We start from the raw sequence: 57671 nt of genomic DNA on the forward strand, positions 1-57671 counted from the left end.
TCTCGCTCAGCTCGCCGAGCTGCCGCTCTATCTGACGAACCGGCAGAACAACGCTTTGCTCGATGATCTTGTGCTGACCGCGTGCGGCAACGCGGGATTCGAACCGGTGCTCGGTCCCGAGCAAGTCTCGATCCAGGACACGCTCGCCGCGCTCGGCGCCGGCGCCGCCGGATGGACTGTCCTCTACGCACCGCACGCACGGCTCCTGCACAGCAGCCGGGTGGCCTTCCTCCCCGTGTGCACGCCGGGTGTGCTCGCGCTGCCCACGGTGCTCGCGGTGCGCACCAATGCCATGGAGCGGTTGCACCCGCTGCTCGAAGCCTGCCGCGACGTCGCGCTCGGCGATCAAATCCTGTAATCGGCCTTGTGCCTGTCGCCGGTCCTCGGCTACTGTCGAAGTGAACGAAACCGTACCGTTCACTTGGAGGGATTGTGATCAGGGGCGCGGAACGCGAACAGGCGATACTCGCCGCCACCTATGCGCTGCTCGGTGAAATCGGTTACGCGGCAATCACAATGGACGCCGTCGCGGCCCGGGCCCAGGCCAGCAAGGCGACCATCTACCGACGGTGGCCGGGCAAGCCCGCGCTGGTCAAAGCGGCGATGGACGCGCACGACGCCGAGTATGTCGCCGACATTCCCGACACCGGCAGCGCGCGCGGCGATCTGATCGCGGCACTGCTCGCGCTGACCGCGCAGGTCGACGACCACTACGTGACCATGATGACCGGCGTCATGCACGCCATGCGGGTCGACAGTGAACTCGCCGATGCGCTGCGCGAACACGTGGCGGACGAGGACCTCGGCCCGTTCCGCACCATCGTCGACCGCGCCATCGCCCGCGGCGAACTGCCCGAAGGCACCGAAACCGAACTGGCACACCAGGTCTCCGAGGGGCAGATCATGCGCCGGATGTTTCTCGGCGAGCCGCTCGACCGAGCCTTTCTCACCGACCTGGTGGACGAGCTGCTGCTGCCCATCCTCACTCGAACTTTCCCGACGAAGGCAGATAGATGACAACAACAGACCTACCGGTGCTTATCGTGGGCGCCGGGCCCACCGGGCTGACGCTCGGATGCGAACTGGCTCGGCGCGGGATCGAATGCCTCGTGGTGGACAAGGCCGCGGCGCTCTTCCTCGGGTCGCGCGGAAAGGGTTTACAGCCAAGGACTCTCGAAGTCTTCGATGATCTCGGCCTGATCGATGCGGTGGTGGCCAACGGGGCGCCGTTCCCGTCGTTCCGAATGTACGCGGACACACAGGTGAAGTGGACGCGGACGGTGCACGAGATGTTGGGGATCGCGCCACTCGAACGTGAACAGGGCGTGCCCTATCCGAACACGTGGATCCTGCCGCAGTGGCGCACCGACGAATTGCTCCGGGACCGGCTGCTCGACCTCGGCGGCCGGCTCGAATTGAACACGGAATTGCTCGATTTCGTTCAGGACGACACCGGTGTCACCGCGACACTGCGTCGTGACGGTGCGCTCGTGCGGATGCGTGCCCGGTACCTGGTCGGCACGGACGGCGGTGGCAGCGTTGTCCGCAAGACGCTCGGCGTCGGATTCGAGGGGGAAACCTTCGAGACCGAGCGAACTCTGATCGGCGACGTCAAGGCGGCGGGACTGACCGGCACCTACTGTCACATGTTGACGACCGGCAATGTGCGGGAACGCTTTTCGCTGTGGTCCATGCCGGGGACCGACTACTACCAGTTCATTGCCAACATGACCGCGGACGACGTGCCCGAGCTGACCCTGGAAGCCGTGCAGAAGATTCTCGACGAGCGCTCGGGTCGCTCGGATATCCGGTTGCTCGACCTGAACTGGATCTCGGTGTACCGGGTGAATGTTCGGATGGTGGACCGGTTTCGGGTCGGGCGGGCGTTCCTGGCCGGTGATGCGGCGCACGTGCATTCGTCGTCCGGCGGGCAGGGGTTGAACACCAGCGTGCAGGACGCCTACAACCTCGGCTGGAAGCTGGCAGCCGTGCTGGCGGGCGGGCCGGACCGGTTGCTGGATACCTATGAGGCCGAGCGGTTTCCGATCGCGGCCCGAGTGCTCGATGTGACCACACGCTCACATCGCCGGGACTTTCGAGACGCGGAGCCCGGACAGGGGAGCCTGGATATCTTCCAGTTGAAGGTCAACTATCGTGGCGGACCGTTGGCAGTGGAGACGCGTGCGACGCCGGGCGCAGTGCGAGCGGGCGACCGTGCACCGGACGCTCAATGCGGTGACTCCCGTCTCTTCGACCTGTTTCGCGGCACCCATTTCACAGTGCTCGGGTTCGGTGCCGCGACCGCCGAGGCCGTTGCTGAAATCGTTCGCGTGCACGGTGATCGGGTACGCGGGCGAGTGCTCGAACCCGGCGAGGTAGACGAGACGGCGTCAACTGTCGGTGCCGCCTTCCGCAACTACGACATCGACCCATCGGGGCCGGGCACGCTGGTTCTCGTCCGCCCCGACGGCTACATCGGTGTCGTCGCAACGGATCTCGCGCCGATTCAGGACTTCCTCACATCCTGGTGATCAGCCCAGATGCGTTCCGTACCAATCCAATACCCGTCGCCACGCTTCGTTGGCTGCGTCCGGCGCGTAGCGGGGCCCGGTGTCGTTGAAGAACGCGTGATCGGCATTCGGCGCGACCCACATGTCGTGCGGCGCACCCGCCCGGTCGAGTGCGTCCTCGGCGGCTTGGCGAGTGGCGTCCACGCGGGAATCCGCCGCCGCGTAGATGCCGAGCACGGCCGCCTTCGAGGCGGAAAGGTCACCCTTGTCGGGGAATGGGCCGTAGAACGGTGTCGCCGCGGCGAGGGCGGACGGCCCGGACGCGAGCAACAGCCAGACCAGGCCGCCGCCGAAGCAGAACCCGGTCGTGCCGAGCTTCTTGCCGGGGACTCGCCGTCCGAGCTCATCGAGACCCGCTCGCAGGTCGGCGATGAACTGCTCCTGCGGGATGTTGCTGAGCTCGGCGGTGGCCTGTGCCGGATCGGTGAAGGCGGCGGTGCCGCCCTTTTCGGAGAGCAGATCGACGGCGAGGGCCGAGTAGCCCGCTCCGGCGAATCGTCCTGTCACCGAACGGATGTGGTCGGTGAGGCCCTTGTTCTCATGGATGACGAGCACGCCGCCCCGAGGCTGCGCCGCGGCGGCCCAGGCGGCCCGCAACTGACGATTGTCGGGGCCCGCGAAGGTAATCGGTGTCGTCGGCAGCGCGGAGCCCGACCCGGGCGGCGTGGCTGGTGTTGCGGCGGAGGGCGGTTGGGAGGTGGCGGGTTGATCGTTGTTCTGACTGGAACAGGCGGCGAGTAAGGCCGCGGCCGCCGGAATGCCGAACCCGAGCAGCCCGAGCCGTCGCAGCGCCTCGCGGCGATTCAGCAGGCCGTCCGCATGATCGAGTGCGATTTCTTCCGCGATATAGCGCTGCAGCGGCGTCATGCCCACCAAGGTAGGCCCCGGCTCGGCGATCCGGGTGGCTTTCCGGCAACAGTTGGATCAGGCTGCACCCGCGAGCAGGCCTAGGTCTTAAATCAAACTGTTTGGTATCTATTGTGCCCGATTTGCGCAAATCCGCTAGCGCGCAACCGGATCGGTTTGTCGCATCGCGGGCAACACGACAAACCGACCGATCCGTACCTCCCGGCGATTTGCACATGGGTTGCTATCTTGTCAATCCGATACGGCGAAACTCAATCAACGTGCGGCACATCGGTCGAGGAGCAGGATGCTTTCGGGGCAGCAAGTGGCACAACGGTTTGTCCGCATGGCTCGATTGGCGACTGTGCTATCGATCGTTGTTGTTGGCGGTGGGTTTGCGGTGGGATCGGCGACAGCCGCGCCCAGCGAGCAATGGACAGCGCTGCACGACGGGCCGCAGCCGTACGCCGACGTGCACATCGACTGGGACGTCCCGATCCGAATGAGCGACGGCATCATGCTGAAGGCGAATGTGTACCGGCCGATGGACGCGGCGGGAGTGGTCGAACCGCAGCCGCTGCCGACCATCGTGAACCTCACGCCCTACACGAAACTGCTGTCCAACCTGGTTGATTCGGCGATGGCGACGCCCGACCTCCAGCCTATGGTGCTGAACCTGCTGAGCCGGATGAACCTATCCGGCACGCCGATCAGCGGCTTCGGCGACCTGCTGCACGCACTCGACGGCGGCACCGTGCAGACCGTCCTCGGCATCGACCGCAGCCTGATCCGTAGCGGATACACCCTGGTGGTCGCGGATGTGCGCGGGACGGGCTTCTCGCAGGGCACCTGGGACACCCTCGGCACCCGCGAACAACTCGACACCCGCGAAGTGATCGAGTGGGCCGCGGCCCAGCGGTGGTCCACCGGCAAGGTCGGCATGAGCGGCGGCTCCTACGCGGGCATCACCCAGCTCCGTGCGGCCGAAAACGCCCCGGGCCCTTTGAAAGCCATCTTTCCGGTCGAGCCCGGCAGCGACCTCATGCGCGATGTCGTCGCACCGGGCGGCGGCATCGGCACCACCTTCCTGCCGCTCTGGCTGAGCAATGTGAACCAGACGAAGCTGATCCCCGATGTGCGGTCGATGCTGAACGGCACCTTCGACTGGCGCTGGTTCCACGACCGGATGGCCGACCCGGCAACGAATTACGACCTGCTGACCCAGGCGCTGCTCACGCCGACGCTGGACCAGGTTCCGCAGACGCTGGCCGCCGCGCTGGACCATCACAGCGATTTCCGGCAGGCCATCCTCGGACATCCGGAGCGAATCACGGTGCCCACCTTCGTCTACGGCGGCTGGCACGACATCTTCGCCAACAGTGCGACCACGCTGTTCAACGCGATCCCGTTGCCCGCGAACAAGAAACAGCTGCTCGTCGGCGACACCTATCACGCGAATCCCGGCGCGGGCACGGGTGCGCCCGGCGGACCGGCGCGCCTGGAGGTGTTGCAGCGAGTGTGGTTCGACAAGTGGCTCAAGGACATCGACCACGGCATCGGCGAATTCGGGCCGGTGACCGTGTGGGAACAGGGCGGCGGCTGGCGGACACTGGGGCAGTTCCCGCAGGCCGACACCACCCATCGGCGAGTCTATCTGTCCGCGACGCCCAGCGGCACCGCCGAGAGCGCCTACGACGGATCACTGTCCGCGACAAAGCCCGACGAGCGTCGCACGCTGACGGTCTCGCCCGGCGTCGCCAACGCGTGCTCACGCGATACCGCCCAGGGCGCTGCCGGGATGACCGCGATATTGGATATGTGCGCCAAGGACTCTCGCATCGCCGAACACGACGCGCTGACGTTCACCGGAACACCGGTCACCGAACCGACCGTCATCTCCGGCCCGATCAACCTGCACCTCAACACCGTCCACGACGCGACCGACGGATACTGGGCGGTCACCGTGAACGACGTTGCCCCGGAGGGAACTTCGACCGCATTGAGCACTGGCCAGCTCACCGCGTCGATGCGCGCGGTCGACGAGGCGAAGAGCACCCGCTCGTCCAACGGCGACTACACCGCCCCGTACAACCCGATCACCCTGGACAGCATGTTGCCCGTTGTCCCGGGTAAGCCGGTAGCGCTGGACATCGCCGTCATTCCGATCCAGGCGGTGCTGCAGCCCGGACATCGGCTGCGCGTCGACGTCTTCGCCGGCAACTCGCCCAAGGCACTGCCGTTCCGGCCGCTGCTCAACAACACCGAGCTCAAACCGCAGTCCCTGCAACTGGATCCGGCCGAGCCGAGCTTTGTGAACCTGCCGACCAGCAGGCCGCTCGGATGAATCGGCTGAATCAGGTGCGGATGGCGCGGGCGACGCGGGCGTGCAGCCGCTCGGGCTCGGGCCCGAGCTCGTCCTGGCCGACATAACTCGCGACAAGGTCGGGTGCGCTGAGGTCTTCGACGCCGTCGAAGCCCGCCGCACGCAACTCTGCCGCCAGTTCGGCGGCGGTGAAGTGGCTCAACAATGGTTCGCCGAGCGCGGCCAGGCGGTCCGCTCTCGCTTGTAGTTGAGCGCGGTGTTCCGGTGCGGCGTCGGAGGCCGGCGGGACGTAGTCCAGCGCTAGCCGAACCGGGGTCGCCTGCTCGGCCATGTAGCGCAAGGTCGACCGGATGGCGTCCCTGGTCAGATACATCACGACGCCGAGCCAGACGAAGGCGGCAGGCCGATCTCTGGCAAAGCCCGCCGAGGCCAAACCTGTTGCCAGGGTTTCAGTCTCGAAGTCGATCGGTGCGAAGGTCAGGGAATCGGGGATGGTGATTCCGGCCGCGGCGAGCAGCTGACGCTTCCACGCCTGCGTCGCGGGATGGTCGACTTCGAAGACTCGCAGCGTCGGATCGGGGTTGCGGTAGGCGAAGGTGTCCAATCCCGCGCCGAGGATCACCACCTGCCGCACCCCGTCCGCCACCGCGTCGGCGACCATCTCCTCCGCGAAGCGCGACCGGCTTGCCATCAGCAACCGGCGGACGCGGTGAAAGGCGATGTCCTCGCCCGCCGTCGCGGCAATGGTCTGGTCGGTCAGCTCTGCCGCGGTCAAGCCCATGATCGCCGCAGCCAGGGGATCGGTGAATATGCGAGGCTCGGGAGCGATCTGGTGATAGGCGCGCGCGTGCGCGGTAGCGAGAGCCGTGCGGCTCGGCTTCCCGACTTCCATGTCAGATCTTCCCTTGCACCTGACCGGCGATCAACTCGAGGTGATCGAGATCCGCGAGGTCCAGTATCTGCAGGTAGATCCGTTGCGCGCCGATCTCGGCGTAGCGGCCGATCTTGTCGACCACCTCGGCGGGCGAACCGGCCAGGCCGTTCGCCTTCAGCTCGTCCACCTCGCGGCCGATTGCCGCGGCCCGGCGCGCCACCTCGGCGTCGTCGGCGCCGACACAGGCGACGAGGGCGTTCGAGTAGACCAGGTCGTCGGCCCGGCGACCGTGCGCCACGGCGGCCGCGCGGACCCGCTCGAACTGGGCCGCGCTGTCCTCGATCGAGGAGAACGGTATGTTGAACTCGGTCGCGTACTGCGCGGCCAGCCGCGGTGTGCGGGTGGCGCCGTGTCCGCCGATCAGCACCGGCACCGGATCCTGCACCGGCTTGGGCAGCGCGGGGGAGTTGGTCAGCTGGTAGTGCTTGCCGTCGAAGTCGAACGTGTCACCCAGCTTGGTGGACCACAGCCCGGTGATGATCGCGAGTTGCTCCTCCAGCCGCGCGAACTTGTCCGCGGGGAACGGGATGCCGTAGGCGGCGTGCTCGTCGGCGAACCAGCCGCTTCCGAGGCCGAGTTCCACACGGCCACCGGACATCTGGTCCACCTGAGCGACCTGAATCGCCAGCGGTCCGGGCAGCCGGAAGGTGGCGGCGGTCACCAGCGTGCCGAGGCGGATTCGTTTGGTCTCCCGCGCCAGTCCGGCGAGGGTGATCCAGGCATCGGTGGGTCCGGGCAGGCCGTCCCCGCCGCCCATCGCCGCGTAGTGGTCGGACCGGAAGAACGCGTCGAATCCCAGGTCCTCGGTGGCTTTCGCAACGGTCAACAGCGTGTCGTAGCTCGCACCCTGCTGCGGCTCGGTGAAGATGCGCAATTCCATGATCACCATCGTGCCCGAGCACACTTCCGGACGGTACGACCGGGGCATGCGGCTCATCCCTCACTATGAACTTCGCCACCCGGCAATGATGGGGGCGAGGTAAGGGAGGTTTCGATGATCACGGGGATCGTGGCGTATCCGGTGACGCCGTTCAGTGCCGACAGCGGCAAGGTCGAGGAAGGGGTACTGCGAGGACTGGTGGATCGACTGGTCGACGCCGGCGTGGATGCTGTTGCGCCACTGGGGAGTACCGGGGAGAGCGCGTATCTCGACGATCAGGAGTGGGCGGCGGTGGCGTCGATTTGCGTGGAGCAGGTCGACGGGCGGGTGCCGACGGTGATCGGGGTATCGGAGTTGACCACGGCGGGAACTATTGCGCGAGCACGGCTTGCGGAACGACTCGGCGCTACGGCGCTGATGATGTTGCCGGTGGCTTACTGGCGGTTGACCGAAGCAGAGCTGCACAGGCACTTCACCGCGGTCGCCGACGCGGTAGCACTGCCGATCATGGCTTACAACAATCCCGGCACCAGCGGCATCGACATGACACCGGAGTTTCTGGTGGATCTCGTTGCGGGCGTGGACAACATCACGATGATCAAGGAATCCAGCGGCGATATCGCGCGGATGCGACGAATCGCGGAGCTCGGCGCGGGCGTGCCGTTCTTCAACGGCAGCAATCGGCTGGCCTTGCGAGCATTCGAGGCCGGGGCCACCGGATGGTGCACGGCCGCACCGTGTTTGGTGCCGGAACAGATCGTGGCAGTGTGGCGGCTGTTGTCGGCGGGTGAAGTAGACACGGCGACAAAGCGTTTCGAGCGGCTGGAACCATTGCTCGTCGCGATGAGCCGAGGCGGCCTGCCGAGGACTGTCAAAGCGGGCTTGCATGCACTCGGCATCGACGCGGGCGATCCGCGACCGCCGCTGCTGCCGGTTGACGACGACACTCGTCGCGTGCTCGTCGAGCTGATAGCAGCGGTCGGCCGATGATGCCGAGTGCCGCAGGGTAAGTGGCGGGCCAGGGTGGTCGGCCGCGCTAATGTCTGTTCGGATCTGCCGCACCGCCCACCGTGGGGCGGTGCGCAACGAGCAAAGGAGCCGATGTGCCGGAGCGAGCGCTGCCCGTCGTGGTTGTGATGGGGGTGTCGGGGTCCGGCAAGTCGACGGTCGGCCGGGCACTCGCCGCCGAACTCGGGGTCGAATACGCCGAAGGCGACGACCTCCACCCGGCGGCCAACATCGCGAAGATGGCGGCGGGCATTCCGCTGGACGACACCGATCGAGCACCCTGGCTCGATACGGTCGCCGCGTGGATGGGCGAACATACCGAGCAGGGCGGCGTGATCACCTGCTCAGCGCTGAAACGCGCCTACCGCGACCGACTGCGCGCCGCCGCACCCGACGCATACTTCCTGCACCTGGCCGCATCGCACGAAGAACTCGCACACCGAATGACCGATCGCACCGGCCATTTCATGCCATCGAGCCTGCTCGACTCCCAGTTGGCCACGCTCGAGCCCCTGGAAGGCGACGAGCGCGGCAGCACCGTCGACGCGACGCTCGACCCCGCCGAACTGGCTCGCGAAATATCGGCGGTGCTGCGCGACCGGTGACGCCGCCGATCACACGGCTCGAGCCCCGGCCTACGACTTCTTGTTCAGCTCGTCACCGATCGCCCGGCAGAAGTCGGGGAGGTCGTCCGGATTTCGGGACGTGATCAGCGCCCAGCCGTTCTCTGCCGAACGCACCACCGGCTGATCGACCCACCGGCCACCCGCATTGATCAGATCCGTGCGCAGCGAGAAATACGAGGTCAGCGTCTTGTCCGGAGTCAGCTCCGCCTCGACGAGCAACCACGGCCCGTGACAGATCGCCGCGATCGGCTTACCTGCGGCAGCGAACGCCTTGGCCAGTTCGACCGCGCGGTCCTCCGCGCGGAGTTTGTCGGCGTTGACCGTGCCACCCGGCACCACCAGCACGTCGAAGTCGTCGACCGAGACGTCGTCGAACGACGAATCCGGTTGCACAGTGACGTCCTTCTCGGTGTCGTGCTCGAACGTCTGCACCTGCTCGTTCTTCGGCGCAGCGTGCACGACGGTCGCCCCCCGCTCCTTCAGCTCCTTCTGCGGAACGAGCAGCTCATCGCGCTCCACACCCGTATTCGAAGTGATAATCAGTACGCGCGTCCCATTCAGGTCTTCCGGCATGCCGACAACTCCCTTCCGTGATTCGTCCCAGGAGTAGGCGTGCCGCGAATCCGGAAAGCTAAACCTCTACAGCCCGCCGAGTCGGCTGAGCACCTCGAACGCCACGTCGGCGCTGCGCCACAGCGCGTCGATCTCGACGCGGGCCGCGGGCGCGAGCGCGGGATCGGTCAAGGCGAGTCCGTTGCCGAAGATCACCACGTTGGCACCCGCGTCGGCGAGGCGAAGCAGCTGCGGTGTGCCCACCCCCTGGCCGACGACCAGATCGAGGCCCTCGCCGACGAAGTAGAACCGCCACAGCGGCCCGAGGTCACCGTGATAGATCTCTTTGGTCGAACTGACGATCAACGAACCCTGCTGCGCGATCGAGTCGACGATCTTGAAGTAGTCGGATGCGTTCGCGGGCGTGCCGCCGACCGCGGCCACCGCGTACGACAGATCAACGGACAGATGAGCGTCATATCCGGCCATCGCGACGCGGGCCGGAGACAGATCGCAGCGCCGGGCGAGGTCGAAGTAGTTGGTCCACTGCGGATCCGTCGGCGCTCCGGTGAATTCGGCGTGCACGTTGCGCAGGAACCGGGACAGCAGTTCGAGACTGATCCGATGCGCCCACTCTGGATCGCTGAACGAGGCCGGGTTGCGCTGCAACGGCATCACCGCGGCCTGCTCGACGGCGTCGAGACCGAGCGCGAACACGCCGCGCAGATCGCGATGCTCGACGAGGATCTGGGTGAGCTGCCGATGCTGTTCGACGGCCTGTTCGAGCTGTTCCAGCGAGGAACCGGTGAGCATGCTGGTGTCCGAAAGAGCGGCGATCGAGGAGACTTCAGCGGCCGACAGCGCAGTGCCACAGGCGGAGTCGGCGCCGGCCCGGCTCGCGCCGAACAGCGTGGCACCGCCGAGCAGCAAGGCGGAGACGAGAGCGAGGCGGATGGTGGTGATCATGTGCTGCTCCGTGCTGTTCACGCACCGCGTCGTGCGTCGGCGAACATACGCGACGGACGGCGACGGCGACGGCGGGTCGAGACATTTCCGGCGAAACCGGAGGCGGCCCAACATTAGCCGACCCGACCGCCATCCGTTGCTCCTGTTGCAACGACCCGCGGCGAAACCCTATTGCCCGGTGGGGCAGGTCCCGCCGGACACACTCTGCAGGCAGATCCCCGAGATATCGGAAATCAGAAATCCCGCGCCGATGACCAGCGACCCCACCGCAATCACCCCGAACACCATCACCCACAGCAGGCCGGGCAGGTGGGTGAGCCGCGCGAGTTGGTCGGCGTCGGAGGCGACATCCTCCTGATAACGGCTGCGCAGCTGCCGAGACCGCCCGCGCTGCAATTCGATCACCGGCCGCGCCCCGGCGAGCAACAGGAACCAGGCGCCCAGATAGGCGAAACCCGCCTGCAGCGTATCGGTGCCGAACCAGGACACCGCGAACACGGTCGCGCCGACCGCGAACACCGTCAGCATGCCGTAGACATTGCGCGTCATGATCAGCACCGCCGCCAGCAGCACGATGGCCACCCACAGCATCAGCGTGATCCGGCTCGCGCCGAGCAACGCCGCGAAGGCCAGCCCGAGCAGCGGCGGCCCGGGATAGCCCGCCATCGTCGTGAGAATCATGCCGAGGCCGTAGGGCTTTCCGCTCGACACAGTGAGACCCGAAGTGTCCGAATGCAATCGGATGCTGTTGAGCTTGCGCCCGGTGAGCAGCGCGACCAGCGCGTGCCCGCCCTCGTGCGCGATGGTGACGATATTGCGGGTGAACCGCCAGATGGGCGTGTATCCCACCAGCACGAGCGCCACCACGCCGGCGCCTGCCACCAACCACCACGGCGGCTGGGTTTGCGTTGTCGTCAAGCGGTCGACGATGGAGGTGCCACGCTCGACCCATTCGGCTCTGTCCACCGCCGCACCTTATCCGGCGTCGGACATCTCCGCTCGGAGCTGACGTTTGTAGATCTTCCCGGCATCGTCGCGGGGGAGTTCGGCGACGATCCGCAGCACACTCGGCACCTTGTACGCGGCGAGCTGCCCGGCCAGCCCGGCGCGGATGCCTGCCTCGGTGAGCTCGGCGCCGGGACGCGGAACAACCTGGGCGGCAACGGCTTCGCCGAGATCGCCGTGGTGCGTGATACCGAACACCGCGACATCCTCGACGCCGTCCAGGGCCATGATCGCGTTCTCGATCTCGGCGGGATAGATGTTCACGCCGCCGGAGATGATGAGGTCGTTGGCGCGTCCGGTGATATAGAGGTAGCCGTCGTCGTCGAGGTAACCGCGGTCGCCGATGGCGAGGAATCCGGGTACCGGACTGTCTGTTTCGCCGTTGTCGTGCAGGTAGCGGAACTTCGGCCAGTAGTCGGCGCCGCGCACGAACACCCGGCCGGTCTCGCCCGCGGGCAGCGGTTCGCTCGCGTCATCGACGATGACGGCGGCCGCGCCGTCCGCCGGTCGGCCGACACTGCCGGGATGGGCCAGCCATTCGCTCGCCGAGATCCAGGTGATGGTGCCCGCCTCGGCGCAGCCGTAGTACTCGACCAGCGCGTCGCCGAACCAGTCGATCGCGGCCCGCTTCACCGCGGGCGGACAGGGCGCCGACGAGTGGATGAGGTGGGTGAGGCTGGAGACGTCGTAGCGGTCGCGCACCCGCGCGGGCAGCGACAGCAGCCGCGACAGCATGGTCGGCACCACCTTGGCCTGGGTGATGCGGCGCTCGTCGATGATGCGCAGGAACTGTTCGGCATCCCAGCGCGGCATGATCGTGATGTTGGTGCCGACCCGCAGCGCGAGTGTCGCGATGCCGTTCGGGCTGGCGTGATACAGCGGCCCGGGGATCACCGCCTGCCCGCGTGGGGTGAGGCCGAGTCGTTTGGCCGCGCTGCCTGCCACCGTCAACCACTGGTGTGGCGTCATCCGTTCGCGCAGTACGCCTTTGGGTTTTCCGGTGGTGCCGGAGGTGTAGATCAAGCCGGTCGAGTCGTCGCGCGAGCCCTCGATGCGGCCGAGCGGGTCGGGATGCGCGTCGATCCACTGCTCCAGAGTCGAGTGTCTGCCGGTCGGCTCGGCCAGTGCCGCGTCCAGCCCCGTCGCGGCGAGCAGCTCGCGCGGCATCTCGACCTCGAGAATGGTCGTATGATCGTGCGGCGCGGCCTGTTCGACGATATCGATGAACTCGGTGTGCGCGATGATCAACCGCGCGTCACTGTCCGCGAGCACATGCGCGACCTCGGGCACCTGCCACCGCGTATTGATCGGCACCGAATTCGCCCCGCACACCGCGACCGCCAGGGAAACCTCGACGAACTCGATATCGTTGCGAATCATCATCGCGACCCGATCGCCGGGGCTCACCCCCGCCTCGGCGAGCGCCGCGGCCAACCTTCCGGCCCGCTGATGCGCCTCGGCCTGCGACCGAACACGGCCCGCGCAGGTAATGGTTGGTGTTGACATGCTGCCCAAAGCATCGCCCATGATTCGCAGTCTGCCACTTCCTCAGCTAACGGGTAGCACAAGCCGGGTCACGAGGTTTTGGTCAGGATTCCCGCCATATCCCCGATGACGCTGTCGGTGCGATAGGACAACGTGCCGTCGGGGAGTAGCTGGACGTGCGTCGTCTTGCCGTCGTCGTTGCAGCCGCCGGCATCCTCGGTGAGTCGCGCGGTCAGCGTGAGCTCTTCGCCGGTGGCGGCCGTCAATGTCTCGGCCCGGCCACATGTCGTGCCGGAGACTTTCCCGGTGTTGGACGAGCCGCCGAGCTCCTCGCCGACCGTGCCGGCATTCAGCGTCAACACGATGTCGAAGCTGGCGATCTGGTCCTTGGCGACACCTTTCCATTCGCCGACAAACGCTTCCGGCAATTCGGCAGCAGGACCACCCGCCGTCGCGACGGACTGATCGGTGTTGCCGTTCGAGCCGGTGAACTGCTCGGTTATCGCGACGGCGGCGACCGCTATGACAAGGCAGAGCACCAGTGCACCGGCAATCCATGCGGCACGGCGGCGCGGGCGTTGGCGGGTGGGCGGCGGTGCGGAATGTGCCGCCGGTTGCGGGTGACCGAAGGAGGCGTCTTGCGGTCCAGGTGACTGCTGGTAGCCGTGCGGCTGAGCTGGCTGCTGGTGGGATGGCGGGTACGAACCGTCTCGCGGCCCGGGCGGCTGCCGGTAGCCGAGCGGCCCCGCTGACTCCTGTGGGTGCGGCGGTGTGTACGGACCATCTTGTGGCCCATAGGAATACGGCTGACCCGCGGGATCGGACGCGCCCTGCCACCACGATCGTGGGGTGGCATCCGGTTGACCGGCCCCGGGCCGGCTCGTGGCGGTCCGCACGTTCGGATCCGTGAACGGCCGCACCACTGTTTCAGCGGTCCGGGCCGGAGACGCTGACTTGCTCAGCGCCTCGGGCACATCGAACGGCCCGGAATCCAGATCGAGCAGCTGCACCGCGCGCCTGCTGACCTCTTCCAGCGCCGGTCCGGGGAGCCAGCCGCCGCGGCCGGGCAGGCCGAGGGCGGTCAGGTCGGCGATGATGCGCTCGGGCGTCGGTCGCGCGGCCGGGTCCTTGGTGAGGCAGGCCGCGATCAGCGGACGCAAACGGTCGGGCACCGCGTCGAGCCGCGGCTCCTCGTACACCACGCGCCACAGCATCTGCACCATCTCGCCGATCCCGAACGGCCCCTGCCCGGTGGCCGCGAACACCAGCACGCCGCCGAGGGCGAACACATCGCTGGCGGGGCCGACCGGATCGCCGGTCACCTGCTCGGGACACATGAATCCCGGTGAGCCGATGACCTTTCCGGTGGTGGTGAACTGACTGTCGTCGGTCGCGCGGGCGATGCCGAAGTCGATCACCTTGGGGCCGTCGAGGGCGAGCAGCACATTGGACGGTTTGAGGTCGCGGTGCACCAGGTCGGCGGCGTGCACGGCGACCAGCGCCTCGGCCAGCCCGTGCGCGAGGACAAGCAGCGAGCTCTCGGTGAACGGCCCGTATTCGTCGACCGCTTCGGTAAGCGAGAATCCGGCCACGTAACCCGTTGCCAGCCAGGGTGGGTCCGCGTCGACGTCGGCATCGAGGACCGGCGCGGTGAACTGCCCGCCGACCCGCCTGGCGGCGGTCACCTCGCGCCGGAACCGTTCCCGGAATTCGTTGTCGCCCACCAGGTCCGGTCGGATCACCTTGACCGCTACGGTGCGGCCACCGGCGTTGCGTCCCAGATACACCCGGCCCATGCCGCCCGCACCGAGCACGCCGAGTAACCGGTAGTCGCCGATCCGCGTGGGATCGTCTGCGCCGAGCGGTCGCATCGCGATGCTGGCTCCCTTCGAATGTCGAACATCGAAAGGTTACCTACCGCTCGACGCGGTGTCTGGTTCAGTCGGGCGTTTTCGCTACACGGTGCTCGGCACGGGTGCCGGACGGTCCTGTCGCACGTACCTGGCCAGCAGATAAGCCGCGATCGCGGCGGGAATGTTCATCAGCACCCCGTACACCGCGCCGGGGACGGCCATCGCGTCGCTGTGTAGCACGGATCCCGCGATGGCGATGGCGATCGCGCCGTTGTGGATGCCGATCTCCATGGCCGAGGCGATCGCCTGATCGGCATCGACCTGGCACAGCCGCGGCACGAAATAGCCGACGGCCAGGCTGATCACAGCGAACAGCAGGCTGAGCGAGGCGAGTTTGCCGATGTTCTCGGTGAGCGTGCTGAAGTTCTTCGCCACGGCCGCGAGCACCACCAGCGCGAGCACCACGATCGAGAGGATCTTGACGTTGCCGCGCATCCGTTCGGCCCATCCGGTGAACCGGTGGTGCACGAACATGCCGATCGCGACGGGAACCAGCACGATCGCGAACACCTGCGCGAACTTGTCCGGCCGCAGCCCGAACGACCCGTCACCGTCCATGAATCGGCTGTACGCGAACGCGACGATCAGCGGCATGGTGAACACGGCGAGCACCGAATTGATCGCGGTGAGTGTGATATTCAACGCGACGTTGCCGCCCGCGATGTGGCTGAACAGGTTGGCCGAGGGCCCGCCCGGCGACGCGGCGAGCAACAGCATCCCAACGGCGAGAGCGCCTTCGAGCTGGAACAGATAGATCAGGCCGACGCAGACCGCCGGAAGCAGCACCATCTGACAGAGCAGCGCGATCACCGCGGCCTTCGGATAGCGCAGCACCCTGGCGAAATCGTCGACGGCCAAGGTCAAACCGAGTCCGAACATCACCAAGGCCAGAGCCAGCGGCAGGAACACCGCGAAAATCGTTGAACCCATGGGGATCTCCTCTCAGCCTGAACCCTCGACCTACCCATGGTCGACACCGAGCGTCGACGTTATCGATGTATGGCGTTGGTCGCCAGCCCAATAACTGAGGGGCTCGCCAGCTGAAAGTGGTCGGGTTACCCGGTGACGACCGCACCTTCGGCGGCCGATCGGCGCGCGGCTTCCAGTATTCGCAGTGTCGCGACGGCATCGCGTGGGTCGACCGGAACTCGACCGCCATCCAGCAGGGCGGCAGCCAGTTCGGCGTAGAAGGCGGGGTAGTTGCCGGCGATGGTGGGGACACCTTCGACGGCAGGTTCGGCGCCGAACACCCCCCAGTGCTCGGATTCGACTGTGCCCCAGGGCTTGCCGTCATCGGGGCGGCGGCCGTCACGCAGGGCGCTCTCTTGCGGATCGAGGCCGTAGGTGACGTAGCCCGCCTGGGAGCCGAGCACTCGGAAGCGTGGACCCAGTTGTGGCGCAACGGCACTCATCCACAGGTGGGAGCGGACGCCCGAGGTGTGGGTGAGTGCGACGAAGGCGTCGTCGTCGGTCTGTATGTCCGCGCGTCGCCGATCCAGTTCGCAGTACACCGATTGCACCGGTCCGAACAGTGTCAGTGCCTGATCGATGAGATGGCTGCCGAGGTCGAAGAGCAGTCCGGCACCGTCGGCCGCGCTGCCCACTTCCCGCCAGCCACCCTTCGGCACCGGACGCCAGCGCTCGAATCGGGACTCGAAGCGCCGTACGTCACCGAGCCGGCCCGCTTCGGCGAGGGCGCGCACGGTGAGGAAGTCGCCGTCCCAGCGACGATTCTGGAACACCGTCAGCGCAAGCCCGGCCTGCTCGGCTCGCTCGACCAGGTCCGCACCCTCGGCGACCGACACCGCGAACGGCTTGTCGACCACGACCGGCAGGCCCGCGTCCAACGCCTGCTGTGCCAGCGGGGCATGCGTGCGGTTGGGCGTCGCGATGACCACTAGATCGATGCCTGTGGGGTCTGCGAACAGTTCATCGGTAGTAGCGACGACACGCACGCCGGGGTGTTCCCGCTCGGCCTGCGCCGCCCGCTCGGCCGACGAGGTGACCACCACCGCGACTCGCATGCGCGGTTCGGCGGCGATCAGCGGAGCGTGGAAGACCGATCCGGCCAACCCGTATCCGACTACAGCGACGTCCAAGCTCATGTCTCGACGCTAGCGGATCATCCCAGGAATACAGGTCATGGTCGACTGGCCGTCACCGACGACCTCGACAATCGTCGGGTGCGCGACTCGGTGGTCTCAGGTGCGCGGGTGTGCCGCCAAGTGGAATCCGTTCGTTTCGCACGGTGGCCACCTCCGCAACCACGAGGCAACCTTAGCCTTGCGTACGATCTGTGCCCGGCGGTTGCCGCGCGGCGCGGCCTCCTGGTCAAAATTTCCATCCGGAAACATGTACGCCACACCGCTTCTCGACATCGGGTGGCCTCGTGTGAACCCGCTTTACGTCGTATTCCCCTCTTGAAAATCGGCAATTATTCAGCAAATCTTAGAGCAATCTTAAAGCGTTCCCTTTCGGGCAAATCGGAAATTGCAACGCGTGACAGAAGTCACCGGCGGGCATTTCGGCAGCACGTATTCCCAATAGTTACCGACGATTCACGCGGCCTGAAGTGGTGCTTTACGAAATTTTTGCAATACAGGTTATGACCTGCGGTGAACTGCCTTCAGTTGGTCGATTCGGGGTTAGCTGTCGAAATACTGGCGAGCCTGACCTACCGTGTGAAACGTCGCTTAGTCAATGCTGATACGGCGTTCTATATATCGCCCCTTCTCGCAGACCCACGGAGGCCGCACATGCGTGTGCCGCTGATTACGGCGAAGAAAACTCGAACCGAATTGACATCCCGGATACCGGGCAAGGTGGTGCCGCGCCTGTCCACCGACATGCTCACCAAGCTGCCCGCCACGGTCGCCAGGCCAGGGTTTGCTCCGCGCAGCCTGACCACCGGCATCCTGCACCTCGGCTGCGGTTCGTTCCACCGGGCCCACCAGGCCCTGGCAACCCAGCACGCGATGAACGAGACCGGCGATCCGCGCTGGGGCATCGCCGCCGTCGCGATCAACCGCCCCACGGTGGTCGACGCGCTCCGGGCGCAGGACCACCTGTACACCACGCTGCTGCACGAGGACGGGCAGGCGCGGGTGGAAGTGGTCGGCTCGATCACCGAGGCCGTACACGCGCCGACCGACCTGATCGGCGTGCCGCAGCGAATCGCCGATCCGCGCGTCAAGATCGTCACGCTCACCGTCACGGCCAGCGGTTACTGCGTTTCGCCGGTCACCGGACGGTTGGAAGTGGACTGCCCCGGCGTCCGCCACGATCTCCGGTCGCCGACCCGGCCGATCACCCCGATCGGCATGCTCGCGCAGGGTCTCGAGCTGGTCCGGCGGCGGGGGAGCACCCCGCCGGTGATCATCAGCTGCGACAACATGTGCGCCAACGGCAGCACGCTGCGCCGCGCGGTCATCGATTTCGCGCTGATGCGCGACGATCATCTCGCCGAGTGGATCGCCAGGCACGTGCAGTTCCCGAACAGCGTGGTGGACCGCATCGTGCAACCGACCGCGCCCACCGACGCCGCGGTGGCCCGCAACTGGCTGGGCGGCATCGAGGATCTCGCGCCGGTCTCCGCCGAGCCGTTCATGACCTGGACGATCGAGGATTTCGAGGGCGAGCGCCCGCAATGGGAACTCGGCGGCGCCCAATTCGTCTCCAACGTCAAGGATTACGAGCTGGCCAAGCTGCGCCTGCTCAACGGGACGCACATGCTGCTCGCCTACCTCGGCGGCGTCGCGGGTCACCGCACCATCGCCGAGGCGACGGCGAGCCCGGCGCTCGCGGCGCTGGCCCGGCAGTTCATGCTGGACGAGCAGGGGCCGACGCTGGCCCTCGGCACGCCCGAATTGCGCAGGACCGTAGACGATTTGATGCGTCGCTTCCGCAATCCCGCTATCGCGCAAGACATGACGCGGATCGGCCGCAACGGGTCGGACAAGATGATGCCGCGGGTCGTCGACGCGCTGCGCGACAACATCGAGGCAGGCCGGCCGACCCCCGGTGCGACCTTGCTGATCGCCGCGTGGATCCGCTGGTTCACCGCGAGCCACGCACCCGGCGCAGTGATGGAGCTGATCGACCCCAGGGAAGATTCGCTTGCGGTACTGGTCGACAGCGATCCGCACCGCTGTGCGCAGGCGTTCTTGCAGCGCACCGATATTTTCGGCACGCTACCGGAACTGGAGAATGTGCAGCGGCAGGTCGGTGACGCCCTCGCCGAGATCAGCCGCGACGGTGTCGAGGCCGCGGTCCGGCGCCGGTTGGCGCCGCAATCGGAAGGGAGCAACGGGTGAACGCCGAAAGTCCGGTTCGGGCGGTCGTCTTCGATATGGACGGTCTGCTGATCGACTCGGAAAGCCTGGCCATGGAGTCCTTGGTCAGCGCGGGCGCCGAGCTCGGCTACGAGATGCCGATCGAGTTCTGCCGCAGCATGATCGGCGTGCCCGCCGATCGATGCCGGACGCTCGCCGCGGCGACGTACGGCCGGGGCTTCCCGCTGGAGGAGTACTTCGCGCTGCACGACGTGCACCTGCGTCAGCTCGTCGACAGCGGCAGGCTCGCTACGAAGCCGGGTGCGCTGGCGCTGCTCGACGCGCTGGAGGCGCAAGGGGTGCCGAAGGCGATCGCCACGTCGTCGTCGCGGGATCGCGCCGACCATCATCTGGAACTGGCCGGCATCGCCGACCGGTTCGATGTGGTGGTGACGCGGCAGGACGTGACCAAGGGCAAGCCCGATCCGGAGCCGTATCTGAAGGCGATGGCGGCGCTCGGCGGCGAGACGGAAACGACACTCGCACTGGAGGATTCGACCAACGGCCTGCGTGCGGCGTGTGCCGCGGGGTTGCGCTGCATCCTCGTTCCCGATCTGGTGCAGCCGACCGAGGAGTCCCGGCGGCTCGCGCACCGGCTGTATCCGGACCTGCATCAGGTGATCGAATATCTAGCCGTGGCCAACGCGCCCTCGACCGCATCGACCGCCTAGTCTGATCCGAGCTAGATCGAATCTGTCGGCGGACCTGAAGAGGATCTTTCGTGGTGCGGATGGCTCGGCCCGTGGTTGTGCTGTGTGCTGGACTCGTCGTGGCGGCTGCCGGGTGCGCCGCCGACGGGGACAGTGGGTCATCGCAGACCCACGTGCACAACGCGGATCCGACGACGTCGAGCCTGCCTGTCGAATGCGGCGTCGATCTGACCGCGCAGGTGATCCAGTCCGCCGTCGCGACGCTGCCCGCCGAGCCGGTGACGCATGCGCCGTGGTCCACCGACCCGCGCGGGTTCGAGGGCAATTTCGATCCGTGCGCCACCCTGTCGACCGCGATCATCACGGTGCAAGGCGCCACGGGGAGCTCGCCGAATCAAGCGTTGCTGTTCCACAAAGGTGCCTACCTCGGTACCGCGACGCAGGAGGCGCACGGGTTCACGTCGCTGGACGTGGACCGCACCACCGACGACACCGTCGGCTTGGCGTACAAGACACCGGGCAGCTGCAACGCCTGCCCCGACGGCACCGTCACCCGTGTCCAATTCCATTGGGAGGGACAGAAAGTCCGGATGATCGGCACGCCGCCCAAGTAGCCGCACGTCTCTTGATTTCCGGCACCGAATTTCGCAGGCGATTCCCGGTGCCGTAAATCAAGAGACGTGCGTCAGTCTCGTTGTCCTGGGTCGTCGTCGGCCCAGCGTTGTACCCAGACCTGTAGCGGGGCGAGTGCGGCGACTAGATCGAGACCGTCGGCGCTGAGCTGATAGCCGTCCGGTTCCGCGGCGACCACCCGCGCCTCGCGGAGTTCGCGCAGCCGATCGTTGAGCACGCTGGCCGACACGCCGCCGCACAGCGCCTGCAACTCCCGGAACGTCACCGCGCGCCCGTCGCGCAACTCCCACAGCATCCGCAGCGCCCACCGCCTGCCGAGCAGATCCAGCAGCACCATGATCGGCCGCCCGGTCTGCGACCCACGCACCGGCCCGCCGATCACCGGAGTCTTGTTCGCTTCGGATTCCGAAGCTATCATCGTCACCATCCTTGCTCTTATTTCCGAAGCAAGAATACTCCGCCATCGCTGCCAGCATGAGGATCGACCATGAGCGACACCGCCTCCGCCCCACGCATCGCGCCCCTGAACCCGCCCTACGCTCCCGAAATCGAGGCGCAACTCCGCAAGTGGATGCCACCGGGCTCGGCCATCGAACCGCTCGCCCTCTTCCGCACCCTCGCCCTGCACGACGACCTCTTCGGCCGCATGCGCCCCCTGGGTGCAGGCATCCTCGGCCACGGACGCATCCCGCCCCGGGACCGCGAAATAGTCATCCTCCGCACCTGCGCCCGCGCCGCCGCCGAATACGAATGGGGCATCCACGCCGCCCTCCAGGCCCCTGAGGTAGGACTGACCCCCGACCAAATCGAGGCCACCGCCCTCGGTAAACCCGACGACCCCGCATGGTCGTTCAGCGACGCCGTGCTCATCCGCCTTGTCGACGAAATCCACGACACCGCAACAGTTTCTGACGCCCTCTGGCTGGACCTCCACGCCGCCTACCCGGACGACCAAATCCTCGAACTGATCACCACCACCGGCTGGTACCGCCTCCTCGGCACCGTTATCAACACCGCCCGCATCGAACTCGAACGCTGGGCCCGCCGCTTCCCGGCCTGAATAGTCAGCGCTGTTGACTTGTTGTTGCGACAACGGATACTGTTGTCGCAACAACAACAGGGAGCGCCATGTACGTCATATCCGAAGAAGCCGTCATCAACGGAGCGATAGCGTCGATCTGGCAGACCGCCACCGACGTCGCGCACTGGGCCGACTGGGACCCTCACGAAGAGAAGTCCCGCATCGACGGACCGTTCGCGCCGGGCATCAAGGGTTGGGTGAAGCCCAAAGGCGCACCGGCGGGACCGTTTACGATCATCGCGGTCGACGAGGGCAGGTCGTGGACCAGCGAAGCGCGCATCCCATTCGGCAAGATCCGCGGCCACTACACCTACACACCGCTCGCCGATGGCGCCGTGCGCGTGGTCAAACGAATGGAGGTGCACGGCCCGTTCCGTCCGATCTTCCGGCTCATCTGGGAGAAGGCCATTCGTTCCGACATGCACCTGAGCTTCGCCGCCCTCGAACGCGAGGCGCAGCGCAGGCTCGCGGCGGATGTCGCCCATGGCTGAGCCGAAAGGCCCGCTGCAGAGCCCCGGCTTCTGGCTGCACCACGCCGCCTTGGAGTGGCGCGCCACCGTCGAGCGAAACCTGCGCCCGCTGGGGCTGACCCTGACCCAATTCAACCTGCTCGCCTCGGCGGGCTGGCTCGCCCGTCATGGTGACCTGCCCACTCAGCAGCAGGTCGTCGACATGGCCGGTGCCGACCGCATGATGGGTTCCAGAGTCATCCGCGCGCTGGAGGACAGGGGCTTCCTCACTCGCCGTCCGGATGCGACCGATGCCCGCATCCTCCGCATCGAAGCGACGACGGCAGGCAGGGACGTGGCGCGCCGGGGCATACAGATCGTTGTCGACACCGACGCTGAGATCTTCGGCCCGGACAGTGCGGAACTCAGAGACCGCCTGCAATCGATTGCCGCCCAACGTATCCCGTACATCGGTCAGGACTGATCGGATCTCAATGATCCGTTCTTGCCTCGCGGGTCGCTGCCGAGTACTCCTGTTCCGGCCGACCGGTACTGCCGTAACGCAGGCTCATGCGGAGAGTGCCGGTGCCAACGAGGGTGGCCAGGTAGCGCTGGGCGGTGGCGCGGGAGATGCCGATCGCGGTGGCTACTTCACCCGCGGACAGTGGGGTGCCTGCTTCCAGGATTGATTGCAGGACAAGGTCTTTGGTGGGGGAGGTGACGGTGGTGGGGGTGTTGGCGGCGGTGCCGGCCGGGCGGAGGGCTTGCAGCGCGGCGTCTACTCGGGCGTTGTCGACCTGCGGGGCGGTGAGGATGCGGCGGTAGCGGGCGTAGGCGGCCAGGCGGGCGGCGAGTTCGGTGTGTGGGAACGGTTTGACGAGGAAGGCGAGGGCGCCGGCGGACAGGGCGGCACGGACGGCGCCGCTGTCGGTGGAGGCCGTGAGAACCATGGCGTCGCAGCGTAACTCGCGGACGAAGTCGATGCCGGAGCCGTCGGGGAGGTAGACGTCGACGAGGGCCAGGTCGACCGGTCCGGCGGCCAGGATGTCGCGGGCGGTGGCCAAGGTGTTGGCGGTGCCTGCGACGGTGAAACCCGCGATGGAGTCGACTATTCCGGCATGCAGGTTTGCGACACGGAAGTCGTCGTCGACGACGAGAACGGTTAAGTCTGATGGAGCCATGACACCTTGCTGTCTACGAGCACTTCGGGAATGCGGGCATTGAATTCGGCGCCGGTCAGCGGGGGAGTGCCACCGCGCGGACTGGCCAGTCGGACATCGCCGCCGTGATTGCGGGCGATCTGGCGGATCAGGGCGAGGCCGACGCCGCGGCCGCCGGGCACATCGCCGCTGTCGCGGGTGGAGGTGCCTTCGGTGAACAGCACATCGATCAGCTCCGGCGCGACGCCGTCGCCGCTGTCGGCCACCACGATGTGCAGCGTCGAATCTTCCTGCACCAGTTCGACTTCCACCTGTTTGACGGGATTGTCCGAGGCGCGCACCGCTTCGATCGCATTGTCGAGCAGATTGCCGAGCACGGTCGTCACGTCCACCGGATCGACGAGGCTGCCGTCCACCCAGGTGTTCGGGCCGAGGACCAGTTCTACGCCGCTCTCGCGCGCGTGCGCCGCCTTCGCGGCGAGGAACGCCTGCAGGTAGGCATCGTGGATGGCGTCGATACCGGGCGCGGCGGCCCCCAGCGGCCCCGCGCCGATCATCTCGTCGATCGAGCGCGACGCCTCCTCGGTGCGTCCTCCGTGCAACAGCCCGCTGATCAGGTGCATCTTGTTGGAGAATTCGTGCCGCTGCGCGCGCAACACCGTGCTCATCGACTGCACGGCGTCGAGCTGACGGGTCAGCGCCTCCACGTCGGTGCGGTCGCGCACGGTCAGTACCGCGCCCAGATCGCGACGGTCCCGATGCACCGGCCGCGCCGCCACGACAACGATGTGCGAACCCACTGTCGCCGACGCAGGTTGCTCATCGAGCCCGCGGAACACCTCCAATACCCGTGGCGTCAACCCGATCTCGTCCACCGGCCGCCCGATATCCGCGCCGATCCCGAGCAGCCTGCGCGCCTCGTCATTGACAAACGTTGTGCGCCAAGAAGAGTCGACGGCCAGCACGCCCCGGCCGATGCCGTGCAACACCGCGGCCTGACCGCGCACCAACTCGGCAAGTTCGGCGGGCTCCAGCCCCAACGTCAGCCCGCGCCAACGCCGGGCCAGCAGCATTGATCCCGCGATCCCGACCAACAGCGCGGCACCGACCAGCAGACCCGCCGTGCCCAAGTCGTCGAGCAACTGGTCCCGCACCGCATCGGTGGAGATGCCGACGCTCACCGCACCCACGATCCGATCCGAACCAGGTTCGAGCACAGGAACTTTCGCCCGCACCGAGTCGCCCAGCGTGCCGCGCTCCTCGGCGATCACCTCGCGCCCGGCCAGCGCGCCCGACGGATCGGTGCTGACATGCTCGGTAATCCGCGCCGCATCCGGATGCGCCAGCCGGATCCCGGAATCGTCGGTGATCACCACGAACAACGCGTCGGTGCGCTGCGTCGTGTCCACGGCGATCCGCTCCAGCGGCCCGGCGGCCAGCCGTTCGCGCAGCTGCGGGTCGGTGCCGATCGCGCCCGGCGCGTACCTGGTCACCTCGTCCCGCACCACCGGATCGGCCGCGACCGTGCGCGCGATCGCGAGGGCGCGCTGGCCGTAGCCGTCGCGCAGTCGTTGGTCACTGAGATAGCCGAATACGGCGAAGGCGACGCCGAGGGTCAGGGTGACCACCACGATCTGCAGCAGCAGAACTTGAGTCCTCAATCGCACGGCAGGCGCGCCCTCATTCGCCATTGCCGCAGCATAGACCACTGCCCGGGCGTGAGCAGAATGCGCAGAACTAGCGAATCGGACATTTGCACGGCTTGTGCGCACAAGCTCCGCGGTGTGACCGGGGCCACGTACGTTCGCTCTACCTCGATCTCGCAGGAGCAAGCACCATGAACCACCCACTCATCGAGCTGCGGAGCGCAACGAAGCGTTTCCCCGGCACCGGGGGCGGCATCCACACCGCCGTCAAGAACCTCGACCTGGAGGTCCGCCCCGGCGAATTCGTTTCCGTGGTCGGCCCGACCGGCTGCGGCAAGTCGACCACCCTGTCCCTCGTGTCCGGCCTGGAACCCGCCTCGGCCGGTCGGACACTGGTGCGTGGCAAGGACGTCGACGGCATCCCGGACGGCATCGGCTACATGTTCCAGCAGGACGCCGTGCTGCCGTGGAAGTCCGTGCTGGACAACGTCGCCCTCGGCCCGCGCCTGCGCGGCGCGTCGAAAGCCGAAGCGCGCGAAAAGGCTGCGGTCTGGGTGCACAAGGTCGGCCTGGCCGGGTTCGAGACCTATTACCCGCATCAGCTGTCCGGCGGCATGCGCAAACGCGTCGCACTGGCGCAGACGCTGGTCAACGATCCGGAAATCCTGCTGATGGACGAGCCGTTCAGCGCGCTCGACGTGCAGACCCGCCAGCTCATGCAGGACGAACTGCTGCGCGTGTGGGCGGGCACCGGTGCCGCGGTCATCTTCGTCACCCACGATCTGGAAGAGGCGATCGTGCTCGCCGACCGGGTCGTCGTGATGACGGCGAGCCCGGCAACGGTGTGCGGCAACTTCACCGTCGCGCTCGACCGGCCACGCGACGTCGAGGAGATCCGGCTCACCACCGAATTCCGCGATATCTACAAAGAGATCTGGGAAACGCTGCGCGACGAGGTCGAAGCGGCTCGAGCCAAGGGAGCCTCCCGTGTCGCATAGTGTCCTCGAAAAGGGTTCTGCCGCAGCGTCGGTGCCGGAGAACGAGACCGAGGAGCAGATTCTCACCCGGGTGCGCACCAGTGCCCGGCGGGCGCGCATCCGCACCTGGGGCCTCCGATTGGCCTTGGTTGCACTGTGGCTCGGCTCGTGGGAGCTCACCGCCTCGCTGTGGATTGATCCGTTCTTCTACTCCAAGCCCACGCTGATCTGGGACCGGTTGGTCGAATGGTTCACCGAGGGAACACAGTTCGGCTCGATCTGGTTGCAGATCTTCACCACCGTCGAGGAGGCCGTGCTCGGCTTCCTGATCGGCGCGGTCGCCGGTGTCGTGCTCGGCACGCTGCTCGGTCGCAGCCGGTACTGGGCCGACGTGCTCGCGCCATTCATCAAGGCGCTCAACGCGGTTCCGCGCATCGTGCTCGCGGCGCTGTTCATCATCTGGTTCGGTCTCGGGCTCAGCTCGAAGGTCGCCACGGTGGTCGTGCTGGTGTTCTTCGCGGTGTTCTTCAACGCCTTCACCGGCGCACGCGAGGTCGACGGCAACGTCATCAACAACGCGCGCATCCTCGGCGCGGGCAAACGGCAGGTGCTCACCGCGATCGTGCTGCCCAGCGCGACCACCTGGATCCTGTCCAGCCTGCACACCGCCTTCGGCTTCGCCCTGATCGGCGCGGTGGTCGGTGAATACGCCGGTGCCAGTAAAGGTTTGGGCCTGCTGATCAGCAACGCCCAGGGCACCTTCGATTCGGCAGGCATCTACGCGGGCATGATCATCATCACCGTGATCGCGCTGCTCGCGGAGTGGGCGATCGGCTTCGCCGAGGGCAAGTTGCTGAAATGGCGTCCGTCGCAGGCGACTTCGGGCCACGGGATCTGAGCATGAGATACCGCAAACAGGTGACGGTCGTCGTCATAGCCATCGCGGCGCTGCTGCTGGCCACCGGATGCCGGGATTCTCGGCACATTCCGATGGCGAACGGGCGCCCGCAGATCACCATCATGGTCGGTGGGCTGGAGAAGGTGATCTACCTGCCCGCGATGCTCACCAAACAGCTCGGCTACTTCGACAGCAACGACATCGACGTGCAGCTGCTCGGCGAGCAGTCCGGCGCCAACGCGGAAACCGCGTTGCTCACCGGCGACGTGCAGGGCGTGGTCGGGTTCTACGACCACACCATCGACCTGCAGGCCAAGGAGCAGTGCATCCAATCGGTGGTGCAGTTCTCCGACGTGCCCGGCGAGGTGGAACTGGTCTCCAAACAGGACGCGGGAACCATCAAATCGACCGCCGACCTGCGCGGCAAGAACCTGGGCGTCACCTCGCTCGGCTCCTCGACCGACTTCCTCACCCAGGCCCTCACCGGCCAGCAGGGCATGACCACCAAGGACTACACCCGGGTGAAAGTCGGTGCCGGACAGACGTTCATCGCGGGCATGAACCACAACGGCATCGACGCGGGCATGACCACCGACCCCACCGTCGCCCAGATGGTCAACTCCGGTGAGGCCGAAATCCTGGTCGACATGCGCACCGAAGCGGGCACCCGCGCCGCCCTCGGCGGCCTCTACCCCGCCACCTCGCTGTACATGAACTGCGCGACCATCGACGCCCACCCCGACATCGTGCAAAAGCTCGCGGCGGCGTTCGTGCAAACGCTGAAGTGGATCAAAACGCACACGCCGGAGGAGATCGCCGCCAAGATGCCCTCGCAGTACGCGAGCGCGGGTAAGGACCTCTACATCCAATCCATCCGCGACTCGATCGGCATGTTCAACGGCGACGGTCTGATGAAAGCCGAAGGCGCCCAAAACGTCCTGAACATCCTCGGCCAATACTCCCGCAACGTGGCCCCCGTGAAAGACCGCATCGACCTGTCCAAGACCTACACCACCAAATTCGTAGAGGAGGCCCTGCGCGCACCCAAGCAGTAGCGCGCCGAACACCTGATGCGCCGTCCAGGAAATCCTGGGCGGCGCATCGGCGTGCCCGATGAAACGGGCGGTTAGTGTGAACCACATGCCCGCAGCGAGTGAATTCTATGTCGAAGCTGTTTTCCCAGTGAGTTTCCGGGCGACTCCGTTCGTGGTCGGCCGAGCGGTCGGAGACTTCACGGTCGGGCAGGAGGTCGAGTTGCACAAGAAGGACGGATCGGTCCATCGGGGCGTCATGGAAGGGCTCGACTTTCATCGACCGGGACCGGACAAGTTCTCACTCGTCTTCTCCGCCGAGGTATCGACCCAGGTCGAACCGGGTGACGTGATCTATTCGTCGCCACCCGAGCAGTAGCGCCCGGAGCTCGATACGCCGCCGATTCCGGCTCGCCGCCCAGGATTCCTGGGCGGCGCATCGCCATGCCGGCGCTCCGCACCGCGTTATGAAGCGCCACAGCGGGGGCGAAGTACGATGCCGGCCCGCACCGCTATCGGCCCATAAGCGTGATCCGCTCATGCCGGTATCCGATTCGATGGCCTGATCTGTGGGTTGCGTGTCCTTGTGGACATTTGCGGCGTGTTCGAGACTGAGGGCATGAAGTCGAGAGCCGACGTTGTGGTCGTGGTATCCGAGGGGGTGATACTGCTCGACGTTGCCGGGCCGGTTCAGGTGTTGCATTGGGCCGGGCATCGGGTGCTGTTCGTGTCGCCGGACGGGACGGATGTGTGTACCGATGTCGGTGTACCGCTGGGGGTTTCGGGTGCCGTCGATGATCTGACGGGCTCCATCGATACGCTGCTCGTTCCTGGTTACCCACCCGAACAGCGGATTCCGGACGACCTTGTCCGCTCGGTGCGAGCGGCCGGCGCGGCTGCGCGGCGGGTGGCCTCGGTCTGCACGGGTGCCTTGGTACTGGCCGAAGCCGGCTTGCTGGACGGGCGGCGGGCGACGACCCACTGGATGGTCTGCGATCAACTTGCGCGACAGTTTCCGCAGGTACGGGTTGATCCGGATGCCATCTATGTCCGAGACGGATCGGTGCTCACCTCCGCGGGGGTGACCGCGGGCATTGATCTGGCGCTTGCGCTGGTGGAGGAGGACCACGGCGTGGAGCTGGCGCGTTCGCTGGCCAAACGCCTCGTGGTATTCCTGCGACGGCCCGGCGGGCAAGGGCAGTTCAGTGTGCGCGCCGACATCGGGAAGCCACGTAGCGATGGCCTGCGCAAGGTCGTCGCCGCGGTCGCGGCGGACCTGTCGGCGGAGCACAGCCTGGCCACGATGGCGAGTCGCGCCGCGCTCAGTGAGCGGCACCTCAGCCGGTTGTTTCGGCAGGAAACGGGGATGACGCCCGCGCAATACGTCAAGCAGCTGCGGGTAGCGGCCGCGCAGGACTTGCTGGAGACCAGCGATGAACTAGTGACCGCGATTGCTCGACAGAGCGGTTTCGGTTCCGAAGAAACGATGCGCCGCACCTTCGTCGAGATGGTCGGCACGACACCGAGCGATTACCGAGGACGATTCCGCACCTCGGCGCGGTGACCTCACCCGTTCGACACCATCCCGATTCAGCTAGGAGTTCAGTCATGTCGCAGGAATCGCTCGCATTGCCCTCGACAAGCCTGGCGGACAACGCGAGTGCGTTGATCGACCGTGTCTTGACGCCCGCGTTACGCAATCACAGCGTGCGCGGATTCCTGTTCGGCCGTGCGATCGCCGACCGGCACGGCCTGCGGCCCGGTGCCGACTACGACGAAGAGGTGATGTACCTCATCTGCGCGCTGCACGACCTCGGTCTCGCCGAAAATGCCAGCGGCGAAAGGCGATTCGAGATCGACGGCGCCGACGCCGCCGCTCGGTTCATCGAGGACAACGGTGTCACCGATGCCAGGGTGGATACCATCTGGGATGCGATCGCCGCGCATACCACCGGCTTCACCGATTCGCCGATCTACCGCCGTCGCCGTCCACCCGAGACCTGGCTCGCGGTCGAGGGCATCGGCATCGATGTAATGGGCGGCCCTGTGGATCTTCCACCCGGCTACGCCGACCAGGTGCATGCAATCTATCCGCGGCTCGGCGGCAGCCGGGCGCTCATCGATGCCATCGAGGCCCAGGGACTCGCGAACCCGCTACAGGCGCCGCCGGCCAGCCTGGCCAGGGAAATCATCCGGCAACGCCACCCCGGCCTGCCCGAACCGAGCTGGGACGACGTCCTGGTCACGAGCGGGTGGCGGGATTGATCGGATACCGTCTAGTAGGTGACGGGCCTGCCACGAGGTATTGAGCGCCGAAGCGGTGATACGGTCGCCGCTCCGGTCGTGTTGCCGCCGCGGCGTGCTGTTGAACTGGCCGACGGGTCGAGTGTCGATGTCCGGTTTGCAGCCGGTGCGAATCCCGTTCTGCTGCTGCATGGTTGGGCGTTGACGGCGGATGTGAACTTCTGTCATTTGCTGCAGCCCATAGCCGACAGCTATGGGCTGGTTGCGATGGACATGCGGGGGCATGGGCGAGGGCTGCCGTTGGGGGCGGGGGAGCGGTTCGATATTGCGCAGTGTGCTGATGATGCGGCTGCGGTGTTGGATGCGCTCGGGATCGATCAGGTGGTGGTGTGCGGGTATTCGCTGGGTGGGCCGGTGGGGTTGGAATTCGCCCGGCGGCATCGGGATCGAGTGCGCGGGTTGGTTTTCGAAGCCACTGCGATGGCCTTCGATAGTGCCGAGGACAAGATAGGTCGAGTGTTCTTCCGGGGGCTCCGGCCGTTCGCGCATCGCAGCGGCGGGATCGGACGGTCGGTGCCGCTGTCCTATTTCTGGAAGGCGCGGGTCAAGTCCGATGCGGTCGCGCGGCTGTGGCCGTGGTTGCGGGCGGAACTGGGGCAGTGCCATCCACGGGTGATCGTCGACGTGATTCTGGCCGAGTATGTCTTCGACTTCCGGCCGTTCGCGGCGGAACTCGGCGGATTGCCGACGGCAGTTGTCGTGACTACGCGCGACGGCGCGGTGCCACCCAAAGACCAGCGTGAATTGGCTGCCCTGCTCGATGCAACGGTGATCGAACTCGACGCGGCACACGACGTGTTCCTCACCAACCCGCCGAAGTACATCGCGGCGACCCGGTCAGCGATCGATGAGGTGCTCAGCAAATCACCACCACCACGCTTACCCTGAACCGCGCCGCCCCACTGTCGCGCGCGATTTGTCCGCCCGCGCACAAATTCGCTAGCGATTTCGTGCGCGGCAAGCGAAGTCGTGCGCGGCAAGCGAAGTCGTGCGCGGCAAGCGAAGTCGTGCGCGGCGCCGCGGTTGGTCACGTTGTCGGCCACTGCTGGCCTGTCGCGCTCGCCCTGAACCCCGCCTGTGCTGCGCGTCGACCTCACTGCTGCGCGCAAATTGTCTGCCTGCGCGCGAATTCGCCGGCAGTTTCATGCGCGGCAAGCCATCTCGTGCGCGGCGCGGCGGTGCGGTTGGTCGCGTTGTCGGCCACTGCTGAGCTGTCGTGTTTGCGCTGACCCCCGCCTGTGCTGCACGTCGACTCCGCTGCTGCGCGCAAATTGCCTGCCTGCGCGCGAATTCGCCGGCAGTTTCATGCGCGGCAAGCCACCTCGTGCGCGGCGCGGCGGTGCGGTTGGTCGCGTTGTCGGCGACTGCTGAGCTGTCGTGTTTGCGCTGACCCTCGCCTGTGCTGCGCGTCGACTCCGCTGCTGCGCGCAAATTGTCTGCCTGCGCACGAATTCGCTAGCGATTTCGTGGGCGGCAAGCGATTTCGTGGGCGGCAAGCGAAGTCGTGCGCGGCAAGCGAAGTCGTGCGCGGCAGTGGACGCTTACGCTCAGCTGCTTGCCGGCGCGGTTTCTTTTTCCTTGAGTTCGGCCTTCCACTCGCGGAAGCCCTCTTCGGTGCGTCCGCGACGCCAGTAGCCGGAGATCGAGTTCGCCCATTCGGCGGACACGCCGCGTTCCCGGCGGACGTAGCGGCGCATGTCGTGCATGACGGCCTGCGCCTCGCCGTGGATGAAGACCTGGACCTGGCCGTCTTTCCAGGGAGCGTTGCGCACACTTTCCGCGAGCGCTTCGCCGGGCGCCTGGGTGCCGCGGTGCAGCCAGGTGAGCTCGATGCCTTCGGGCTTCCGCAGGGGCAGTTCGTCGTCGGGGCCGGCGACCTCGACGAACGCGTAGCCGACGGCCGCCGGGTCCATCGCCTCGAGTGCGGCGGCGATGGCGGGCAGCGCGGCCTCGTCACCGGCCAGCAGGTGCCAGTCTGCGTCGGCGCGGGGCGCGTAGGCGCCGCCGGGGCCGAACAGGTCGATGGTGTCGCCGGGCTTGGCGTCCGCCGCCCATGGTCCCGCGATGCCCTCGGCGCCGTGGTACACGAAATCGGCCGCGAGCTGGCCTGCGTCCTGGTCGACCGAGCGGACGGTGTAGGTGCGCAGCACGTCGATGCCGTCACGCTCGAAGATGAACTTGACGTAGGAATCGGTGAACTCGCTGGCCTGGAACGCGGCGAAGCCGGGGCCGCCGAGGTGGACCCGGATCAGGTGCGGGCTCAGCCACTCGGTGTGCTGCACGGTCAGGGTGGTGCGGGGTCGGGCCATAGGTGTTCCTCCCACTGCTAATTAGGGTTACCTTACCGACCCTACTCCGAGTTGATCTCGAAGGAAATATCGACGCCCTTCGGCTCACGATGCGAGCAACCGCTGACGAACGCGCCGCGACACTCCAAGATGGCGGACATGACCCAGACCGTGCCGACGCCGACCCACCTGGTGCAGCAGCGTTACCGCGACCCCGAGCCTACCGAACCCACCCAGTGGAACCCGGTATTGCAGGTGCTGCACGAGCATCGCTCGGTCCGCCGCTATCTCGCCGACCCGGTATCGGATGACACGCTGCGCCTGCTGATTTCGGCCGCCCAGTCCGCACCGACCTCCTCGAATCTCCAGGTGTGGAGCGTCATCGCGGTGCGTGACCCCGAACGCAAGGCGCGGCTCGCCGCACTGGCGGGCAATCAGGCCCACATCCTGCAGGCGCCCGTATTGCTGGTCTGGACAGCGGATTTCGCGCGACTACGCCAGCTCGCGGACGATCAGGAAGCCCCGCTCGAAGGTGCCGACTATCTCGAATCCAGCTACGTCGGATTCATCGATGCCGCCCTCGCCGCGCAGAACGCGGTGGTCGCCGCGGAATCCCTCGGACTCGGCACCGTCTACCTCGGCGCACTGCGTAACCACCCGGAAGACGTTGCGGCGGAATTGAATCTGCCCCCGCAGGTATTCGCGGTCTTCGGCCTACTCGTCGGCCACCCCGATCCGACCGAGGATGCCAGGGTCAAGCCCCGCCTGCCGCAGGGCGCGGTCCTGCACCACGAGTCCTACGACCTGGCGGCACAGCGCGAACACGTCACCGACTACGAGACCCGCATCGCCGAATTCTATGCCGAGCAACAACTCTCGCATTCGTGGACCGAACGTGTGCTGGCCCGCCTCGCCTCGGCGGCCAGCCTCAACGGCCGCCATCGCCTGCGCACCTCACTGGAGAACCACGGCTTCCACCTGAAGTAACCCTGAGGTCTTTCTGCAACGGCAACGCGATCCGCACAGCCTCGCCACCGGGCGATCCGCCCGATATAGCTGCGGAGGATCAAGCCCATCGCAGTACACGCGGGCGCGCCCCGACGGTTACGCCGCCACGACCCAACCCATCTCTCCAGATGAATTGTCGGCGATACCCACGCCACTGTCAGCCCGCTGACCTGCGATCTCCGGTCCGCCTGGTCTTGTGCAGTGCGACCGACCGGTAGCGTGACGTGCTGATCGATTCCGGAACATGCGATGATCCCATGTCATGTGTCCGGGGTCACCGACCGACGATCCCGGGAGTCGCGTCGTTGCCGCAAGAGAGAAGGACCGCACTATGACAGCCGCCGACAGTCATCTATCGGACGCTGGAACGCAGGATTCGACCGGCGACTCGGAGGGCTATTCGCGCGGCCTGAGCCCGCGAACCATCCAGATGATCGCCATCGGCGGCGCGATCGGCACCGGCCTGTTCTACGGCGCGGGCGGCGCGATCGAGCAGGCCGGCCCCGCCCTGATCCTGGCCTACCTGGCGGCGGGCGTGGCGATCTTCGTGATCATGCGAGCGTTGGGGGAGCTGCTCACCTACCGTCCGGTCTCCGGCAGCTTCGCCGAGTACGCGCACGAATTCCTCGGCCGTTACGCGGGTTTCGTGACCGGCTGGTCGTACTGGGCGGTGTGGGTGGCCACCTGCATGGCCGAGATCACCGTGGCGGGCAAGTACGTGCAGTACTGGTTCGACATCCAACCGTGGATCACTGCCCTGGTGGTGCTCGCGGTGATGTTCGCCGCGAACCTGATCTCGGTGCGCCTGTTCGGTGAGGGCGAGTTCTGGTTCTCCACCATCAAGGTCACCGCGATCATCGGCATGATCCTGCTCGGCATCGGCGTGCTGACCATCGTCTTCGGCCACGCCGCCAACCCGACGGTGACCAACCTGTGGGCCGACGGCGGCGTGTTCCCGAACGGCTTCGGCCAGTCGCTGCTGGTGCTGCAGATCGTGTTGTTCGCCTACGTGGGTGTCGAGCTGGTCGGCGTCACCGCCGGTGAGGCTCGCGAGCCGCGCAAGACGCTGCGCAAGGCGATCAACACGCTGCCGTTCCGGATCGGCCTGTTCTATGTCGGCGCGCTCTTGGTGATCATGTCGGTGTCCAGCTGGCGCAACTTCCACGCGGGCAAGAGCCCGTTCGTCGAGGTGTTCCAGCAGATCGGCATCCCCGGCGCTGCGGGCATCATCAACTTCGTGCTGCTCACCGCCGCGTTGTCGTCGTGCAACTCCGGCATCTACTCGACCGGCCGCATGCTGCGCACCCTGTCGCTGCACGGCGAAGCACCGGCGGCGCTGAACAAGCTGAGCTCGCGCCACGTGCCCTACGTCGGCATCTCGGCGTCGGCGGCGGCGATGGTGATCGGCGTGATCGTCAACATCATCTCTCCGGACAAGGCGTTCGCCTACATCACCTCGGTGAGCACCATCGGCATCATTTTCGTCTGGGGCATGATCTTGGTTTGTCACCTGATCTATCGCACGCGGGTCGCGCGCGGTGAGCTCCCGGCGACCGACTACCGCCTCCCCGGCGCGCCCTACAGCACCGTGCTGGCGCTGGCGTTCCTCGCCCTGGTGGTCGTGTTGCTCTTCTTCACTGAGAGCGGTCGCACCGCCGTGGTCGTCGGCGTCGTCTGGACGGTACTGGTGTCCGCCGGTTACCTCGCCCTGACCCGCCTCGGAAAGTCCAGCAGCACAACGGATCCCGCGCGCAGCTCCGCAAGCCACTAGGCGCACTCTTGCACCACTCTTGATGTCCCGCACCGGAATTCGCATGCGATTCCAGGTGCTGAACATCAAGAGTGGTGCGGCTGTGCGCATCAGTGGCTGGGCGGCGGTCGCATGCGCCGCCGGCAGGGGCGTGAGGTCGCGTGCGAAAGGCATGCGGCTGCGGTGGGGCTACTCGCGTTTTGCTCGTGAACGGTCGTGTGTTGGGGTTTTCGCAGGTGGAGGGCCTGGTGCGGGCCGAAAGTAGTTCAGCACCAGCCGCGTGATGTCGGCGAGGAAGCGCTCGCGAGAGACTGCGGGCTGGTCGAGTACGTAGCGAATGGCGAGGTGCTCGACCGCGCGAACCAGCATCCACGAGGCCGCCTCGAAGTCCACATCGTCGGGCAGCGAGGCCCGATGCATCGTCAACGCCACCCGCGCCAGCTCACCGATCTGCTGCTCGAACGCGAATACAGTGTTGTCGCCACTGAGCCGCGGCGTCTGCTCGATGACGGCGCGCAGCAGCGCAGGATGACTGCCCAATGCCTCGAGCAGCGCGGAAATCGTTGCCGGAACGGCAGTTTCGGGCGGCTGATGGAGTTGGGCCAGCACGCTGCTGTGTACCCGTGACGCGACTTCGCTGTTGTAGCGGTCGATTACGGCGGTGACGATCGCGTCCTTGCCCGGAAAGTATTGGTACAGCGAGCCGGGACTGATACCCGCCGCCTCGGCGATCCGATTGGTGGACGCGCCGTCATAACCGTGCTCGATGAGCACCGCCTGCCCCGCGTCGACGATGCGTTGCACCATCGCGCGAGAGCGCTCCTGCTGCGGCGTTTTCCGCGTTCTCGGTGGCATCAGAAGACGAATTGAACGCGAGTATTTATTCGTGTCAGCATCAAGTCATGGTTGCACACAATGACGTGCTGCACGAGAGCCCCCGCGCACCCGTGCCACTCGGTCCGGACTCGTTGACCTGGCAGATCTTCGGCTCCCTCTACTTCGCGCCCACCGGCCTGTTTCTGGGCATGGTGCAGAACATGCATCCCGGCCTCGGCGCGGGCGTCGAGTACCACTCCGAGATCAAGGACGAGTTCTATCAGCGGGTGCTGCGCTCGGCGTATCCGATCGTCGGCGTGGTCTTCGACGGCCCGCGCGCCGAGCAGACCGCCCGCGAGATCGTGAACTACCACCGCACGATCAAGGGCACCGACGCACAGGGGCGGCGGTATCACGCGCTCGACCCCGGCACCTTCTATTGGGCGCACGCGGTGTTCTTCGTGCAGACGTTGCGTGCGGGCGAACTGTTCATGGGCGGCCTCACACCCGCGCAACGCGAACAGCTGTGGCGCGAGCAATACCAGTGGTACGAGATGTACGGGATGAGCATGCGAGTCGTCCCGAAGAGCTGGCCGGAGTTCCAGGTCTACTGGAATGACATGTGCGAGAACGTCTTGGAGTCGACCTATGCCGCCTGGGAGGTGTACCGGCTGGCCGAAAACGCTCCGGTGCCACCGTTCCCGATACTCGACCTGCTACCGAAACCATTGTGGGAGAAACTATTTCGACCGTACGGTGCGAAGTTCTATCAGTTCGTCACCATCGGCCTGTGCGATCCGTCGATCCGGCGCACGATGGGCTTCACCTGGACTCGCAGGGATCAGTTCCTGTTCGACCGCTGGTGTGAGCTCTTCACGGCGATGAACCGGGTGACACCGGACGGGATTCGCTACTTCTTCCCCCGCATCCGAGCCGGTCGCCGCCGCGAACGCGGCCGCCGCCCCGCGACAATGGCGCCACCGGAAGCACCCGAATTGCTCTGGCCCGCAACCGAAGACCGCGACGACCCGAAGCACTACTGCCCGGTCCACGCCGACCGCGGGTCGACCCCCGCCACGAAATTCCGGCAACTGACAGGATTTTGACCGATGCTGGACGTGAACACCGCCGCACACCCCAACGACTACTACTACCGCCAGGGCATGCCGCTGCGCCCGCCACCGCCGCGCGCCGTCGCCTCCGAATTATGGTTCGAGCCAAGGAAATCGATCCTGTCGCCGTGGATCGACGTACGACCGATCCCCGCCGAGACGCCGCGCACCCGGCTGATGGCCGACCACCTCTGGCAGGGCGACGAACCGATGGACCAGCTGGTCGCCGCGTTCCGCCGGATCGGCACCGCCGAGGGCAGACGCCTACTCGACCAGGCCCTCGACCACGGCATCGACACACTCGACGATCCGCCACCGGAACTGGTCGCGCTGTTCGCCACCCTCGACAACCCACCGGACTGGTATGACCCCGACCTCTGGGAGCACGGCCGCCAACTCTGGATCAACGTCTCCACCTCCGGCAAGCTCGCCATGGGCGTGCAGGACTTCATGGGCACCTTCGTCGGCGCCGAGGTCGCCTCCGCGACCGGCGCCACCGGCCGATTCGTCAACGATCCCTACCGGCGAAACCTGGAGACCGCCACCTGGTTTCGCAATGTGACGGTCCGCGGCGGCATGGACCGCTGGTCGCCGGTCTTCAAAGACACGGTGCGCGTGCGACTCATGCACGCCCAGGTCCGCGCCGGCCTGCGCCGCGCCTGGGGCGCCGACCATTTCGCCACGCACGGCAACCCCATCTCCAACAGCACGATGATGGGCGCCGCGGTAACCTTCGGCCTGTCGCCGATGTGCTTCGATCACACCCACGGCCGCAAATGCACTGAGCGGCAACTGAATGCGGTGATGCACTATTGGGCCTACATCGCCTACGTCTTCGGCGTCGCGGACGAACTGATCCCACGCTCGGCCGTCGAGGGCATGGAGATGTCGGACTACATGGTCGCCACCGCCGGTGTCGCGCCGGAATGGACCGCGAACATGGCCGGCGCGGCAACCCACCGCCTCGCGGGCGCGACGAGCGTCGTCGATCGACTGAAAGTCCGAGCGACGGCACCGCTACTCGGCCTGCTGACCTACTTCAGCAGCGCAGGACTCGTGCGAGAGTTGTTCCGCAGCACACCATTACGCGATGTGCCGGTACAGCCCTGGTCGACCCTGACCGGCGTGGCGGCCACACTCGACGTCCGACTGCGCGCATTCGACGACGCCCTACCGGGTGCCCATGGCCGCATGGTGCGCCGAGCCGCCGCCGACGACCCGGTCTGGCGCCGCAACACCAAGGTCGCGAAACTGCTCGCCGCCCGCGTCGGCATCTACGGCACCCCATACGACCAACACGACGAATCAGCCACCGGCCTCGCCCGCTGCCCGGTCCGATGATCCCGCCCCTCGTGGTCGAACTACGCAAATCCGGCCGCACAGTCCTTGTCCCACCCGCCTTCACCGTGCTCGAGGCACTAGAAGACGCGGGCATCGCCGTCGACTCGATGTGCCGAGCAGGCATCTGCGGAACCTGCGAAACGCGAGCCCTCGCCGCCACCGGCTCGCACCCCAGCGACCACTACCCTCGCCCCCTCCGCCTCTGCACAACCGCCCCCGGCCCCCTCACTTACCTCATCCTCGACCTCTAACGTCACCCGCACCCCCACATCGACAACCCGGCACGGTGCCCGACGATCTGCACCGGTTCCGGAGCCGCCTCCTCGGGACACCCTGAACGGGTGCAGATCCAGAAGATTGGTGCGAGCGATGGCCGCTTCGACCGGAGACGCGATCCGGTGGGCCTGCGTGCCGATGACCCCGCCGCTGTACCGGAAGATCCGCACCGGCTCGCGGGATCTGACACCTTGCGGTCACCCAGACCTGCAGCCCCGACCCCGAGAAATGGTGTCAACGACGAGCCCCGACCTGAACTTGACGTAGGTTGCGTGCTCTTGACGCGAGCTGCAAACCTACGTCAAGAGCACGCAACCTACGTCAAGTCGTCGTGGCACTGCTCGGGGTCCCGGTCGATTAGGAGAAGGCCTTCTGTGGCGTGCACCGCCGGGACTGCTGACGGCTCGGCTCATCGTTGGGCGACTCGCTGGTGTCGAGTTGGCTGCGTGCCGCAGTGTGGTTTGAGCGGTATGCAGCCGACACAACCGTATAGCGGTGCAGTTGTGATCGTGTACACGCGCGGCGCGGGCTAGCCGATGACGCAGTAGCGTTGCGCATCGGAGCCGGGCGTCGGTGAAGCGTGGGTTGGGGCGATTCGGTTGTGAGTCGAGGCGGAGGTAGTGAGATGACAACGAAGACGTTGGATGAACTGGTGCCGGGCGACCTGCCTGCCGGGATTGCCGCACTGACGCCTGAGGTCCAGGCTGAACTTGCCACGGTGGTGGCCGAAGCCAGGCGTAAACAGGCGAAGGACCTGGAAGCCGCCGCGTACTCGCTGCTGGATTTCGTCCCCCGCTTCCTGCGCGGCGCGGTCAAGAAGGCGGCGGGGTTGTGACCGACGCGGCCACCGCCCAGGTGACGAAGCTTGCCCGCACGCTCGGCGTGCCCGTCGAACGACTCGCCTACCTCGCCGACGTCTCCGCCGCCGACGTCAGAGACTTCCGTTTCCAGGTCGCCGACCTACTGTTCGAAAGCCAATCCGGCGGCCTGCGCAAAACCGCGGCGGCGGCCAAGGTGATTCCCGCCCCGGTCATCGCAAAACTGGTGGCGCGCAACCGCAACGCGCTATTGGCCGCGCGCATGGCGGGCGTACTCGAACCGTCCCACGCCGTCGACGTCGCCAAGCGCCTGCCGGTCGACTTCCTCGCCGAGGTCGCCCCGCTGCTCGACGCCCGCCGCTCGGCCTACATCATCGCCGGGGTACCGACGGACACCATCGTCGCCGTCGCCAAACTACTTGCCGAGCAAGCAGATTGGATCACCCTCGGTGACCTGATGGCCGCGATCTCCGACGCTGCCGCCCGCGCCGCGCAAGCCGCCCTCGACGGAACCGCCCTGATCCGCGCGGCCTTCCTCGTCGACGACGCCGAGCACCTGGAACGATTGGTCGCCCTGGTCTCCGCGGCGAAGCTGGCCGAAATGCTCGGAGCCGCAGCCGAACACGACCTGTGGGACGAATACCGCAGCACCCTCGACGGCCTCTCCGGCTCCGCCCTCGCGGCCGTCCGCGCCGCGGTCGACCAACTGCCGCCCGAACACCGCGACCGCGCACTCGCCGAAATCGCCGACCGCCCCGGGGCGTAACGATCGAGTACATCCCCGGCGACCAAGAGCACCGCCACCAGAAGTTCCCCGAATCCGATCACGCGCCGGTCGTCGCGACCTTCGAGTTCGCCGGACCCTAGGCGTCCACGATCTTGCGCCCCGGCATACACGCCGAGGCCAGCACCATCACGGCCGCCATCACCAGGACCGTGATGAAGACCAGATGCACCGCCGACGACAGCGTCGACGGCAGCGGATGATCGGTGTGCCCGACGCGTGCGTTCACGATCGCGCCGAAGATCGCGACGCCCACCGCGCTGCCGATCGAGCGGCCGAACATATTCGCCGAGGTCACCACGCCACGCTCGGACCAGTCCGCACTCGTCTGCGCCGCGATGAGGGTCGGTGTCGCGACCAAGCCCATGCCGATGCCGATCACGAAGCAGGATCCGGCGACCTGCCACAGCGTCGAATCCTCGTTGATCAGCAGCGTAGTCGCGGCGCCCACGGTCGCCAGCCCGCTGCCGATCAGCGCGGTCGATCGAAAACCGATGCGCAGGTAGAGCTTTCCGGCCTGGGAGGCGGCGATCGGCCAGCCGAGGGTGAGCACGCCGACGGTGAGTCCGGCGACCAGCGCGCCGGTGCCGAGCACGCCCTGGGTGAACGTCGGGACGTAGGAGGTCAAGCCGATCAGGATGGTGCCGACGAGCACGGAGACGAGGCTGCTCGCGATGATCACCCGTCGGGTGAACACCCACAGCGGCAGGATCGGATTCTCCGCCCGCCGCTCGACCAGGCCGAACAGCACCAGCAGCACCGCACCGCCGACGAAGATGCCGATGCTCGCGGGGGAGTTCCACGCCCAGGCCTGCCCGCCCTCGAGCAGGCCGAGGATCAGCGCACCCGCGCCGACAGTCAAGAGGGCAGCACCCAGGTAGTCCACCTTTTGCTTGCGCCGCGGCGCGGTCTCGGCGAACTTGCGCAGCAGCATCCAGGCCGCGACGGCCGAGAGCGGCAGGTTGATCAGGAAGATCCAGCGCCAGCTCAGGTAGTCGGCGAAGACGCCGCCCAGTAGCGGTCCCGCCACCGAGGACATCGCCCACACGCTGGCCAGATAACCCTGCACCTTCGCGCGTTCGGTGAGTGTGTAGAGGTCACTGGCGATGGTCATCGTCATCGGTTGGATCGCGCCCGCGCCGATGCCCTGCACCGCGCGGAAGATGATCAGCCCGAGCATGCTCGTGGCCAGCCCACACAGCAGGGAGCCGAGCGCGAACACCGCGATGCCGAACATGAGGACCGGCTTACGTCCGACCGTGTCGGCGAGCTTGCCGTAGATCGGGACGGTCACGGCCTGGGCGAGTAGGTATATAGAGAACAGCCACGGAAACTGCGCGAAGCCGCCGAGCGTGCTGGTGATGGTCAGCACCGCGGTGGCGATGATGGTGGAATCCAACGCCACCAATCCCGTCGACAGCATCAGCGCACCGAGTACGGCGCCACGCTCCGATCGAAATCCGACGGACGATGCCACTGTCTCGGTTGCCACGCGCGCGGCCCCTTTCGTTTGTTCGACTAACCACCATCAACGAACGTAGTCCGGTCCCAGCTATTCCCGCTCGGAATTTTCTCGGCATTCGGGTGTCGACGAGCCCCGCGGCGGGCCCGCGATCGCCCGGTGTCGGCACCGATCGAGGCGGGGCCGCGTAGGGGTGCCGTGGCCCGGTGTTGGACGGCCGTACATACGAAGTTGGACGGCCGCACATCTCTGGCAAACAATGAGCTATCAAATTGACGTGACGGGATGTTGCGTCGAGCGGTGCGGAATGTTTCCGGCAGTTGAATGCGCTGTGGTGAATCGTTGACGTCTTTCGTCCGACCAGGTGAAATCGGGCGAAAAAACTACGCGAATGGGACGTATGGCGCCCGGTGCATGCGGAGGGCCTTACTCCGTATAAAACCGGTGTCTCAGCTCACAGGAGCTTCCAGGTGGAAGCTGTAGACAGTTATCTCAGGACGGTTGTACTGTCTGCCGATGTGTTCAGGACGACGCCGTAGGTAGGTGATGTTAGAGCTCGGGCAGTAGAGCAAAGTCACTGATGTTTTCCTCAACCTGCGTGTAATTGTTGTCCCAAGCATGAGGGCACGGACGACCCCACTCCACTGAAATGTAAAGACCGACCCGACCGGATAGTGAACGGGGCCTCCCGATGGAAATCTTCTGCATAATTCTGCTCGTCTATCTCGTGTTTGCCGAGCCATTCTTCGAGATATTCTCGGTACGCGTTTTCACGAAGGAATTCGGTGAACGGTCCGACGCGCGCGTCCGCCTGTATCAGGGTGGCGTCTTCCGGACCTGGGCGACCCTGGCGGTCATCCTCATCGCCTTCGCGGTCAGCGGCACCTCGGTGCACGAGCTCGGCCTGACCCACTTCGACTTCTCGATCTTCCGCGGCTTCTCGCTCGCGGAGAAGATCATCAGCCTGGCCATCGTCGCCGTCTACGTGTCGTATCTGCTTGGGCCAGTGCTGATTCCGCTGGTCGGCGGTCGCCGCGGCAAGGACTGGATCGCGCACAAGATCGAGTACGTCGTCTTCATCACGCCGGAGAGCTCGATCGAGCGGTTCTGGTGGCTGGCCAACTCGTTCAGCACCCCCGCCGAGGAGGTCGTCTACCGCGGCTTCACCATCTACGCGGTCGCGCTGCTGTGGCCGGACATGCCGTTCTGGATCCTGATCATCGTTGCCGGTGGCGTCATCGATGGTCTGCGGCACGGATTCCGTCCCGCCGTCTCCGCCCAGGTGATATTCGGTGGTGTCGCGCTCGCGCTCACCTACAAATTGACCGGAGCGATCTGGCCGACCATCGCGATCAAGCTCTTCCACGATCTGCGCGTGCTGGCCTTCCCGCTGGCGCAGGCCCGGCGCAACCTGGCCGAGCGCGGATTGTCCGAGATTCCCGGAAAAACCCTCACCGACCAGAATGTCCCCGCCGTCGCGGACAATACTGAAAATTCAGTCGAGCCACGTTCTTCTGTTTCTACGTAGTAGGGATAGTGCTAGATGTCTGCAGAAATGGCCCGTCGGACGGCCGACGAGATCAGTTTGTTCCTCACCGAAACGCTCGGAGATCTACTCGATATTGCCACGGATGATGTCGCACTGAGTGAGCCGTTCTCGAGTTTCGGGCTCACCTCGGCGGTGGCCCTGGTATTCGTCGGCAAGATCTCCACCTGGATGGGTAAACCACTACCACCGGATCTCCCCTGGGAGTACCCGACCGTGCACGCACTGGCCGAGGGGCTGGCCGCGGCACAGGACAACATCGAACCCACGCCGCAGGATGCCGCGGATCGGGAGCCTGCAGTCGGGGGGCGCTCGGTACGCGCCGACACCGCGCAGGAACCGGTGGCCATCATCGGCATCGGGTGCTCGTTCCCCGGACTGCGCGGACCCGAGCAGCTGTGGGAAACCCTGTGGCACGGCCGCGAATTGGTCGGCCGAGCACCGGACGCCAGGCACGACTGGCCGCCGTCGAGCAGCGCGCGCGGCGATGAGCAGCGTGGCTCGTGGTTCGGTTCGTTCCTCGACGACCCGTACGCCTTCGACGCCAACTACTTCGGCATCGGTGACGCCGAGGCCGCGGCGATGGATCCGCAGCACCGGCTGCTCGCCGAAACCGTCGCGGACGCCTTCGAGGACGCGGGCGTGCCGATCGAGCGGCTGGCCGGGACCGCGACCGGCACCTTCGTCGGCATCACCGCGGGCGACTACGCGCGTGGCATGGGCGATGCGGCCGAGTCCGGGATGCCGATCGCGGCCGTCACCGGCAACGCGAGCAGCATCGCCGCAAACCGGTTGTCCTATCTCTACGATCTGCGCGGACCGAGCGTCAGCGTGGACACCGCCTGCTCGTCGTCGCTGGTCGCGCTGCACATGGCGCTGCGCAGCCTGCACGACGGGGACTGCGATGTCGCCGTGGTCGGCGGGGTCAACATGACCCTGGACCCGCGGGTCACCGAGTCGCTGGCGGGCGCGGGCATGATGGCCGCCGACGGTCGGTGCAAGACGTTCGACGATCGTGCCGACGGGTACGTCCGCGGCGAGGGCAGCGCCGCGGTCGTGCTGAAGCCGCTGGCGCAGGCCGAACAGGACGGCGACCGGGTCTACGCGGTGCTACTCGGTTCGGCAGTGAACCAGGACGGCCGTACCAACGGGCTGACCGCGCCGAGCTATCAGTCGCAGGTCGACGTGCTGCGCCGCGCCTATCGCCGGGCCAACGTGAACCCGGGTGACGTGCAGTACATCGAGGCGCACGGCACGGGAACCATCCTCGGCGACGCCATCGAGGCGCGGGCGCTCGGCACCGTCTTCGCCGAGCACCGCGACGACAAGTTCCTCGTGGGCTCGGCCAAGACGGTGGTCGGTCACCTCGAGGCAGCCGCGGGCATCACCGGGTTGGTGAAGACGGCGCTCGCGTTGCATCACGGGCAGGTGCCTGCCAACCTGAACTTCGAATCGCCGAGCAAGCACATCGCTTTCGATGAACTGCCGTTCGATGTGCCTGCGCAGAACCAGGTCTGGCCGCAGCGTCGTGGCCGCGCACTGGCGGGCGTGAGCTCGTTCGGCTTCGGCGGCACCAACGCGCACGCCGTGCTCACCGGCGCACCCACCCGGACGCCGCACCCCCAGGGCGCCGCCGCGCCCGAAAAGCCTTATCTGGTATGCATTTCCGGCCGGAGCGAGCAGTCGACGCTCGACCTGGTCGACAGCTGGATCGACGCGCTGCGCGACGGCTCGGCCGCGCCGATCGCCGAACTCGCGCAGACCTCGACCGCGCGGCGCGCCCAGCATCCGTTCCGCGTCGCGGTCACTGCCCGCGGTCATGCGGATCTGGCCGAGCAGCTCACCTCGATCTCCGGCGGCTCGCTGCCGTTGGGCGCTGCGGCCGGTCGGGTGCCGCGCAATGGTCCCGGCAAGGTGGGCTTCGTCTTCACCGGGCAGGGGAATCAGTGGATCGGAATGGGGCGCAAGCTGATTCGGCATCAGCCGGTGTTCCGGGACGCCCTGCTCAGGGTCGATCGTGAGTTGCGCATCGAGCTCGGCTGGTCCACCTTCGCTGTGCTCGACCGGGGTCGCGACGAGGAAGCCCTCGCCGACACCGCCACCGCTCAGCCGGTGCTGTTCGCCCTGCAGGTCGCGCTGGCCGAGCTGTGGCAGTCGTGGGGGATCACCCCGTCCGCCGTGGTCGGCCACAGCGTCGGTGAAGTCGCCGCCGCGCACGTCTGCGGCGCGATCGACCTGCGCACCGCCGCGCAGATCATCGCGGCACGGGCCAAAGCCACTGCGCGCCTGCGCGACAACGGCTGCATGGCCGTGGTCAACCGGCCCGCTGCGGAACTCGAACTGCCGCAACGGGTTTACCTCGCAGGAACCAACGGTCCGCAGTGGACGCTGATCTCGGGCAACACGGGCGCGGTCGACGGTTTCCTCAACCGGCTCGACGGCGAGCAGATCATGACCCGCCGGCTGCCAGGCCGCTACGCCTTCCACTCGCCGCTGATGCGCGACTGCCTGCCGGAATTCGCGACCGACATGCCGTGCATCCAGCCCCGCGAGGGCAGTATTCCGTTCTTCTCGACCGTCACCGGCGGCCGGATCGACGGCGCGCAACTGAACGGCCTCTACTGGACCGATCAGGTGGTGCGCCCGGTGCAGTTCGCCGAGGCAGTCGGCGCGATGATCGACGCCAACATCGGCGCCTTCATCGAGATCGGCCCGCATCCCGCGCTCAACGGCATGCTGAAAAGCCTGCTCCGCCATCATGATCGGGCCGGGGTCGCGGTGCCGTCGCTGGTCCGCGATGTCGACGACCTCTCGGTGATGCTGGCGGCGCTGGGCGAACTGCATGTCCGCGGGCACGAGGTGCGCTGGTCCGGCGTAGACGCGGCGACGCGGCCGCAGGCCCGGCTGCCGCTGTATCCGTTCGACCGCAAGTCGTACCGGATCGTCGGCGGCGCGCCGAGCGTCGAGGCCGCCCCGGTGTCGCGTGCGAGCACCGATCTGTTCACCGCCGACGCCGACTATGTCGCGCCGCGCACCGAATACGAGCAGGTCGTCGCCGAGATGTGGGCCGAGCTGCTCGGGCTGGAGCAGGTCGGCGTCTTCGAGAACTTCTTCCGCATCGGCGGGCACTCCCTAGCAGCCACTCAGTTCGTCCGCAGGCTGCGCGAACTCTTCGAGATCGAGTTCGCGCTCCGGCGCATGCTGCAGGAGCCGACCGTGGCTCAGGTGGCGGCGGCGCTGGAGGAGCTCATGGTCGAGCAGGCCGATGCAGCCCTTTTGGAGAGCGATCATGAACTCACCGGCTAGCAGCCTGGCCCTGGCGCGCCTGCGGGAACGCCGCGCCGCAGGCATTTCCACCACGACAGTTCCACTGCGCGAGGGCGCGGGGCCGTTCCCGACGACACCGGCGCAGCGGGGCATCTGGCTGCACGAGCAGCTGGCCGGCCATGCCGCGATCTACCATGTGCCGCTGGGCATTCGGATCACCGGGCCGCTCGACGTGGCGGCGTTGCGCACGGCCGCCGACGCGGTGACCCAGCAGCAGCACGCCCTCCGCACGGTGTTCAACGAATCGCCGGAGGGTTTGCGGGCCGAGGTCGTCGAGGTCGCCGGCGCCGACTGGCAGACCCCGGATCTGCGCCTGGTGCCCGCGAAAGCGCGGGCGGCGGCGGTCGATCAGCTGCTCGAGTCGCTCGCGTCCGCGCCGTTCGAATTAGCGGACCGGCCACCGGTGCGCTGGGCGCTGATCCGGCTGGCCGAGCAGGAGTGGATCCTCGCGGTCGTCGCGCATCACCTGGTGCTGGACGGCCTGTCGATCGCGCTGCTCATCGATCAGCTGTGGGCGGCCTACGGCGCCGTCCGGCACGGCGAGGAGATCATTCTCGTGGTGCCGCCGCGGCAATACGCCGACTACGCGGTGTGGAGTGCCGAACACGGCACGCCCGCCTCGCAAACGGTGGCGGTCGAGCGGCGAGCCGCGCTGCTGCGCGACGCCCCGCCGCTGGACGTATCCATCGGCCGCCGCCCGCGTCGCGTCGGCAACAACGGTGCGCGCGTGGAGAATTCGTTTCCCCGCGAGGTGGCCGACGCCGTGCGTGCCTGCGCGGCGAACAACGGCATCCCGCCGTTCGTATTCCTATTGGCCTGCTACGAACTGACACTGGCGCACCGCACCGGCCAGCGCGATTTCAACATCGGCATCCCGATGGCGGCCCGGCCGTACGCCGAGCTCGCGAAAACCATCGGGCACTTCGTCAATACGGTCCCGGTCCGCGCCGATCTCGCCGACGGACAGACCTTCCTCGACCTGCTGCACCGCACCCGCGACAGCGCGATGGCGGCCTACGACGACGAGACCGTCCCGTTCGAGCAGGTCGTCGAGGCGATCGGCGGGCCGTGGGATCCGGCCTTCAGCCCGGTATTCCAGACCCTGTTCGTGCAGCAGATGCTGGAGCGCCCCGATCTGAGCGAGTGGGGACTCACCGTCGAGTGGCACGCCATCGACACCGGGGCGACGCTCTACGACCTGGTCATGCACGTCGCCGAGTCGGGCTCGGAGCTGGTCTGTCACCTGACCTACAACGAGAAGCTGCTCGACGCGACCGCCGCGGCGGACCTGGCACAGGACTTCCTGACGATCGCCGCAGCGGCGGCCGCCGCACCGACGACGCCGGTGGACAAGCTGCTCGCCGCGCTGCCCGTGCGTGAGTACGTGCTGAACAACGAAGCGGCCGAATCGGATTCGGACGACGCCGAGGACACCGCGTTCGAGGCCCCGATCGGCGAGCGGGAAACCCGCCTCGCGGCCCTCTGGTCGCAGGCCCTGGAACGGACCGAAATCGGCCGCCACGACGACTTCTTCCTCCTCGGCGGCACGTCCTTGGCGGCCACCAGGGTGATTTCGCAGATCCTCGACGAGTTCGGCGTCAGCGTCTCGCTGCGCGAGCTCTTCGAGAGCCCGACGATCGTGACGGCCGCGCGGCTCATCGAAGCCGCGTCCGCGGAACAGGATTCGCTGCCGCCGCTGCAGGCCGCGCCGCGCACGGACGGCGAGCTGCTCGCGGTGTCCTATGCTCAGGAACGCCTATGGTTCCTGGAGACACTGGATCCCGGCAACGCGACCTACATCATGCCCGGCGGCCTGCGGCTGCGCGGCGCGCTCGACGTCGCCGCGGTGGAGCGGGCCCTAGCCCTGGTCGAACAGCGGCACGAGGTGCTGCGCAGCGTCTACCGGACCACCGAGGACGGGCAACTACGCCAGGTGATCCGCCCGTATTCGCCACGGCCGCTGGAGTTCACGGACTACAGCAGCCTCGCGCCCGAGCAGCGCGTCTCCGCCGAGGCCGAGCTCGCGGCGAGCGTCTACCGCGCGCCGTTCGATCTGGCCGAAGGCCCGGTCTGGCGATACCACCTCATCAAGTCGGGGCCGAACGAGTACCTGCTGGCCATCGCACTTCATCACATCGTCTGTGACGGCTGGTCGGTTGCCGTACTGAGCCAAGAGGTTTCGGCCCACTACCGGGCACAGGTCGCGGGCCTCGACTCGCCGCTGCCGCCGCTGGTCGTGCAGTACGCGGACTACGCGGGCTGGCAGCGCGGCAACGCCGACCGGCTCGACGGACAGCTGGACTTCTGGCGCACCGAGCTGGCCGACCCGACGGTCACCGAAATCCCCGGCGACCGGCCACGTCCCGCGCGCCGCAGCTCCCGCGGCGCGGTCGAGCGGCTCGCCGTCGACCCGCAGGTGATGGCCGAGGTACGGGCGCTCGCGGCACGCAGCGGCGTCACCACCTTCGCGGTGTTGCTCGCCGCGTTCTACACCATGCTGAATCGGTATACCCGCCAACAGGATCTGATCGTCGCCTCGCCGATCGCCGGGCGCACCCGCTCGGCCGTCGAGCCGCTGGTCGGCTGCTTCCTGAACACCCTGGCGCTGCGCACCGAGGTCGACCCTGACGAGACCTTCACCGCGCTGGTGGCGCGCGTCGGCAAGACCGTGCTTTCCGCGCACGCCAACCAGGACCTGCCGTTCGAGAAGGTCATCGAGGCCATGGTGCCGACCAGGGACATGAGCCGCACTCCGCTCGCCCAGGTCATGTTCAACTACTTGAACACGCCCGCACCGGCTCTCGACATGGCCGGCCTCGACGTCGAACTGGTCGACGCGCCCCGCGCGACCGCCAAGATGGACTTCGACCTCACCGTCGACGAGACCGACGGCCCGACGAAGCTCACCCTGGAATACAGCGTCGACCTCTACGACGCGCCGACCGCCGTTCGGGCACTGCGGCATTACGCGACCGCGCTCGCCAGCGTTGTCGCGAACCCCGAACAGCTCGTCGGTGCGGTCGATCTGGAGAGCGCGGATAAGGCTGTGGCCGAGGCGATCTGGACGCTGCCGGGTTCGCCGATGGTCCCCGAGGCCGAACCGGACGAGCGGCTGATCGATCGGCTCGACGCCGTGATCGATCTACGCGGCAGCGCACCGGCGCTGCGCGCGGGCGACCGCACGACGAGCTTCACCGAACTCGACATGATCACCGCGGGCATCGCCAAGGAACTCATCGGCGCCGGCCTCGACGGCAGTCGCGTGGCGCTGCTCTACGACCACGCGCCGGAGAGTTTCGTCGCGGTCTGGGCGGCCTTGCGCGCGGGCGTCGCGTACGTCCCGCTCGACCCGCGCGCGCCGCAGGCCAGGCTGATCGAGATCATGGAGGAGGCCGACGTGTCCGCGCTGCTGTGCGATCCGTCGCTCACCGACCTCGCCCGTTCGGTTGCCGGTGGGGCACATGTCTTCACCGTCTCCGGGCGCACCGATCGATCGGAACCCGCGCTGAGCACGGTGCCGACCAACGACCTGTCGACCTGGGCGAAATCCCATATCAGCGCCGACGATTTCGCCTACATCCTGCACACGTCCGGCTCGACCGGCCGACCCAAGGGCGTGGCGCAGAGCCGTGGCAACGCGCTGGCCCACGCGGTCACCTACGCGCGGCGACTGCGCATCGGACCCGACGACGTCGTCGCGGCGCCCGCCCGATACACCTTCGACGCCGGTGTGCTGAACTCGTTCGGCGCCGCGGTGGCCGGGGCCGAGCTGTACGTGATCGACCCGCACCTGTTCGGCCCGGTCGGCCTGCGCGAGGAGATCGAACGCGCCGGTGTCACCGTGCTGCATTGCACCCCAACGCTTTTCCGCTACCTGCTCAGCGACACCGACGGCCCATGGGTGCCGAAGGCGCTGCGCCTGGTCGCGCTCGGCGGCGAGGAAGTGGTGCGTGGCGACGTCGTCGACTTCGGCAGGCACTTCGCGCCGACCTGCCGACTGGTGAGCCTGTACGGCCCGTCCGAATGCTCGGTCGCCTTGCAGCACATCATCACTCCCGAGGACGCGGACCGGGCCGGCGTGCCGATCGGACATCCGGTCGAGGGCGTCGAGGTCGATCTGGTCGACGGAAGCGGCCGTCCCACCGAGGTTTACGGTGAGATCGCGTTGCGCAGCCCGTACGTCGCGCTCGGCTACTGGCATCGGCCGGAACTCACCGAGAAGGTGTTCGGCACCGGCCCCAACGGCGTCCCGTACTACCGGACCGGCGATCTGGCCCGGCGGCTGCCCGACGGTCGGCTGGTCTTCGTCGGCCGCAAGGACCGTCAGGTCAAGATTCGCGGCCACCGGGTCGAGCCGGGCGAGGCCGAGACGTTCCTGCGCTCGCACCCGACGGTTGCCGAGGCCGCCGTCGTACTCGACGCCGAGTCCGACGTGCCCAGGCTGGTCGCCTACCTCACCCAGGACGGCCCGCTGGAGCCCGACTACCTCGAGCTGTCGGCATATCTGCGTACTCGGTTGCCGGACTACATGATTCCGTCGGCCTACATGGTCCTGGACAGCCTGCCGCGTGGTCTCACCGGCAAGCTCGACCGGGCGAAGCTGCCGAAGATCGCCCCGGCCGCGGCGCCGGTGTACACGCCGCCGGGCACCGAACTCGAACGAGTCGTTGCTGAAGTCTGGGCTGAGGTGCTCGACCGCGAGATCGGTCTCGGGCAGAACTTCTTCGACCTCGGCGGTCATTCGCTCGCGCTGGCCCGGGTCCGTGGACTGCTCGAGCGTCGCCTCGGCGTGGACCTGGCGATGACCGACCTGTTCGCGGCGCCGACCGTCGACGGGCTGGCCAAGTCGCTGGCCGGGCGGACCGCACCGCAGGACGACGCGGACCGCGGCCAGGACCGCCGCGCGGCCGCCGCGCGCCGCCGCGCACACCGTCAGGCCACCGAGACCCTGCCCGACAGCGTTGGGAGCCAGCGATGACACACGACGACAACGAGTTCCGGGTCGCGGTAATCGGCATGGCCTGCCGTTTCCCCGACGCGGACACCGTCACCGACTACTGGAACAACCTCTGCGCGGGACGCGAATCGGTGCGCCCGCTCGCCCCGGAGTCCATGCCCGCCGACCCGCCCGCCGGATATGTGCACGCGGGTGCGCTGCTGACGGACGCGGACAAGTTCGACGCGGAGTTCTTCGAAATGCCGCCGCGCGAAGCACAACTCACCGACCCCCAGCATCGCCTGTTCACGATGTGCGCGTGGGAGGCACTGGAGGACGCCGGTCACATCGCGGCCGAAAACCCCACGCCGGTGGGCATTTTCGCGGGCGCGGGCATCAGCACCTACCTGCTGCGGAACCTGGTCGCGCACGCGAGCCTGTTCCAGACACCCAGCTCGCAGCTGCATGCGCTGCACGGCAACGCCTCCGACTACATGGCCACCCGGGTCTCCTACAAGCTGAACCTGACCGGGCCGAGCGTCGCGGTGCAGACGGCGTGCTCCACCTCGCTGGTCGCCGTGCACCAGGCCGCGCAGGCGCTGCTCGACTTCCAGTGCGACGTGGCGCTGGCCGGTGGTGCGAGCGTGCAGGTGCCGCAGGAGGCCGGCTACATCTACGAGGAGGGGTCGATCCTCTCGCCGGATGGTCACTGCCGCGCGTTCGACGCCGACGCCGGTGGCACCGTGTTCGGCTCGGGTGTCGGCGTTGTCGTGCTCAAGCGACTCGCGGATGCCATCGCGGACCGGGACCACATCCACGCCGTGATCCTCGGTTCCGCGGTGAACAACGACGGCGGCAACAAGATCGGCTTCACCGCTCCCGGCATCGCCGGACAGCGGGCCGTCATCCGGGAAGCGTTGTCGGCGGCCGGAATCGGCGCGGACACCATCGGCTATGTCGAAGCGCACGGCACCGGAACGAAACTGGGGGACCCGATCGAGGTGGCCGCGCTGAGCGCGGCCTACCGTGAGCACACCGAGGCCGCACAGTACTGCGCGCTCGGCTCGGTGAAATCCAATGTCGGCCATCTCAATTCCGCGGGCGGTGTTGCGGGGTTCATCAAGGCGGTCCTCGCTGTGCGCGAGGGTCGCATTCCGGCCAGCCTGAACTACACCCGGCCGAACCCCGAAATCGATTTCGCCGCAACGCCGTTCTTCGTCAACACCGAACTTCGGACCTGGTCGGATGACGTGCGTCGCGCGGCAGTGAGCGCCTTCGGCATCGGCGGGACCAATGCCCATGTCATCGTCGAACAGCCGCCGACGCAGGCAGCCACCCCGGTACAGACCGGTCCACGCGCACTGCTGATCTCGGGCCGCACTGCACAGGACGCCGACCGGATCGCGGCTCGGCTCGCCGCGCACTTGGACGGCTCGGACGTGGAACTCGCTTCTGTAGCAAAGACTTTGGCGCACGGCCGCCGTCGTTTCCCGCACCGCCGCATGGTCGTGGTGAGTAGCACGACCGAAGCCGCAGTCGCACTGCGTAAGCCGGCGGCAGGGGAGGCCCTGCCTGCCCCCGCACTTGCCTGGCTGTTCCCCGGCCAGGGCGTCGCGCTCGGCGCCGCCGTCCTCGAACTCGCCGACAAGGTCCGCCCGTTCGGTGACCGCTACCGCGCCTGCGCCGACATCCTGCGTGCGCGGACCGGTTTCGACCTGGACGCCGCGGTTCGCAACGCCGAGGGCACCGAGCAGTCTCAAGTCGCCCTGTTCGCGGTCGAGTACGCGCTGGCCGGAATGTGGCGCGAGTTCGGCGCCGAACCTCGGGAACTGTTGGGGCACAGCCTCGGTGAGCTCGTCTGCGCCACCATCGCGGGCGTGTTCGAGCTGTCCGACGCGTTGGAACTGGTGGTCGAGCGCGGCCGAATCATGGCGGCTGCACCGCCCGGTGGCATGCTCGCGATCTCCAAGGGCGCGGACGTCATCGCGGAGCGCCTGCCGGACGACGTCTGGCTTGCCGCCGACAACTCCGCCAGCCGTTGTGTCGTCGCGGGTTCACCCGCCGCACTGTTCCGGTTGGCCGGAGAGCTCTCCGAGGAGGGCGTGCCGAGCTCGCTGCTGCCCGTCGGGCACGCGTTCCACACTCCGCTCATGGACGAGGCTGCGGCGCGCTTCGCCGAGCTGGTGCGGAAGGTGCCGCGTCAGGCGCCGCAGGTGCCGTTTTGGTCCAACGTCACCGGCGCGCCGATCACCGCCGAGCAAGCCGTCGACCCCGCCTACTGGTCCCGTCAGATGACCAGCACCGTCCGTTTCCGGGAGGCCGCAATCGGCCTGGTCGGCCGGAACCAGGGGACCGTCGCGCTGGAGGTCGGCCCCGGCAAGTCTCTCGTCTCGTTCCTGCGCACCGCCGATCGCGCCTCGGCAACGGTCGGCACCCTCGGCGTCGGTCTCGGCGCGGGCGCACCGGAGACGGCGATCGTCGATGCGGCGGGACGGCTCTGGTTGTCCGGTGTAGCAGTCGATTTCGACGCCATCTACGGCGGCGAGACACCGGCCTCGGTCAGCTTGCCTACGTATCCCTTTGCGCTGAAGCGTTATTGGGTCGACCCGCCCGAGGTCACAACGACTCAAACGCGGCGTATCGATCCCGTCCAGCCCGCGCCACCGGTATCGGTCGACAGCGAGCCCGCCGCGGCCTCCGACGAGGACGAATTCGTGGTCTCGGTGCGCAACCAGGTCGTCGCGGTGTGGTGCGCGGCGCTCGGCCTCGAACAGGTCGGCAACGACGCCAACTTCTTCGAACTGGGCGGCGATTCGCTGCTCGCCGTGCACGTCGCCACGCAGCTGCGGTCCATTTTCCCGTTGGATCTCGCACTCGGAGAGCTGTTCGCCAGCCCGACAGCCGTGGGGATGGCCGACGCCATCGCCGCGCACCTGATGCAGCGGTTGGACGAACTGTCCGACAGCGAGGTCGAGCTGCTGCTCAACCAGCCGGGGGCGGCCGAAGAACGGAGCAACAATGCCTGAACTCGTCGATACGGGCGCATCGCGCCGCGCGTTGCTGCGCCGCTGGGCCGCGGGCGGCACGCCGCGGGCCGGTATCCCGCGCCGCCCGGATCCCACTGCCGCCGCGCCGCTTTCGGCCGCGCAGCAGCGAATCTGGTTCCTGGAGCAGCTGTTCCCGGATCGGGCCACCTACACGATGCCGCTGGCGCTGCGCCTGCGCGGCCACCTCGACATCGCGGCCCTGCAGGGCGCGCTGTCGCTGGTTGTCGCCAGGCACGAGTCACTGCGCACCAGCATCGAAGTGCGCGACGGGGTTCCGGTCCAGGTGGTCGGTCCGGTGGCACCGCTGCCGATGACCATGGTGTCGTCGTCGCAGCTGGATCCGGAGCACCCGCTCGCGGACGCGACCGCGCAGGTCGAGGAGTTCAGCCGGACCGTGTTCGACCTATCCGGTCAGCTGGTCGAGGTGTTGCTGGTGCGGCTGAGCGAAGACGATGCGATCTTCGCGGTCGCCATGCACCACATCATTTCCGACGGCTGGTCGCTCGGCGTGTTCGCCACCGAATTGATGTCCGCCTACGCCGATCTCACGGCGGGCAAGCACCTGCCCGAACTCCCCGAACTGCCGTTGCAGTACCCCGACTACGCGACCTGGCTGCAGGATCTCGCGCAGCAGGACAAGTTCGGCGCCGACCTGGACTACTGGCGCGGCGTGCTCGGTGACGAGCCGCCGCTGGTGACCTTCCATCCCGACCGGCCGCGTGCGCTGGAGCCGGAAAACCGTGGTGCCAGAGTGCTGTTCACCATTCCGGCACCGGTGCTGTCCGGCCTGCGGCATCTCGTGGACGAGGTCAGGGTGAACGACCGGCCCGCCACCCTGTTCATCGGGTTGATGGCGGGATTCAAGGCGCTGCTTCGGTATTACACGGGCGCGGAGGACATCACGGTCGGTACGCCGATCGCCGGCCGCACCCGGCCCGAGATCGAGCCGCTGATCGGGTTCTTCGTGAACGCGCTCGCATTGCGCACGGATCTGTCCGGCGCGCCGACCTTCCGCGAACTGCTGGCCAGGGAGCAGCGCGTCGTCTTCGATGCGTTCGACCACCAGGAAGCGCCGTTCGACCTAGTCGTCGAGCACGTGCGCCCCGATCGGGAACTGAGCCATTCGCCACTGTTCCGTACCGCCGTCGTGTTCCAGAACACTTCGCTGCCTGAACTCGCCATCCCCGGACTCAGTGCCGAGTACGTCGAAGTGCATTCGGGCACTACGAAATTCGACGTACTGGTCACCCTGCGTCAGGTCGGCGCGGAATTGTTCGGCGCGTTCGAGTACGACGTCGACCTCTACGACGAACCGACCGTCGCGGCCATCGCGCGGCACTTCGTCGCCCTGCTGACCGCAGTGGTCGCCAACCCCGATACCGCGCTGCCCGAACTCGACTTCCTCGAGACCGACGAGCGCGAGCGGGCGATCGCCGCGGCACTGCCCACCGAGCCCTCCGCCGAGCCCGCCCTGACCCTGCACGAGCTCTTCGCGGCGCAGGCGATCCAAACGCCCGACGCGGTGGCCCTCACCTTCGGCGACAGCGCCCTGAGCTACGGCGAACTCGCGGCTGCCGCCGACGAGCTGGCCCAGCGCCTGCGCGGACGCGGCGTGGGCCGTGGTTCGTTCGTCGGCATCCACCTCGACCGTTCCGCCGATGTCGTTGTCGCGATCCTCGCGGTGTTGCGGGCCGGTGCCGCCTACGTCCCGCTGGACCCGATGTACCCGGCCGACCGGATCGAATTCATGATCGCCGACTCGGGTGCGCGGCTGGTGATCAGCCACAGCTCGCTCGTCTCGACCACGGAATCGGGTCCCGAACTCCTGCTCATCGACGAACAAGCCGACCAGACTGTGCCCGACCTCCCGCTGGAGAAGGCCGAGCCGCACGACCCGTGCTACGTCATCTACACCTCGGGTTCCACGGGTGTGCCGAAGGGCGTGGTCATCGAGCACGCCAACGTGGTTCGCCTGTTCTCGACGACGACCCGCTGGTACGACTTCGGCCCGCAGGACGTGTGGACGATGTTCCACTCGTACTCCTTCGACTTCGCCGTCTGGGAGATGTGGGGCGCGCTGCTCTACGGCGGGCGGCTCGTCGTGGTGCCCGGCTCGGTCAGCCGGTCCACCGCCGAGTTCGCGGAACTGCTTGCGCGCGAACAGGTCACAGTGCTCAACCAGACGCCGTCGGCGTTCACCCAGCTGTTGCGCGCGCTGGAGAACGCGCCCGGCGCCGAGCTTGCGGTGCGCTGGGTCGTCTTCGGCGGCGAGGCGCTCGATTTGTCCACGCTCACACCGTGGTTCGATCGGTTCGGCGAGTCCGCGCGGCTGGTGAACATGTACGGCATCACTGAGACGACCGTGCACGTCACCTATCGCGAACTCACCCGCGCCGATGTGGTGTCGGCGGCAGGCAGCCTGATCGGCGTCCCGCTGCCCGACCTCGGCGTGCTGATCGTCGATCCGGCGGGCCGTCCGGTGCCGGACGGCGTGGCAGGGGAGATGCTGGTGTCCGGGCCCGGTGTCGGGCGCGGGTACCTGAACCGCGACGACCTCACCGCCGAACGGTTCGCAGAAAGCTCAGTGCTCGGCCGACGGGTCTATCGGACCGGCGACCTCGCCCGCCGCCGCGCCGACGGCGATCTCGAGTACCTGGGCCGCATCGATCAGCAGGTCAAGGTGCGTGGTTTCCGCATCGAACTCGGCGAGATCGAGGCCGCCATCACCGCGCACCCCGGCGTCGATCAGTCGGTGGTGCTGGCCCGCAAGGACACCGGCGGAAGCCTGTCGCTGGTCGCCTATTTCACGCCGGGCGACGCCACCGCCGATGCGGCCGAAGCGGAGCAGGACCAGGTTGCCAACTGGCAGATCGTGTTCAACAGCACGTACCG

The 57671-nt window shown here is 67.1% G+C and carries 47 protein-coding genes (2 of these 47 only partly in view); 31 read left to right on the forward strand and 16 right to left on the reverse strand.

Going from position 1 to position 57671, the window contains the following annotated elements:
* From ABZ942_RS20570 to ABZ942_RS20580, 3 genes are all read left to right on the forward strand, one after another.
* A protein-coding gene (locus tag ABZ942_RS20570; protein ID WP_357384201.1) for a LysR family transcriptional regulator crosses the window boundary here: on the forward strand, nucleotides 1–358 show its 3' end. It extends 542 nt beyond the left edge of the window; the window shows 358 of its 900 coding nt (coding positions 543–900); its start codon lies off the left edge, out of view; it ends in the stop codon at nucleotides 356–358.
* 74 nt (nucleotides 359–432) lie between these two features.
* Entirely contained in the window at nucleotides 433–1017 is a 585-nt protein-coding gene (locus ABZ942_RS20575; RefSeq protein ID WP_357384203.1) for a TetR/AcrR family transcriptional regulator, read from the forward strand.
* Complete coding sequence (locus ABZ942_RS20580) at nucleotides 1014–2531, forward strand: FAD-dependent monooxygenase (RefSeq protein ID WP_357384205.1); 1518 nt, start codon at nucleotides 1014–1016, stop codon at nucleotides 2529–2531. Before ABZ942_RS20575 ends, ABZ942_RS20580 begins: the two co-directional genes overlap by 4 nt.
* Here ABZ942_RS20580 and ABZ942_RS20585 read toward each other — a convergent pair whose 3' ends face one another.
* Nucleotides 2532–3437: a dienelactone hydrolase family protein gene (locus tag ABZ942_RS20585; RefSeq protein ID WP_357384207.1), complete on the reverse strand. Its 906-nt coding sequence runs from the start codon at nucleotides 3435–3437 to the stop codon at nucleotides 2532–2534.
* A gap of 379 nt (nucleotides 3438–3816) precedes the next feature.
* Between ABZ942_RS20585 and ABZ942_RS20590 the strand changes: the two genes are divergently transcribed.
* Entirely contained in the window at nucleotides 3817–5760 is a 1944-nt protein-coding gene (locus tag ABZ942_RS20590; protein ID WP_357384209.1) for a CocE/NonD family hydrolase, read from the forward strand.
* 10 nt (nucleotides 5761–5770) lie between these two features.
* Here ABZ942_RS20590 and ABZ942_RS20595 read toward each other — a convergent pair whose 3' ends face one another.
* Both ABZ942_RS20595 and ABZ942_RS20600 read right to left on the reverse strand, forming a co-directional pair.
* Nucleotides 5771–6631 carry a class I SAM-dependent methyltransferase gene (locus ABZ942_RS20595; RefSeq protein ID WP_357384210.1) on the reverse strand — a complete coding sequence of 287 codons (861 nt, stop codon included), beginning with the start codon at nucleotides 6629–6631 and terminating at the stop codon, nucleotides 5771–5773.
* A 1-nt stretch (nucleotide 6632) separates the two neighbouring features.
* Nucleotides 6633–7553: an LLM class F420-dependent oxidoreductase gene (locus ABZ942_RS20600; RefSeq protein ID WP_357384212.1), complete on the reverse strand. Its 921-nt coding sequence runs from the start codon at nucleotides 7551–7553 to the stop codon at nucleotides 6633–6635.
* A 114-nt stretch (nucleotides 7554–7667) separates the two neighbouring features.
* On the opposite strand from ABZ942_RS20600, the gene ABZ942_RS20605 reads away from it, so the two are divergent.
* Nucleotides 7668–8543: a dihydrodipicolinate synthase family protein gene (locus tag ABZ942_RS20605; protein ID WP_357384214.1), complete on the forward strand. Its 876-nt coding sequence runs from the start codon at nucleotides 7668–7670 to the stop codon at nucleotides 8541–8543.
* A gap of 113 nt (nucleotides 8544–8656) precedes the next feature.
* Nucleotides 8657–9166 (forward strand): gluconokinase, encoded by a 510-nt coding sequence (locus ABZ942_RS20610; protein ID WP_357384216.1) that lies wholly within the window; start codon nucleotides 8657–8659, stop codon nucleotides 9164–9166.
* 30 nt (nucleotides 9167–9196) lie between these two features.
* Here ABZ942_RS20610 and ABZ942_RS20615 read toward each other — a convergent pair whose 3' ends face one another.
* The 7 genes from ABZ942_RS20615 to ABZ942_RS20645 all read right to left on the reverse strand — a co-directional run bounded on the left by ABZ942_RS20615 (nucleotide 9197) and on the right by ABZ942_RS20645 (nucleotide 17213).
* A complete protein-coding gene (locus ABZ942_RS20615) occupies nucleotides 9197–9760 on the reverse strand; it encodes a DJ-1/PfpI/YhbO family deglycase/protease (protein WP_357384218.1) in 564 nt (187 codons plus the stop codon).
* A 66-nt stretch (nucleotides 9761–9826) separates the two neighbouring features.
* Nucleotides 9827–10705: a DUF5995 family protein gene (locus tag ABZ942_RS20620; RefSeq protein ID WP_357384220.1), complete on the reverse strand. Its 879-nt coding sequence runs from the start codon at nucleotides 10703–10705 to the stop codon at nucleotides 9827–9829.
* A gap of 168 nt (nucleotides 10706–10873) precedes the next feature.
* A complete protein-coding gene (locus tag ABZ942_RS20625) occupies nucleotides 10874–11671 on the reverse strand; it encodes a M50 family metallopeptidase (RefSeq protein WP_357384222.1) in 798 nt (265 codons plus the stop codon).
* Nucleotides 11672–11680: 9 nt separating this feature from the next.
* Nucleotides 11681–13237 carry an AMP-binding protein gene (locus ABZ942_RS20630; RefSeq protein WP_357384224.1) on the reverse strand — a complete coding sequence of 519 codons (1557 nt, stop codon included), beginning with the start codon at nucleotides 13235–13237 and terminating at the stop codon, nucleotides 11681–11683.
* Nucleotides 13238–13284: 47 nt separating this feature from the next.
* A complete protein-coding gene (locus ABZ942_RS20635) occupies nucleotides 13285–15066 on the reverse strand; it encodes a protein kinase (protein WP_357384226.1) in 1782 nt (593 codons plus the stop codon).
* A gap of 84 nt (nucleotides 15067–15150) precedes the next feature.
* Nucleotides 15151–16038 carry a bile acid:sodium symporter family protein gene (locus ABZ942_RS20640; protein ID WP_357384228.1) on the reverse strand — a complete coding sequence of 296 codons (888 nt, stop codon included), beginning with the start codon at nucleotides 16036–16038 and terminating at the stop codon, nucleotides 15151–15153.
* Nucleotides 16039–16163: 125 nt separating this feature from the next.
* Nucleotides 16164–17213, reverse strand: coding sequence for a Gfo/Idh/MocA family oxidoreductase (locus tag ABZ942_RS20645; protein ID WP_357384230.1), 1050 nt, complete (start codon nucleotides 17211–17213; stop codon nucleotides 16164–16166).
* 651 nt (nucleotides 17214–17864) lie between these two features.
* Here ABZ942_RS20645 and ABZ942_RS20650 point away from each other — a divergent pair.
* The 3 genes from ABZ942_RS20650 to ABZ942_RS20660 are packed head-to-tail and all read left to right on the forward strand — an operon-like array spanning nucleotide 17865 to nucleotide 20703.
* Nucleotides 17865–19421, forward strand: a complete 1557-nt coding sequence (locus ABZ942_RS20650) for a mannitol dehydrogenase family protein (protein ID WP_357384232.1) — start codon at nucleotides 17865–17867, stop codon at nucleotides 19419–19421.
* Nucleotides 19418–20110 carry an HAD family phosphatase gene (locus ABZ942_RS20655; RefSeq protein ID WP_357384234.1) on the forward strand — a complete coding sequence of 231 codons (693 nt, stop codon included), beginning with the start codon at nucleotides 19418–19420 and terminating at the stop codon, nucleotides 20108–20110. Before ABZ942_RS20650 ends, ABZ942_RS20655 begins: the two co-directional genes overlap by 4 nt.
* A gap of 59 nt (nucleotides 20111–20169) precedes the next feature.
* Nucleotides 20170–20703 carry an LppP/LprE family lipoprotein gene (locus tag ABZ942_RS20660; protein WP_357384236.1) on the forward strand — a complete coding sequence of 178 codons (534 nt, stop codon included), beginning with the start codon at nucleotides 20170–20172 and terminating at the stop codon, nucleotides 20701–20703.
* Nucleotides 20704–20774: 71 nt separating this feature from the next.
* Here ABZ942_RS20660 and ABZ942_RS20665 read toward each other — a convergent pair whose 3' ends face one another.
* Complete coding sequence (locus ABZ942_RS20665; RefSeq protein ID WP_357384238.1) at nucleotides 20775–21140, reverse strand: helix-turn-helix domain-containing protein; 366 nt, start codon at nucleotides 21138–21140, stop codon at nucleotides 20775–20777.
* A 69-nt stretch (nucleotides 21141–21209) separates the two neighbouring features.
* Here ABZ942_RS20665 and ABZ942_RS20670 point away from each other — a divergent pair, with 69 nt between their 5' ends.
* From ABZ942_RS20670 to ABZ942_RS20680, 3 genes are all read left to right on the forward strand, one after another.
* Nucleotides 21210–21782, forward strand: coding sequence for a carboxymuconolactone decarboxylase family protein (locus ABZ942_RS20670; protein ID WP_357384239.1), 573 nt, complete (start codon nucleotides 21210–21212; stop codon nucleotides 21780–21782).
* Between the two features lie 68 nt (nucleotides 21783–21850).
* Complete coding sequence (locus tag ABZ942_RS20675) at nucleotides 21851–22294, forward strand: SRPBCC family protein (protein ID WP_357384241.1); 444 nt, start codon at nucleotides 21851–21853, stop codon at nucleotides 22292–22294.
* Entirely contained in the window at nucleotides 22287–22736 is a 450-nt protein-coding gene (locus tag ABZ942_RS20680) for a MarR family transcriptional regulator (protein ID WP_357384243.1), read from the forward strand. Before ABZ942_RS20675 ends, ABZ942_RS20680 begins: the two co-directional genes overlap by 8 nt.
* Nucleotides 22737–22743: 7 nt before the next feature.
* On the opposite strand, the gene ABZ942_RS20685 is transcribed toward ABZ942_RS20680, so the two are convergent.
* On the reverse strand, nucleotides 22744–23433 hold the full coding sequence (locus ABZ942_RS20685) for a response regulator (protein ID WP_357384245.1): 690 nt from the start codon (nucleotides 23431–23433) through the stop codon (nucleotides 22744–22746).
* On the reverse strand, nucleotides 23415–25103 hold the full coding sequence (locus tag ABZ942_RS20690) for a sensor histidine kinase (protein ID WP_357384247.1): 1689 nt from the start codon (nucleotides 25101–25103) through the stop codon (nucleotides 23415–23417). Before ABZ942_RS20690 ends, ABZ942_RS20685 begins: the two co-directional genes overlap by 19 nt.
* A gap of 146 nt (nucleotides 25104–25249) precedes the next feature.
* Here ABZ942_RS20690 and ABZ942_RS20695 point away from each other — a divergent pair, with 146 nt between their 5' ends.
* The 7 genes from ABZ942_RS20695 to ABZ942_RS20725 all read left to right on the forward strand — a co-directional run bounded on the left by ABZ942_RS20695 (nucleotide 25250) and on the right by ABZ942_RS20725 (nucleotide 31156).
* Nucleotides 25250–26056: an ABC transporter ATP-binding protein gene (locus ABZ942_RS20695; RefSeq protein ID WP_357384249.1), complete on the forward strand. Its 807-nt coding sequence runs from the start codon at nucleotides 25250–25252 to the stop codon at nucleotides 26054–26056.
* Nucleotides 26046–26933, forward strand: coding sequence for an ABC transporter permease (locus ABZ942_RS20700; RefSeq protein WP_357384251.1), 888 nt, complete (start codon nucleotides 26046–26048; stop codon nucleotides 26931–26933). The genes ABZ942_RS20695 and ABZ942_RS20700 overlap by 11 nt, the downstream gene beginning before the upstream one ends.
* A gap of 2 nt (nucleotides 26934–26935) precedes the next feature.
* The gene (locus ABZ942_RS20705; RefSeq protein WP_357384253.1) at nucleotides 26936–27988 is read left to right on the forward strand and encodes an ABC transporter substrate-binding protein; all 1053 of its coding nucleotides are present in this window, start codon (nucleotides 26936–26938) and stop codon (nucleotides 27986–27988) included.
* 85 nt (nucleotides 27989–28073) lie between these two features.
* Complete coding sequence (locus ABZ942_RS20710) at nucleotides 28074–28343, forward strand: hypothetical protein (RefSeq protein ID WP_357384255.1); 270 nt, start codon at nucleotides 28074–28076, stop codon at nucleotides 28341–28343.
* Between the two features lie 240 nt (nucleotides 28344–28583).
* Nucleotides 28584–29528 (forward strand): DJ-1/PfpI family protein, encoded by a 945-nt coding sequence (locus ABZ942_RS20715; RefSeq protein ID WP_357384257.1) that lies wholly within the window; start codon nucleotides 28584–28586, stop codon nucleotides 29526–29528.
* 44 nt (nucleotides 29529–29572) lie between these two features.
* Entirely contained in the window at nucleotides 29573–30229 is a 657-nt protein-coding gene (locus ABZ942_RS20720; protein WP_357384259.1) for an HD domain-containing protein, read from the forward strand.
* Between the two features lie 78 nt (nucleotides 30230–30307).
* Entirely contained in the window at nucleotides 30308–31156 is an 849-nt protein-coding gene (locus tag ABZ942_RS20725; RefSeq protein WP_357384575.1) for an alpha/beta fold hydrolase, read from the forward strand.
* A 659-nt stretch (nucleotides 31157–31815) separates the two neighbouring features.
* Here ABZ942_RS20725 and ABZ942_RS20730 read toward each other — a convergent pair.
* The gene (locus ABZ942_RS20730) at nucleotides 31816–32577 is read right to left on the reverse strand and encodes a siderophore-interacting protein (protein ID WP_357384261.1); all 762 of its coding nucleotides are present in this window, start codon (nucleotides 32575–32577) and stop codon (nucleotides 31816–31818) included.
* Between the two features lie 138 nt (nucleotides 32578–32715).
* Here ABZ942_RS20730 and ABZ942_RS20735 point away from each other — a divergent pair, with 138 nt between their 5' ends.
* Entirely contained in the window at nucleotides 32716–33543 is an 828-nt protein-coding gene (locus ABZ942_RS20735) for an NADPH-dependent oxidoreductase (RefSeq protein ID WP_357384263.1), read from the forward strand.
* A 352-nt stretch (nucleotides 33544–33895) separates the two neighbouring features.
* Nucleotides 33896–35335 (forward strand): amino acid permease, encoded by a 1440-nt coding sequence (locus tag ABZ942_RS20740; RefSeq protein ID WP_357384265.1) that lies wholly within the window; start codon nucleotides 33896–33898, stop codon nucleotides 35333–35335.
* A gap of 168 nt (nucleotides 35336–35503) precedes the next feature.
* On the opposite strand, the gene ABZ942_RS20745 is transcribed toward ABZ942_RS20740, so the two are convergent.
* Complete coding sequence (locus tag ABZ942_RS20745) at nucleotides 35504–36121, reverse strand: TetR/AcrR family transcriptional regulator (protein ID WP_357384267.1); 618 nt, start codon at nucleotides 36119–36121, stop codon at nucleotides 35504–35506.
* Between the two features lie 95 nt (nucleotides 36122–36216).
* On the opposite strand from ABZ942_RS20745, the gene ABZ942_RS20750 reads away from it, so the two are divergent.
* The 5 genes from ABZ942_RS20750 to ABZ942_RS20770 all read left to right on the forward strand — a co-directional run bounded on the left by ABZ942_RS20750 (nucleotide 36217) and on the right by ABZ942_RS20770 (nucleotide 40443).
* Nucleotides 36217–37236: an oxygenase MpaB family protein gene (locus ABZ942_RS20750; protein ID WP_357384269.1), complete on the forward strand. Its 1020-nt coding sequence runs from the start codon at nucleotides 36217–36219 to the stop codon at nucleotides 37234–37236.
* 3 nt (nucleotides 37237–37239) lie between these two features.
* The gene (locus tag ABZ942_RS20755; protein ID WP_357384270.1) at nucleotides 37240–38583 is read left to right on the forward strand and encodes an oxygenase MpaB family protein; all 1344 of its coding nucleotides are present in this window, start codon (nucleotides 37240–37242) and stop codon (nucleotides 38581–38583) included.
* The gene (locus tag ABZ942_RS20760; RefSeq protein WP_357384272.1) at nucleotides 38580–38834 is read left to right on the forward strand and encodes a 2Fe-2S iron-sulfur cluster binding domain-containing protein; all 255 of its coding nucleotides are present in this window, start codon (nucleotides 38580–38582) and stop codon (nucleotides 38832–38834) included. The genes ABZ942_RS20755 and ABZ942_RS20760 overlap by 4 nt, the downstream gene beginning before the upstream one ends.
* Nucleotides 38835–39484: 650 nt before the next feature.
* Nucleotides 39485–39694 (forward strand): hypothetical protein, encoded by a 210-nt coding sequence (locus tag ABZ942_RS20765; protein WP_357384274.1) that lies wholly within the window; start codon nucleotides 39485–39487, stop codon nucleotides 39692–39694.
* The gene (locus ABZ942_RS20770) at nucleotides 39691–40443 is read left to right on the forward strand and encodes a hypothetical protein (protein ID WP_357384276.1); all 753 of its coding nucleotides are present in this window, start codon (nucleotides 39691–39693) and stop codon (nucleotides 40441–40443) included. The genes ABZ942_RS20765 and ABZ942_RS20770 overlap by 4 nt, the downstream gene beginning before the upstream one ends.
* A gap of 97 nt (nucleotides 40444–40540) precedes the next feature.
* Here ABZ942_RS20770 and ABZ942_RS20775 read toward each other — a convergent pair whose 3' ends face one another.
* Nucleotides 40541–41953 carry an MDR family MFS transporter gene (locus ABZ942_RS20775; protein WP_357384278.1) on the reverse strand — a complete coding sequence of 471 codons (1413 nt, stop codon included), beginning with the start codon at nucleotides 41951–41953 and terminating at the stop codon, nucleotides 40541–40543.
* 661 nt (nucleotides 41954–42614) lie between these two features.
* Here ABZ942_RS20775 and ABZ942_RS20780 point away from each other — a divergent pair.
* The 5 genes in view from ABZ942_RS20780 to ABZ942_RS20800 are tightly spaced (at most 15 nt apart) and all read left to right on the forward strand, a layout consistent with a single transcriptional unit that may run on beyond the window.
* A complete protein-coding gene (locus ABZ942_RS20780) occupies nucleotides 42615–43451 on the forward strand; it encodes a CPBP family glutamic-type intramembrane protease (protein WP_357384280.1) in 837 nt (278 codons plus the stop codon).
* Nucleotides 43452–43466: 15 nt separating this feature from the next.
* Nucleotides 43467–46775, forward strand: a complete 3309-nt coding sequence (locus ABZ942_RS20785; RefSeq protein WP_357384282.1) for a beta-ketoacyl synthase N-terminal-like domain-containing protein — start codon at nucleotides 43467–43469, stop codon at nucleotides 46773–46775.
* Nucleotides 46759–51774 (forward strand): condensation domain-containing protein, encoded by a 5016-nt coding sequence (locus ABZ942_RS20790; RefSeq protein ID WP_357384284.1) that lies wholly within the window; start codon nucleotides 46759–46761, stop codon nucleotides 51772–51774. Before ABZ942_RS20785 ends, ABZ942_RS20790 begins: the two co-directional genes overlap by 17 nt.
* On the forward strand, nucleotides 51771–54758 hold the full coding sequence (locus ABZ942_RS20795) for a beta-ketoacyl synthase N-terminal-like domain-containing protein (RefSeq protein ID WP_357384286.1): 2988 nt from the start codon (nucleotides 51771–51773) through the stop codon (nucleotides 54756–54758). Before ABZ942_RS20790 ends, ABZ942_RS20795 begins: the two co-directional genes overlap by 4 nt.
* Nucleotides 54751–57671 carry the 5' portion of an amino acid adenylation domain-containing protein gene (locus ABZ942_RS20800; protein ID WP_357384288.1) on the forward strand. It continues 2716 nt past the right edge of the window, so only the first 2921 of its 5637 coding nucleotides appear in the window; it begins with the start codon at nucleotides 54751–54753; its stop codon lies off the right edge, out of view. Before ABZ942_RS20795 ends, ABZ942_RS20800 begins: the two co-directional genes overlap by 8 nt.

The organism is Nocardia sp. NPDC046473 (assembly GCF_040645995.1).
Taxonomy (GTDB): domain Bacteria; phylum Actinomycetota; class Actinomycetes; order Mycobacteriales; family Mycobacteriaceae; genus Nocardia.

Excerpts from the sequence above, each read along its gene's own strand:
- ABZ942_RS20605 (WP_357384214.1), top strand. The coding sequence starts at position 7,668 with ATGATCACGGGGATCGTGGCGTATCCGGTGACGCCGTTCAGTGCCGAC.
- ABZ942_RS20635 (WP_357384226.1), bottom strand. The coding sequence starts at position 15,066 with ATGCGACCGCTCGGCGCAGACGATCCCACGCGGATCGGCGACTACCGG.
- ABZ942_RS20675 (WP_357384241.1), top strand. The coding sequence starts at position 21,851 with ATGTACGTCATATCCGAAGAAGCCGTCATCAACGGAGCGATAGCGTCG.
- ABZ942_RS20585 (WP_357384207.1), bottom strand. The coding sequence starts at position 3,437 with ATGACGCCGCTGCAGCGCTATATCGCGGAAGAAATCGCACTCGATCAT.
- ABZ942_RS20755 (WP_357384270.1), top strand. The coding sequence starts at position 37,240 with ATGCTGGACGTGAACACCGCCGCACACCCCAACGACTACTACTACCGC.
- ABZ942_RS20650 (WP_357384232.1), top strand. The coding sequence starts at position 17,865 with ATGCGTGTGCCGCTGATTACGGCGAAGAAAACTCGAACCGAATTGACA.
- ABZ942_RS20695 (WP_357384249.1), top strand. The coding sequence starts at position 25,250 with ATGAACCACCCACTCATCGAGCTGCGGAGCGCAACGAAGCGTTTCCCC.
- ABZ942_RS20640 (WP_357384228.1), bottom strand. The coding sequence starts at position 16,038 with ATGGGTTCAACGATTTTCGCGGTGTTCCTGCCGCTGGCTCTGGCCTTG.
- ABZ942_RS20765 (WP_357384274.1), top strand. The coding sequence starts at position 39,485 with ATGACAACGAAGACGTTGGATGAACTGGTGCCGGGCGACCTGCCTGCC.
- ABZ942_RS20580 (WP_357384205.1), top strand. The coding sequence starts at position 1,014 with ATGACAACAACAGACCTACCGGTGCTTATCGTGGGCGCCGGGCCCACC.
- ABZ942_RS20740 (WP_357384265.1), top strand. The coding sequence starts at position 33,896 with ATGACAGCCGCCGACAGTCATCTATCGGACGCTGGAACGCAGGATTCG.
- ABZ942_RS20620 (WP_357384220.1), bottom strand. The coding sequence starts at position 10,705 with ATGATCACCACCATCCGCCTCGCTCTCGTCTCCGCCTTGCTGCTCGGC.
- ABZ942_RS20595 (WP_357384210.1), bottom strand. The coding sequence starts at position 6,631 with ATGGAAGTCGGGAAGCCGAGCCGCACGGCTCTCGCTACCGCGCACGCG.
- ABZ942_RS20630 (WP_357384224.1), bottom strand. The coding sequence starts at position 13,237 with ATGGGCGATGCTTTGGGCAGCATGTCAACACCAACCATTACCTGCGCG.
- ABZ942_RS20705 (WP_357384253.1), top strand. The coding sequence starts at position 26,936 with ATGAGATACCGCAAACAGGTGACGGTCGTCGTCATAGCCATCGCGGCG.
- ABZ942_RS20735 (WP_357384263.1), top strand. The coding sequence starts at position 32,716 with ATGACCCAGACCGTGCCGACGCCGACCCACCTGGTGCAGCAGCGTTAC.
- ABZ942_RS20615 (WP_357384218.1), bottom strand. The coding sequence starts at position 9,760 with ATGCCGGAAGACCTGAATGGGACGCGCGTACTGATTATCACTTCGAAT.
- ABZ942_RS20720 (WP_357384259.1), top strand. The coding sequence starts at position 29,573 with ATGTCGCAGGAATCGCTCGCATTGCCCTCGACAAGCCTGGCGGACAAC.
- ABZ942_RS20680 (WP_357384243.1), top strand. The coding sequence starts at position 22,287 with ATGGCTGAGCCGAAAGGCCCGCTGCAGAGCCCCGGCTTCTGGCTGCAC.
- ABZ942_RS20645 (WP_357384230.1), bottom strand. The coding sequence starts at position 17,213 with ATGAGCTTGGACGTCGCTGTAGTCGGATACGGGTTGGCCGGATCGGTC.
- ABZ942_RS20750 (WP_357384269.1), top strand. The coding sequence starts at position 36,217 with ATGGTTGCACACAATGACGTGCTGCACGAGAGCCCCCGCGCACCCGTG.
- ABZ942_RS20670 (WP_357384239.1), top strand. The coding sequence starts at position 21,210 with ATGAGCGACACCGCCTCCGCCCCACGCATCGCGCCCCTGAACCCGCCC.
- ABZ942_RS20795 (WP_357384286.1), top strand. The coding sequence starts at position 51,771 with ATGACACACGACGACAACGAGTTCCGGGTCGCGGTAATCGGCATGGCC.
- ABZ942_RS20780 (WP_357384280.1), top strand. The coding sequence starts at position 42,615 with ATGGAAATCTTCTGCATAATTCTGCTCGTCTATCTCGTGTTTGCCGAG.
- ABZ942_RS20790 (WP_357384284.1), top strand. The coding sequence starts at position 46,759 with ATGAACTCACCGGCTAGCAGCCTGGCCCTGGCGCGCCTGCGGGAACGC.
- ABZ942_RS20600 (WP_357384212.1), bottom strand. The coding sequence starts at position 7,553 with ATGGAATTGCGCATCTTCACCGAGCCGCAGCAGGGTGCGAGCTACGAC.
- ABZ942_RS20745 (WP_357384267.1), bottom strand. The coding sequence starts at position 36,121 with ATGGTGCAACGCATCGTCGACGCGGGGCAGGCGGTGCTCATCGAGCAC.
- ABZ942_RS20785 (WP_357384282.1), top strand. The coding sequence starts at position 43,467 with ATGTCTGCAGAAATGGCCCGTCGGACGGCCGACGAGATCAGTTTGTTC.
- ABZ942_RS20665 (WP_357384238.1), bottom strand. The coding sequence starts at position 21,140 with ATGATAGCTTCGGAATCCGAAGCGAACAAGACTCCGGTGATCGGCGGG.
- ABZ942_RS20760 (WP_357384272.1), top strand. The coding sequence starts at position 38,580 with ATGATCCCGCCCCTCGTGGTCGAACTACGCAAATCCGGCCGCACAGTC.
- ABZ942_RS20715 (WP_357384257.1), top strand. The coding sequence starts at position 28,584 with ATGAAGTCGAGAGCCGACGTTGTGGTCGTGGTATCCGAGGGGGTGATA.
- ABZ942_RS20730 (WP_357384261.1), bottom strand. The coding sequence starts at position 32,577 with ATGGCCCGACCCCGCACCACCCTGACCGTGCAGCACACCGAGTGGCTG.
- ABZ942_RS20660 (WP_357384236.1), top strand. The coding sequence starts at position 20,170 with ATGGCTCGGCCCGTGGTTGTGCTGTGTGCTGGACTCGTCGTGGCGGCT.
- ABZ942_RS20710 (WP_357384255.1), top strand. The coding sequence starts at position 28,074 with ATGCCCGCAGCGAGTGAATTCTATGTCGAAGCTGTTTTCCCAGTGAGT.
- ABZ942_RS20685 (WP_357384245.1), bottom strand. The coding sequence starts at position 23,433 with ATGGCTCCATCAGACTTAACCGTTCTCGTCGTCGACGACGACTTCCGT.
- ABZ942_RS20690 (WP_357384247.1), bottom strand. The coding sequence starts at position 25,103 with ATGGCGAATGAGGGCGCGCCTGCCGTGCGATTGAGGACTCAAGTTCTG.